This window comes from Streptomyces sp. NPDC012794, from assembly GCF_042901085.1.
Lineage (GTDB): Bacteria > Actinomycetota > Actinomycetes > Streptomycetales > Streptomycetaceae > Streptomyces.
This window is the reverse complement of record NZ_JBIBCI010000005.1, coordinates 70,175-126,404: the sequence shown is the minus strand read 5'-3', so window position 1 is coordinate 126,404 and position 56,230 is coordinate 70,175. Positions and strand designations below refer to the sequence as shown.

Genomic DNA, 56,230 nt, shown 5'->3' with positions numbered 1-56,230 from the left:
GGGGCGCAGTCCGGCTCGGCGCGCTCGTCCGCGGGCAGCAGCCCGCTGGTGGCGATGAGGTAGCCGAGCTGGGCCCGGCTGCGGCTCTGCAGGGTGGCGGCGATCCGGCTCACGTGGGCGGCGACGGTCCGCCGGCTGGTGCCGAGGCGGCGGGCGATCGCCTCGTCCGTGTGACCGGCCACCAGCAGGCGCATCACGGCCCGCTGGATCTCGTCGGCGATGTCGGGCTCCACGGTGCGCGAGGCACCCGGGTCGATGGTCGAACCCCGTTCCCAGGCCTCCTCGAAGACCCGCACGAGGAAGGAGACGATGGAGGGCTGCCTGATCTCCAGCACCGAGGTCCGGCCCTCGCCGGGGCCCGGGACGTAGGCGACGGCCCGGTCGATGACGATCAGCCGGTCGAAGACGTGGTCCAGGGTGCGGACCTCGCATCCGGCCTCCGTGAGCCGTTCGATGTGGCGCAGCGTGGCCGCGTGGGTCCGGGCGGCGTGCGGGTACAGGGTGCGGTGCCGCACGGCACCGCGTACGTGGTCGAGCTCGTCCAGGTCGTACGAGACGCGCGAGCCCCCCGGCTGCACCGTCATCAGTTCCTCCCGGCACTCGCGGACCGCGTGCGCGAGCGTGGAGTGGACGACCTTCTCCCCGTCGATCGCGGTGGCCCAGCCGGTGTGTTCGCGTTTGGCGGCGGTGTAGATCGCGGCCACCGGTACGAAGCTCCCGGCGATGGCGTGCGCGTCCAGCCGCTGCCGTTCCAGCGACTGCTCGATGGGGCGGACGAGTTCGGCCTTGGCGACGTCCGGCGCCACGGGCACGAGGACGGTCGGGTCGTCCGGCGGAGCGACGAGCAGTCCCATCCGCAGGAGACAGGCGGGTGCGCCTTCCCTGGGCGTGCATCCCTTCACGACGGCCTGCCGGTAGACGGTCAGGCCCTCACCGCATACGCCGCCCCCTGTGTCCGCGGAGCGGTCACCTTCACAACATTCCCCCGGGTACTGCCTTGCATGATCCTGCATGGCCTCATTATGCACTTCGAAAAGTAGCCGGTATCGGTACTTAGGCTGTCAACATGGTGTCTTAATAAGTTATTGACCATGGAACCGGAGGTAACGGGCGTATGTCGAACCGTTTTGGGGTACTCGCCGACATCCTGGAGGAGTGGCGCGCGGCCTTCGGGGAGCGCCGCGTCGACGACATCGTCGCCCTCTTCGCCGATGACGCCCTCTTCCAGGGCCTGTCCCCCAGGCTGCTGAACGGCCGGGCGGAGATACGGACCTACTACGAGAACGTCCCGCCCGGCACCACCGCCACCGTGGAGGTCCTGCACTCCCGCCCCGTCGCCGCCGAGGCACTCGGCGGGTTCGCCACCGTCACCTTCCGGACACCCACCCCCGAGGACCTCGCCGGGACCCCGCTCACCGTCCGCCTCTCCGTCCTCGCCCAGCACACCGGAGACGGCTGGCGGATCCGCCAGTACCACGTCTCGCGGCTGGCCTGAGGCGCGTGGGGGCGGGCTTCCCGGAGCGAGGGGGCCGCGCCCGCCCCGCCGCCGCACCCCCGCCGCCGCACCCCGCCCCGCCGCCGGGCCGGCGCCGGTGCTGCCGGGGACTCCCGCGCGCCCCGCCCGTACCCGCGTACCGCGTCCCTGGCCGAAATCCATTGGGGCGCCGGCCCGTTGGCCGCCGCCCACGGATCCCTGCCCCACCGGCCGCACCAGCCGTACGGACACCCCGCACCGGCCCCGGGCGCGGTCACCCGCCGCCTGCGCCCCACGCGCCGCGTGCTGCGCAGCATTCCCGCAGGTCCGCCCCGGCGGCCGCCTCCAGGTCACATCTTGAGAGCGATGCGCCGACTCGGCCCCGGCACCCGCCCCTCCGCGTACACACTGCGAACATCAGCGGCCATACTGGACCGGCCGGGGAGGGCGCGGCACGACGACGGGGGCGGCTTTAAGACATGGCGGAGTCCAGACTGATCCAGGGCCGGTACCGGTCACTCGATCTGATCGGGCGCGGCGGCATGGGCGAGGTGTGGCGTGCCCGCGACGAGTCGCTCGGCCGGCAGGTCGCGGTGAAGTGCCTCAAGCCCCTCGGCCCGGAACAGGACGCCCACTTCACCCAGGTCCTGCGCGAGCGCTTCCGCCGCGAGGCGCGCGTCGCCGCCTCGCTCCAGCACCGGGGCGTCACCGTCGTCCACGACTTCGGCGACGACAGCGCCTCCGGCGGGCCCCTCTACCTGGTCATGGAACTCCTCGAGGGACGCAACCTCAGCCAGCTCATGGAGGAGAACGAGGCGCGTCCGCTCCCCGTCGACGTGGTCCTCGACATCGCCGAGCAGATGGCCGCCGCCCTCGGCTACACCCACGACCAGGGCGTCGTCCACCGCGACCTCAAGCCCGCCAACATCATGCGGCTCACCGACGGCACGGTGAAGATCTGCGACTTCGGCATCGCCCGCCTGGCACACGACATCGGCTTCACCGCCAAGCTCACCGGCGGCGGCATGGCCATGGGCACCCCGCACTACATGTCGCCCGAACAGATCGCGGGCGGCGAGGTCGACCACCGCAGCGACCTCTACTCCCTCGGCTGCGTCCTCTACGAGATCGCCACCGGAGCCCCGCCCTTCGACCTCGGCGACTCCTGGTCCGTGCTGGTCGGCCACCGCGACACCGCGCCCCTACCGCTGCGGGACCACCGTCCCGAGCTGCCCGGCTACTTCGAGCGGCTCGTGCTGGACCTGCTGGCCAAGCGTCCCGAGGACCGGCCCGGCGACGCCCGCCACCTGCACCGGCGCCTGGTCGAGTCCCGCTTCGGCCCCGGCGGGCGGCCCACCGCCCAGCCCCCGCTGCCCGCCTGGGCGGCGGGGATGACCGCCGGACGCAAGGCCGGCGTGGACGCCCGCCCCGCCAGCGGGGAGTGGGCGCTGCTCACCGGCTCCTGGACGGCGGCCCCCTCCGCCACGACGGGCTCCGGTTCCGGTTCCGGTTCCGGCTCCGGTCTCGCGGTTTCCGGCTCCGCTTCCGGTACCGCCGAGCACCGCATCGGCCGGCCCGCCCCCGCCGAGGACCCCCGGCTCACCGCCGCCTACGGGCTGGCGCTGCGCACCCCGCCCGCCGGAGAGCCCGACGCGCTCGCCGCCGGCCACACCCGCGCCTTCGCCCTCAGCCGCGCCGGCCGGCCCGAGGAGGCCCTCGCCGTGTACGCCGCCGTGGCACAGGGCCGGGCCCGGGTGCTCGGCCCCGACCACCCCGAGACCCTCGCCGCCCGCCAGGAGGAGGCGTACGAACTGGGCCGCCTCGGCCGCCACGGAGAGGCCTACGAGATGTACCGCGCGGTGCTGGCCGCCCGCGTCCGCACCGCGGGCCCGCTCCACCCCGACACCATGCGCTGCCGCCACAGCCTGGCCTGCGCCCTGAGCGCCCTCGGCCGGCACGCCGAGGCCCACGCCACCGCCGCCGAGGTGGCGGCCGACCGCGCCGCCGTGCTCGGGGCCGAGCACGCGGAGACCCTGCAGAGCCGTTACGAGGCCGCGTACGCCCTCGGCCGGCTCGGCCGCTGGCAGGAGGCCCTGACCGGCTTCCGCCAGGTCGCCGCCGCCCGGGAACGCGTACTGGGCCGGGACCACCCCGACGCCCTCGCCGCCCGCTACGAGACCGGCATCGCCCTGGGCCGCACCGGCCGGACCGCAGAGGCCCTCGACCTGTTCCGCTCCCTGGTCCGCGACCGCACCCGCGCCTACGGCGCCGCCGACCCGGAGACCCTGCGCGCCCGCCACGTCCTCGGGGTCAACCTGGGCCGCCTCGAACGCTGGGAGGAGGCCGTCGCCGAGGCCCGCGAGGTCGGCGCGGCGCGGGCCAGGGTCCTCGGCGCGGAACACCCGGACACCCTGGTCAGCCGCCGGGAACTCGCCGTCGGCCTGGGGCGGCTCGGCCGCTGGGACGAGGCACTGCCCATCTACCGGGACCTGTCCGGCATCCGCGAACGCTCCCTCGGCGACGAGCATCCCGACACGGTCCTCGCCCACGCCGACGAGGCGCACTGTCTGGAGCGGCTCGGCCAGGTGTGCTACCAAGAGCCATGACCGCCAACTCAGGTTCCCGGGGCCTCGCGCAGGACGTGTACGACGCGGTGATCGTGGGAGGCGGCCACAACGGCCTCGTCGCCGCCGCCTACCTGGCCCGCGCCGGCCGCTCGGTACTGGTCCTCGAACGGCTCGGCCACACCGGCGGCGCGGCCGTCTCCACCCGCCCCTTCGCCGGGGTCGACGCCCGGCTCTCGCGCTACTCCTACCTGGTCTCGCTGCTCCCCGCGAAGATCGTCCGGGACCTGGGGCTGCGGTTCGCGGTACGGCGGCGCACGGTCTCCTCGTACACGCCCTTCGAGCGCGACGGCCGCCCCGGCGGACTCCTCGTCGGCGGCGGCGAGACCCGCACCCGGGAGTCCTTCGCGAAGCTCACCGGCTCGGACCGGGAGTACGAGGCGTGGCGGGACTTCTACGGGACCACCGGCCGGCTCGCCCGCAAGGTCTTCCCCACCCTCACCGAACCGCTGCCCACCCGTGCGCGGCTGCGGGCCAGGATCGACGACGAGGCGGCCTGGCGGATGCTGTTCGAGGAACCGCTCGGGCGGGCGCTGGAGGAACGCTTCGCCGACGACCTGGTCCGGGGCGTGGTCCTGACCGACGGCCTGATCGGCACCTTCGCCGACGCCGACGACCCGTCACTCGTACAGAACCGCTGCTTCCTCTACCACGTGATCGGGGGCGGGACGGGCGACTGGGACGTGCCCGTCGGCGGCATGGGAGCCCTCACCGACGCGCTGGGCGCGGCCGCCCGGGCGGGCGGCGCCCGGATCGCCACCGGCCACGAGGTCCTGCGCATCCACACGGACGGCACCGCCCCGGCCGAGGTCGTCTTCCGCACGGCGACGGGCGAGGGCACGGTCGTGGCACGCACCGTGCTCGTCAACGCCTCCCCCCGGGCGCTGGCCGAACTCCTCGGCGAGACCCCCGACACCGGCGCCACGGCCCCCGAGGGCGCCCAGCTCAAGGTCAACATGCTGCTGAGCCGGCTGCCCCGGCTGCGCGACACCTCGGTGGACCCCCGTGAGGCCTTCGGCGGCACCTTCCACGTCGCGGAGGGCTACGAGCAGCTCAGGCGCGCCCACGGCGAGGCGGCGGGAGGGGAACTGCCGTCCGTGCCGCCCTCGGAGCTCTACTGCCATTCGCTGGCCGACCCCTCGATCCTCGGGCCGGAGCTCGCCGGTCAGGGCTACCAGACCCTCACCCTCTTCGGCCTGCACACCCCGGCCCGGCTCTTCGAGAAGGACAACCGGCAGGCCCGCGAGGTGCTGCTGACCGCCACCCTGGCCCAGTTGGACGCCCACCTGGCCGAGCCGCTCACCGACTGCCTGGCCTTCGACGGCGACGGGCGCCCCTGCATCGAGGCCAAGACCCCGCAGGACCTGGAGCGCGAACTGCGGCTGCCGGGCGGGCACATCTTCCACCGGGACCTGTCCTGGCCGTACGGGGACGAGGCGGACGCGGGGCGCTGGGGCGTGGAGACCGCCCACGGCAACGTCCTGCTGTGCGGTGCGGGGGCGGTCCGGGGCGGCGGCGTGAGCGGGATCCCGGGCCACAACGCGGCGATGGCGGTACTGGGCCGCTGAGCCGCTTGCGCGTCGGCCGGGAGCCCGGGGCGGTCTTCATTCAGGGAGGGCCGGCGGGGCCGGGAGCGTGAAACCGTCGAACAGGTCGTCCAGCGCTCGCCGCGCGGCGCTCGCCGGGGCGGCCCGGAGGGCGAGGTCGCGCGCGGCCACCGCCAGCGGATGGGTGAGGGCGGCCACCCGGCCCATCCGGCGGGCCCGGACCCGGATGGCGTCGGTACGGGCGAGCCTGGCCCGGGTGTAGGCGGCCAGGGCGGCCGGTACGTCGCGGCCGCGCAGCAGGTGGGCCAGGACGACGGCGTCCTCGACGGCCTGGCAGCCGCCCTGGCCGAGGTTGGGGGTCATGGCGTGCGCGGCGTCGCCGATCCAGGCGGTGCGGCCGTCGTGGAGCCGGGGGAGCGGCGCGGCCAGGTCGTACAGGTCGTGCTGGAGCACCGCCGCCGGGTCGATCCGCGCCAGCAGGGCGGGGATCGGATCGTGCCAGGTGCCGAAGCGCCGCAGCAGTTCGCCCCGGACGTCCGCGGGCCGGTACCCCTCGGGGACAACGGCGGTGGCGTACAGGTAGACCCGCCCGTCGGCGAGCGGGACCGTCCCGAAGCGCTCGCCCCGGCCCCAGGTCTCGGCCGCTTCGGCCGCCGGCCCGGACGGCAGCACGGTCCGCCAAGCGGTCTCCCCGGCGTAGTGCAGGCCCGGGTGGTCCGGGAAGTGGCGCCGGCGCAGCGCGCTGTGGATGCCGTCGGCGGCGACCACGGTGTCGGCGGTGAGGTCCCCGGCGGCGGTACGGACCACCGCGCGGCCGCCGTCCCCGTCCACGGCGGTGACCCCGGCCCCGTACACCAGGGTGCCCCCGGGCAGCGCCTGCGCCAGCGCGGCGGTGAGGGCGGCGCGGTGGACGGCGAGCGGGGGCCGGCCGTAGCGGGCGGCCAGTGCGGCGGTGTCGGCGCGGCTGAGCCGGGCGCCGTCGGGGCGGCGCACGCCGAGGGAGGCCGGGACGGCGCGGCCCGCCGCGCGGGTGGCGTCGAAGCCGATGGCGTCGTAGGCGCGCAGGGCGTTGGGGGCGAGGACGATCCCCGCGCCGACGGCCGCCGGTGCGGCCGCCCGTTCGCAGACGGTGACCCGCCACCCCTGGCGGTGCAGGGCCAGGGCGGCGGTGAGACCGCCGATCCCGGCACCGGCGACGACGGCGTGACGCGGGGTTTCGGGCATGGCACGGCCTCCTGCCTTGACGGCGGTCCTCTACATCCGTAGAGGGCTCTGCCGCCACTCTACAGCTGTAGAGTGGCGGCATGTCCACCCCGGAGAGCCCGCCCCCCGCCGCCGACCGCCGGACGCTGATCGCGGACACGGCCATCGCCCTCGTCGCCGCCGCAGGACTGCGCGGCCTGACGCACCGGGCCGTCGACGGCGCCGCCGCCCTTCCGGCCGGCAGCACCTCGTACTACTTCCGCACCCGGACCGCGCTCATCGGCGCCTGCTACCGCCGCCTCGCCGAGCTGGACCTCGCCGACCTCGACGGAGCCGGCCCGCCGCAGACCCCGCAGGACCGGGACGCAGCCGCGCGGCTGCTCGGGACGCTGCTGCACCAGTGGCTGACGCGGGGGCGCGAACGGCAGCTGGCACGCTTCGAGCTGAGCCTGGAGACCGCCCGGAACCCGGAACTGGAACCGGCCCTCCGTCAGGCGGGCCTCGCCGCCCGCGCCCGCGCCGCCGCCGTCCTCGCGGCCCTCGGCGCACCCCGGCCGGGGGAGTCCGCCGAGCTCCTGGCCGCCTGGACCGACGGCCTGCTCTACGACCGCCTCGCGGGCGCCCTCGCCCACGCCCGTCCGGCACCGGACCCGGCCGAACTGACCGCCGTCGCCCGCCGGATGATCGACGCCGCGCTCGCTCCTGCCTGAGGGCCGTCCGTGATGCGGCGAGGTCCGCGGCCGGCGCCGCGCGCCCGCCGGGGATCACGGGGCAGCCCTTAGGATCCCGACATGATCGCCGAACTGCAGTGCGTGGTACTGGACTGTCCACAGCCATTCGAACTTGCCCGCTTCTACGGGGAGTTGCTCGGAGGGGAGGTCAACCGGCCCGACCGGCGCTGGACCCTGGACGAGCACTGGGCCACGCTCCACACCCCGTCCGGAGCCGTCCTCGCCTTCCAGCAGGTCACCGACCACCGGCCGCCGCGGTGGCCCGACCCCGCCCACCCCCAGCAGGCCCACCTGGACCTCGCCGTCGCCGACCTCGACCGCGCCCAGGAACAGGTCCTCGCCCTCGGTGCCACCCTCCTCGACGACACCCCCGACGCCCGGGGCTGGCGCGTCTACGCCGACCCCGCCGGACACCCGTTCTGCCTGATCCGGGAGGGCCAGTGAGCGCGTCCCGCCTGGCCCCGCTGATACGGCAGTTCACGTTCGCGTCCACGCGCCTGTCCGACCGCCTGGCGGGGCCGGTGATGGACAGCGGCGACGGTACGGACACCCGGGTGGTGCCCATGACCGACGAGGAGTACCTCTGGGAGCCGGTGGCCGACTGCTGGTCGGTCCGGCGGCGCACGGACGGCCCGGGGCCGCGCGCGACCCTCCTGGCCGGTGCCCGCACGGGCGAGTGGGGCCGTGACGCGGCCTCCTACCCGCACCCCTGGCCGCCGCCCCTCACCACCCTCGCCTGGCGCCTGAGCCACCTGACGGAGATGCTGACCCTGCGCGCCGACCACACGGCCGGCACCCGCCGCCTCACCCGCGACGACCACCCCGTCACCGGCGACGCGGCCGGCGCCGTGGCCGCGTTCGCGACCGCCGCCGACGCCTGGCACACGGCGCTGCTGAGCGTCGACGAGGCCGCGCTCGACACCGTCGGGTACTGCACCTACCCGCACGGCAGCGACGCCGAGGAGCCGTTCGTCGACATCGTGTGGTGGGTCAACCAGGAAGTCCTCCACCACGGCGCCGAGATCGCCCTGCTCCGCGACCTCTACCGCGCCCGCCGCTCCCCGGACGGCGGCCGGGGCGCCGGAAACACCTCGCCCGCACCCGGGACCAGCACCTAGTCTCGGTCCGCATGAGCACCCTGAGCACCATCCACGACGTGCCCGTCCTGCTGTGCGACCCGGAGGGCGAGCGGATCGGCGGCGAACGGGACGTCCTGGACCTGGTGGGCAACGCCGCCTGGCAGGGCGCCCGCTGGGTCGTCGTCCCGGCCGGACGGTTCGACGAGGCGTTCTTCCGGCTGAGCACCCGGATCGCCGGCGACATCGTCCAGAAGTTCGTCAACTACCGCGTGGGCCTCGTCGTCCTCGGCGACATCTCCCGCCACACGGACACCAGCACGGCCCTGCGGGACTTCGTCCGCGAATGCAACCGGGGCGGCCAGACCTGGTTCCTCACCGACCTGGAGGAACTGCGGGAGCGGCTCAAGAGCCAGGCGGGCCCGCTGGCCGGCCCGTTCCGGGATCGCCGCGCGGATACAGCGTCTGCGCGGGTGGACTGAACTCACGGGAGACGCCTCCCAACTCAGCCAGGCCTGGAACCTGGCGTCGTGCTTCCGACCGCCACAGACCCTCACCGCCGCGCGTCACGGACTCATCGCCCGTCTCGGCCACTTCTTCAAGGTAGTCCAGCCGGGCCTGCGTCAAGCTCAGCGAACCGTTGGGCCCACCTCGGACAAGGTGTGCGTCCGCGTCGCCTTGTCCGTCATCCTCCCAGCCGCACTCTGGACAGATCTCGAAGTTGGCCCGCTCCTCCAGGGTCCGCTCGAAGCAGCAGGGGCAGGTGACAAGGCCGTTCGCAGGGTCATTCGAGGGGGCGGGGGGTGGATCCACAGAGGTCATGGTTGCATCGTTCCGTTCTCACGGGTGATCCACAAGAAGCGGCTTGGGCCCGGCCCCCCCCGCGGGCCGTCAGTCCGGCGAACGGGTCCAGCCGGACGCCTCGACGCGGGACGCGTCCGCCGGGCGGTCCTCCGAGAAGAGGAGGCCGGCCGGTTCGGCGACGCGCAGGACGTCCACGTACACCCCGCGCCCCACGTAGCGGCCGGTCGAGGCGTGGCGGAAACGGATGCGGGTCTCGCGGCCGGCCGTCCAGGCGGGCAGGGGGGCTTCGAGGCGGTGCCAGACGCGGCCCGACCAGCCCCCGGCCGAGCCGGTCGGCCACTCTTCGGGGGCGCCGCCCGTGGTGCGGACCGTGCTGAAGGGGAGCGGCTCCCAGACGGCGCCGTCGGCGGAGACCTCCACGTGGAAGGCCCCCGCGCCGGGCACCGTGTCCCACCACACCGCGCAGCGCAGGCGGGCCCGCGCCGTGGCGGGGGTCAGCGGGGGCAGGGTGAGGGTGCCCGAGCCGCCGGCCTCCATGCCCGAGAACCAGGCGGGGCCGCCGTGCTTCGTACGGACCGGCACGGCCCGGGCGAAGCGGTTGCCGGCCGCGACGCGGGGCGCGCTGCCGGCCCGCCAGGTCCGCACGGGGTGGACGGAGTTGCCGAGCAGGATCAGGAAGGAGTCGGTGGAGGGGTCCAGGACGAGGGAGGTGCCGGTGAAGCCGGTGTGCCCGGCGGAGTGCGGGGTGGCCATGGCACCCATGTACCAGTGCTGGTAGAGCTCGAAGCCGAGGCCGTGGTCGTCGCCGGGGAAGGCGGTGTTGTAGTCGGTGAAGAGCAGTTCGACGGAGGCTGGGCGCAGGATGCGCCTGCCCGCGTAGACCCCGCCGTCGAGCAGGGCGCGGGAGAGGACCGCGAGGTCCCAGGCGGTGCCGAAGACACCGGCGTGGCCGGCGACCCCGCCGAGGGCGTACGCGTTCTCGTCGTGGACCTGCCCCCACACCAGCCCCCGGTCCAGGCCCGACCAGGGCGGGCGCTGCACCTCGGTGGCGGCGGTGACCCGGCGCCACGACAGGGGTGGGTTGTAGCGAGTGCGGTGCATCCCGAGCGGAGCGGTGATCTCGTCGTGGAGCAGGGCATCCAAAGTGCGGCCGGTGATCCGTTCCAGGAGCAGGTGGAGCGCGATCAGGTTCAGGTCGGAGTAGCGGTACACCGTCCCGGGGGTTTCCTGCGGCCGCACCGACCACAGCAGGCGCAGCTGCCCCTCGCGGGTGGACTCCTGGTAGAAGGGAGCCCACGAGCGCAGCCCCGAGGTGTGGGTGAGCAGCTGCCGGACCGTCACGGCCTCCTTGCCGCCCCCCGTGAACTCCGGCAGGTACCGGTCCACCCGGGCCTCCAGCTCCAGGCGGCCCCGCTCGATCTGCTGCACGGCCAGGATCGCGGTGAACAGTTTGCTCAGGGAGGCCAGGTCGAAGACGGTGTCCTCGGTCATCGCGATCCGCTCGGCCGCCGGGAACTCCACCGCCCGGTCGGTGCGGCCGTCGTAGTCCGCGTACCGCACCGCGTCGCCCATCGCCCGGTGCAGGGCGATGGTCCGGCCGCGCCCCGCGAGCACCACGGCCCCCGCGTAGTACGGGTGCTCGGGGGAGGGGCGGAGGAAGCGCCCCGCCTCCTCCGCGACCCCCTCCAGGTGCCGCTCCAGCAGCCCGGCCTGGCGCGCCGATCCGTAACGCAGCCGCAGGCCCTGGAGGGCGCGTCGCTCGGCCGCGCCGCCCGCCGCCCCGGCCGGTGACCCCGGCAGCGCCGCGTGCAGCACCAGCACCCCGCCGAGCGCCAGCAGCCGCGCCCCAAGACGCCGCCGACTCAGCCCCGAACCAGGCCCGCCCCCCACCCGGGGCCCGGCCCCGGCCCTGACGCCGTGCCCGGTCCCGGCTCCGACGCCGTGTTGCGCTCCGAGGTCGGCCCCGGCTTCGGGCCCGACGCCGGCCCCGGCCCCGGTTGCGCGTCCGTTTTCCGGTCCGCCGTCGTCCCGCAGCCCGCGAGGCGTCTCCGCTTCCGCTCCGGCCCCCGTGTCTCCCACCATGATCGGCCTCCTGTCGGCTCCGAACCGTCCGCTGCCCGCCGCGTGTTGCCCGCCCGCCGCCCTACGCCTCCGCGGCCCGCCACCGCCCCGTGCCCCGGGCCCGGGATCCGTTCGGCCTGCCGCCCCGGGCGCTCCGCACGCTACTGGGTATCTGCCCGCCCGCCGGGGAGCCTCCGCACCGGTCCGCCCGCAAGAATCTGACACTGCATCAGAAAATCTCTTCCCTCGGCCGCCGCCCTGCGGCATCCTCACGCCCATGGAGACGGAGCTGAGCAAGGAACTGGGTGTCGAGCACGCCATCTTCGGCTTCACGCCCTTCCCGGCGGTCGCCGCGGCCATCACGCGCGCGGGCGGTTTCGGTGTACTCGGCGCCGTCCGCTACACCGCCCCCGACGACCTCAAACGCGACCTCGACTGGATGCAGGCGCACACCGGCGGCAAGCCCTACGGCCTCGACGTCGTCATGCCCGCCAAGAAGGCCGTCGACGGCGTCAGCGAGGCCGACATCGAGGCGATGATCCCCGCCGGACACCGCGCCTTCGTCCGCGACACCCTCGCCAAGCACCAGGTCCCCGAACTCGCCGAGGGCGAGGCCTCGGGCTGGCGGATCACCGGCTGGATGGAGCAGGTCGCCCGCAACCAGCTCGACGTCGCCTTCGACTACCCCATCAAACTCCTGGCGAACGCCCTCGGTTCCCCTCCCGCCGACGTCATCGCCCGCGCCCACGAGAACGGCGTCCTCGTCGCCGCCCTCGCCGGCAGCGCCAAGCACGCCCGCCGCCACGCCGAAGCCGGCATCGACATCGTCGTCGCCCAGGGCTACGAGGCCGGCGGCCACACCGGCGACATCGCCACCATGGTCCTGGTCCCCGAGATCGCGGAAGCCGTCGCCCCGCTCCCCGTCCTCGCCGCCGGAGGCATCGGCAGCGGAGAGCAGATCGCCGCCGGACTGGCCCTCGGCGCCCAGGGCGTCTGGCTCGGCTCCCTCTGGCTCACCGCCACCGAGGCCGAGCTGCATTCCCGTGCCCTCACCGAGAAGCTCCTCGCCGCCGGCTCCGGCGACACCGTCCGCTCCCGCGCCCTCACCGGCAAACCCGCCCGCCAGCTGCGCACCGAATGGACCGACGCCTGGGACGACCCGGAGGGGCCCGGCGCCCTCCCCATGCCGCTCCAGGGCCTGCTCGTCGCCGAGGCCGTCTCCCGGATCCAGAAGTACGAGGTCCGGCCGCTGCTCGGCACCCCGGTGGGCCAGATCGTCGGCCGGATGAACAGCGAGCGCAGCGTCCAGGCCGTCTTCGACGAGCTCACCCGTGGATTCGAGCGCGCCATCGACCGCATCACCCGTATCGCCGGCCGGTCCTGAGGAGTGAGAAGCAGCATGACCGACACGCAGCAGCTGCCCAACGGATTCTGGGCGCAGGCCGCCGCAGACCCCGGCCGCACCGTCCTGTACACCCCCGCGGGCGAGGAGTGGTCCGCCGGCCGGCTGCACGCCGACGTGAACCGCCTCGTCCACGGCCTGCGCGCGGCCGGGCTGGAGAAGGGCGACGCCTTCGCGGTCGTCCTGCCCAACGGCGTCGAGTTCTTCACCGCCTACCTCGCCGCCTCCCAGGCGGGCTTCTACCTGGTGCCCGTCAACCACCACCTCGTCGGGCCCGAGATCGCCTGGATCGTCTCCGACTCCGGCGCCAAGGTGCTCATCGCCCACGAGCGGTTCGCCGACGCCGCCACCGCCGCCGCCGAAGAGGCAGGGCTCGACCCCGGCCGCCGTTACGCCGTCGGAGCGGTCCCGGGCTTCCGGCCGTACGCCGAACTCCTCGACGGCCGCAGCGCCGAACCGCCCGCCGGCCGCACCCTCGGCTGGGTCATGAACTACACCTCCGGCACCACTGGCCGGCCGCGCGGCATCCGCCGTCCGCTGCCGGGCAAGCCCCCGGAGGAGACGTACCTCGGCGGGTTCCTCGGCATCTTCGGCATCCGCCCCTCCGACGGCAACGTCCACCTGGTCTGCTCGCCGCTCTACCACACGGCCGTGCTCCAGTTCGCCGGCGCGTCCCTGCACATCGGGCACCCGCTGGTGCTGATGGACAAGTGGAGCCCGGAGGAGATGCTGCGTCTGATCGACCGCCACGCCTGCACCCACACCCACATGGTCCCCACCCAGTTCCACCGCCTCCTCGCGCTCCCGCAGGAGACGAAGGACGCCTACGACGTCTCCTCGATGCGGCACGCCATCCACGGCGCCGCACCCTGCCCGGACCACGTCAAACGGGCGATGATCGACTGGTGGGGCCGGTGCGTGGAGGAGTACTACGCGGCCAGCGAAGGCGGCGGGGCCTTCGCCACCGCCGAGGACTGGCTGAAGAAGCCCGGCACGGTCGGCAAGGCCTGGCCGATCAGCGAGCTCGCCGTCTTCGACGACGACGGCAAGCGACTGCCCCCCGGAGAACTGGGCACCGTCTACCTCAAGATGAACACCGGCGGCTTCAGCTACCACAAGGACGAGGACAAGACCCGCGAGAACCGCATCGGAGAGTTCTTCACCGTCGGCGACCTCGGCTTCCTCGACGAGGAGGGGTACCTCTTCCTCCGCGACCGCAAGATCGACATGATCATCTCGGGCGGGGTGAACGTCTACCCGGCGGAGATCGAGTCCGCCCTGCTCACCCACCCGGCCGTCGCCGACGCCGCCGCCTTCGGCGTCCCCCACCCGTCCTGGGGCGAAGAGGTCAAGGCAGTCATCGAACCCGCCGAGGGCTTCGAGGCGGGCGACGCGCTGGCGGCCGAGATCCTGCACCACTGCGAACGGCGGCTGGCCGGCTACAAGCGGCCGAAGTCGGTCGACTTCATCCAGGCGATGCCCCGCGACCCGAACGGCAAGCTCTACAAGCGCCGCCTGCGCGACCCCTACTGGGAAGGCCGCGAGCGCGCCGTGTGACGGCGCCCGCCGTCCGCCCGGACCCACGGCGGCCCCGCCGGCCCGCTCCCGCAGCCGACCGGCGCGGCCACCGTGGCGCGCGTACTCCCCACCCGAAGAGCGGATCCGCCCCACGCCTGTCCGCCACGCACCGACATGTCGTGAGAAAAGCCACTTCAGGCCCCGGATGCGCGCCCCACGGCGCACCCCGGCGGCAACTCTGGCAACTTGGCTCGCATGAGTACGGCAACGCGCAGGTCCCCCCTGACCGACTGGACCCTCCTGGTCCCCGTGGTGGCGCTCCTCGCGCTCGTCCTCAGCTGGGGACGCGACCTGCCCGGCCCCGCCGTGGCCCTGGTCGCCCTCTGCCTCGCGGGAGCGGTCCTCGCGGCCGTGCACCACGCCGAGGTCGTCGCCCACCGGGTCGGCGAACCCTTCGGCTCCCTCGTCCTCGCCGTCGCCGTCACCGTCATCGAAGTGGCCCTGATCGTCACCCTGATGGCCGACGGCGGCGACAAGACCGCCTCCCTCGCCCGCGACACGGTCTTCGCCGCCGTCATGATCACCTGCAACGGCATCGTCGGCCTGTCCCTGCTGGTCGGCGCCCTGCGCAATCGGGTCGCCGTCTTCAACGCCGAGGGATCCGGCGCGGCACTCGCCACCGTCGCGACCCTCGCCGTGCTGAGCCTGGTGCTGCCGACCTTCACCACCAGCAGGCCCGGCCCCGAGTTCTCCTCCGCCCAGCTGACCTTCGCCGCCGTCGCCTCCCTCGCCCTCTACGGGCTGTTCATCGCCGTCCAGACGGTCCGCCACCGGGACTACTTCCTCCCCGTGGACACCGCCGGCGCCGGCCCGCACTCCGGCGCCGGCCCGCACTCCGGCGCCGGCGCGGGCGACGACCACGCCGAACCGCCCACCGCCCGCGCCGCCCTCATCAGCGTCGGCCTGCTCTTCGCCGCCCTCGTCGCGGTCGTCGGCAACGCCAAGGCGGTCTCCCCGACCATCGAGAAGGGCGTCTCCGACGCCGGACTGCCCCACGCCGTCGTCGGCGTGATCATCGCCCTGCTCGTCCTGCTCCCCGAGACCCTCGCCGCCGTCCGGGCCGCCCGCCGCAACCGCGTCCAGACCAGCCTCAACCTGGCCTACGGCTCCGCGATCGCCAGCATCGGCCTGACCATCCCCGCCATCGCCCTGGCCTCCGTCTGGCTGACCGGGCCGCTGCTGCTGGGGCTGGGGGCCATCCACATGGTGCTGCTCGCGCTGACCGTGGTGGTCGGAGCCCTCACGATCGTCCCGGGCCGCGCCACCCTCCTCCAGGGCGGAGTACACCTCGTCCTGCTGGCCGCGTACCTCTTCCTCGCCGTCAGCCCGTAGCACCGGCGGCCCCTGGCACCCCCGGCACCCCCGTCGGCATGCCCTCCGGGCCGTCCCCGGCCGGTGCGGCGATATTGACCCGGCGACGGGGCCGGGCGAGGATCACGGCCATGACGGCAGTGCGGCACCAGACGGTCGACGGGCTCGTACGGGACAGCGCGCGGCGCGGCCCCGACCGGGTCGCCCTGCGCTACCGGGAGCGGAGCTGGACGTACGGGGAGCTCGACGCGGCCGTCTCCACCGGCGCCGCCGTGCTGCGCCGTCGGTACGGGCTGTCCGCGGGGGACCGGGTCGCGGCCTTCGCCCACAACTCCGACGCCTACCTCATCGCCTTCCTCGCATGCGCCCGCGCCGGGCTCGTCCACGTCCCCGTCAACCAGAACCTCACCGGCGAGGACCTCGCGCACATCCTCGGCGACTGCGCGAGCTCCCTGGTCCTCGCCGACCCGGATCTGGCCGGGCGGGTCCCCGACGGGCACCCCGTACGGGCGCTGCGCGACGCGCCGGGCTCGTTCCTGTCCGAGCTGTCCGAGCCGCTCGCGTACGAGCCCGCCGGTGATCCGGCGGCGGTGGTACAGCTGCTCTACACCTCGGGGACCACCGCACTCCCCAAGGGCGCGGTGATGACCCACAGCGCGCTGGCCCACGAGTACGAGAGCGCGATCGAGGCCCTGGACCTGGGCGCGGACGACCGGCCCGTCCACTCGCTGCCGCTCTACCACTCGGCACAGACACACGTCTTCCTGCTGCCCTACCTGGCGGTGGGCGCCCAGAACACCATCCTGGACGCACCCGTCGCCGAGGACCTCTTCGACCTGGTGGAGGCGGGCGCCGACAGCCTCTTCGCGCCGCCCACGGTGTGGATCGCGCTGGCCGGCCACCCCGAGTTCGCGCGGCGGGACCTCGGCGCCCTGCGCAAGGCCTACTACGGGGCCTCGGTCATGCCGGTCCCGGTGCTGGAACGGCTGCGGGCCCGGCTGCCCGGGCTGGGCTTCTACAACTGCTTCGGGCAGAGCGAGATCGGCCCGCTGGCCACCGTCCTGGGTCCCGGGGAGCACGAGGGGCGGATGGAGTCGTGCGGGCGCCCGGTGCGCCACGTGGAGGCGAAGGTCGTCGACGAGGACGGCGCGGACGTGCCCGACGGCACGGCCGGGGAGGTCGTCTACCGCTCCCCGCAGCTGTGCCTGGGCTACTGGAACGACGACGAGGCCACCGGGAAGGCCTTCCGGGACGGCTGGTTCCGGTCCGGTGACCTCGCGGTACGGGACGCCGACGGGTACTTCACCGTGGTCGACCGGGTGAAGGACGTCATCAACTCGGGCGGGGTCCTCGTGGCCTCCCGGCAGGTGGAGGACGTGCTCTACACCCACCCCGGCGTGGCCGAGACGGCGGTCGTCGGGCTGCCCGACGAGCGGTGGATCGAGGCCGTCACGGCAGTGGTCGTCCCCCGCGGCGAGGTCACCGAGGCGGAGCTGATGGCCTACGCCCGCGAACGGCTCGCGCACTTCAAGGCACCCAAGCGCGTGCTGTTCGTGGAGGCCCTCCCGCGCAACGCCAGCGGAAAGATCCTCAAGCGCGAGCTCCGCGACCGCTTCGGCACCGGCTGAGACGCTCCCGGCCGCCGAGCCGCTCCCGGCGCCGTGGCGGAATCGGCCGCAGGGAGGGGCCGTCAGGCGTCGAAGTCCGTACCCCGGCTGACCGCCTCCCAGGTACGGGCCTCCGCGCGGGCGGTGTCCGCGTGGGCCAGGATCGCGGCGGCCGCCTTCACCGGGTAGCCGGTCTGTTTGCCGTCGCTCCCGGGGAGCCCGGTGCGGACGGTGCCGACGGTGCCCTCGTAGGCCGGCAGCAAGGCGGCCGACCGCTGGAGGGCCCCGCCGCCCGCGAACCCCGTACGGAAGGCGCCGGGCTCGACGATCAGTGCCTTGATCCCGAAGGCGGCCCCCTCGCCCGCCGGCGCCTCCGTCAGCCCCTCCAGGGCGAACTTCGTCGCCGGGTACGTCCCGACGCCGGGGGTCACCCCTGTCCCGGATCACGAGAAGGGCCCGGGTGCGGGGGGCAGTACCCCGTCCGCGCGCAGCCGGCGCAGCGTCAGGTGCTCGTGGGCGAGGCGCCCGAGCATGGCCCCTCCGTAGACCACGAAGCCGACGCCGACGAGCCAGGACTGGACGACCAGCAGCGTCCCGAACGGCCCGTACGTGACGGCGTTCGAGGCGATCAGCGGGGAGAACACCATCTGCGAGAAGACCCTGAGGCCCAGGAGCCCGAGACTGGTCGCCACCGCCCCGGGCAGCAGCGCCCGCCAGCGTACCCGGCCGCCCAGCAGGAGCCGCCCGGAGCTCCAGAAGAACAGGCAGGTGCCGACCGTGTCGCTGAAGGTGCTCACCGCCGTGCCCGCCACGGTGTCGGACGGGGAGGGGGTCCCGACCAGCAGCGCCAGATAGCAGACCAGCAGCGCCAGCCACACGACGTGCCGCCACATGGTGTGCCAGCGGGCCGTCGGCAGGTCCCACACCTTCTCGTAGCCGGTCTGCACGGCGGAGCCGAAGGTCAGGCCGAACACGGCGAGGGCCGCCAGCCCGAAGGCGGTGGTCCGCTCCAGTGCCAGGTCCGCCGCCCCGAACAGCATCTCGACCCGGGACCGGGAGGCCTCCGTCACGCCGAGGGCCTGTCCCAGCCAGCGGCCGAAGTTGGAGCCGCTGCCCGGCGCGGCCGCCGCCACGACCACCAGCAGCGGCACCAGGGTGAGGAACCCCAGAGCGGCGAAGCCCATCGCCCGGTGCATCAGCTCGATCTCCCGGCCCCGGCTCCAGGCCAGCCCGGCCGGGGAGCCCTGGAGCCGGGCGTGGAGGCGCCGGAGGATCGAGGTCACACCTCGTGCCCTACCCGTACGGGCCCGGCCGTTCCCGGGAGCGGTACCGAAGTGGGCCCGAACAGGTGGTTCCGGCCGTCCGCCGGTGTGGCCCGGCCTCCTCAGGAGGCGTGCGGTTCCCGGAGGTCCCTCACCCGCCTGATCTTGCCGACGGAGCGCTCCAGGCTCTCCGGTTCCACCACGTCGACGGCGACGGACACCCCCACGGACTCCTTGACCGCCCGCACCAGCTCCGCGGCCGCCGCCCGCCGTCTCCCGGCGTCGGCGTCCCGGCGCGCCTCCACGCGCACGGTGAGGGCGTCGAGACGGCCCTCCCGCGTCAGCCGCAGCTGGAAGTGCGGGGCCAGGCCCGGGATGCGCAGGAGTATCTCCTCGACCTGCGTCGGGTAGAGGTTCACCCCGCGCAGGATGATCATGTCGTCGCTGCGGCCGGTCACCTTCTCCATCCGGCGGAAGGCGGGGCGGGCCGTTCCCGGGAGCAGCCGTGTCAGGTCCCGGGTGCGGTACCGGATCACCGGCATGGCCTCCTTGGTGAGGGAGGTGAACACCAGTTCCCCCGGTTCACCGTCCGGCAGGACCGCCCCGGTCAGCGGATCGATCACCTCGGGGTAGAAGTGGTCCTCCCAGATGTGCAGGCCGTCCTTGTGCGAGGCGAACTCCTGGGCGACGCCCGGTCCGATGACCTCGGACAGGCCGTATATGTCCACGGCGTCGATGCCCAGCCGGTCCTCGATCTCCCGGCGCATCTCCTCGGTCCAGGGCTCGGCGCCGAAGATCCCGGTCCGCAGCGAGGTCCGGCGCGGGTCGATGCCCTGGCGCTCCATCTCGTCCAGCAGGGTGAGCATGTAGGAGGGGGTCACCATGATGACCTCCGGGCGGAAGTCCTGGATCAGCCGGACCTGGCGGTCCGTCATGCCGCCCGAGGCGGGAACCACCGTGCACCCCAGCCGCTCCGCGCCGTAGTGCGCGCCCAGGCCGCCGGTGAACAGGCCGTACCCGTACGCGACGTGCACGATCTGCCCCGGCCGGGCGCCCGCCGCACGCAGCGAGCGGGCGACGACATCGGCCCAGGTGGCCAGGTCCCCGTCGGTGTAGCCCACGACCGTGGGGCGGCCCGTGGTGCCGCTGGAGGCGTGGATGCGGCGCACGTCCGCGCGCGGCACGGCGAACATGCCGAAGGGGTACTGCTCGCGCAGGTCCGCCTTGGTGGTGAGCGGAAAGAGGGACAGGTCCGCCAGTGAGCGGCAGTCGTCGGGCCGGGCCCCCGCCTTGTCGAAGGCCTGCCGGTAGAAGGGCACGTGCTCGTACGCCCGGTGCAGGGTCGCCCGCAACCGCTCCAGCTGGAGCGCCGCCAGCCCCTCGGCGCTCAGCCGCTCGCCTTCGTCCTGGAGATCCCCGAGGTCATCGAGACCCGCACGCGCCGTCATTGCCGTCACCTCATCGTCGAGAGTCGGACCACCAACCCAACCGAACGTTCATTCGGTAGCCTGCCGGACCTCGCCGGGTAAATCAATGACTCGAACGAGTGATCGTCTGATCAGATGGCCCCTGCCTGCCCTCACCACCTACCCCGACCGCCTGGGCGGCGGACCTCGGAAAGGGGGCGCTGGAGCGGCTCGCGGCCGCCCGCCTCCGGGCCGGCGCCGAGCCGTACGACACGGCCATCGCGGCCTACGAACGGATCTGCGGGGCGCCGACACGGACGCGGAACGGCAGAGGGCCGCCCCGCTCTTCTACGGACGCTGGGACGACGCCGCGCGGGCCGACATCGCGGCCGGCGAGCAGGACCAGAACGCGAAGGCCGCGCCGGCCTTCGCGGGCCCGGGCGCCTTCGGCCCGCCCGCCACCCGCGCGGCCCTGCGGCACGTCGAAGGGGAGGTGCTGGTCCTCGCGGGCGAACTGGACGGCAACCCGCCCCCGCCCCGGCGGTCACCCCCTCCGGGCCGCCGCCGGTTCAGCGCCCCGCGTCGGCCTCCTTGGCCACCGCCTTCGCCCACCGGTAGTCCGCCTTGCCGCTAGGGGAACGCCGCACGGCGGGCGTGATCACCAGCTGCCGCGGGATCTTGTAACCCGCCAGCCTCGTCCGGCAGTGGCGCTGGATCTCCTCCAGCGTCGGCTCCGGCGCCCCCCGCCGCACCTGCACCACCGCGGCCACGCGGTTGCCCCAGGTCGGGTCAGGGACCCCCGCCACCAGGGCGTCGTACACGTCCGGATGCGACTTCAGCGCCTGCTCGACCTCCTCCGGATAGACCTTCTCGCCGCCGGTGTTGATGCACTGCGAGCCGCGGCCCAGCACCGTGACGATGCCCTCCTCGTCGACGGTCGCCATGTCACCGAGCAGCACCCAGCGTTCCGTGCCCTTGCGGAAGAAGGTCTCCGCCGTCTTCGCCGGGTCGTTGTAGTAGCCGAGCGGGACGTGTCCGCGCTGCGCGAGGCGGCCCGGCACGCCGACCGCCACCGGCTCGTGCGTCACCGGATCGACCACCTGCGTGCGGTCGTTGACCTGCAGCCGGAAGCCCTTCTCCGGGCCGGAGTCGTCCGTCGCCCGGCCATTGGAACCGGACTCGGAGGAACCGAAGTTGTTCAGGAGCAGCACGTTCGGCACCAGCCGCTGGAACTCGGCGCGGACGGTCTCCGACATGATCGCGCCGGAGGAGGAGACGCTGAACAGCGAGGACAGGTCCGTCCCCTTGAGCGGGCCGCTCAGCGCGTCGATCAGCGGCCGCAGCATGGCGTCGCCGACCAGCGACACGCTCGACACCTTCTCCTTCTCTATCGTGCGCAGCACCTCCTCGGGGACGTACTTGCGGTGGATGACCACCCGCTGGCCGTAGTTGAAGGCGATGAACGAGGTCAGCGTGGACGTGCCGTGCATCAGCGGGGGAGCGGGGAAGAAGGTGAGCCCGGCGCCGCGCGCCGCGACCCGCTCGGCCAGTTCCTCGGGCCGCTTCACCGGCTCCCCGGAGGGTTCCCCGCCGAAGAGCCCGGCGAAGAAGAGGTCCTCGGCCCGCCACATGACGCCCTTGGGCATGCCGGTCGTACCGCCGGTGTAGATGATGAAGAGGTCGTCGGGGCTGCGCTCCGGGAAGCCGCGCTCCGGGGACCCGGCCGCCTCGGCGTCCGCGTACGCCACCGGCACGACCGCCGGCTCCGGCACCCCGGCCGGTGCCTGCCCGACCCGGACCAGGTGCCGCAGCCCCGGCGTCTGCGGCAGCGCGGCGGCCACCCGCTCCGTGAACTCGCCCTCGAAGACGAGGGCGGCGAGGTCGGCGTCGTTATAGAGGTAGACCAGTTCCTCCTCCACGTACCGGTAGTTCACGTTCACCGGCACCAGGCGGGCCTTGAGGCAGGCCAGTACGGTCTGCAGGTACTCGATCCCGTTGTAGAGGTGCAGCCCCACGTGCTCGCCGGGCCGCAGTCCGCTGTCCAGCAGGTGGTGCCCGACACGGTTCGCCGCAGCGTCCAGCTCCGCGTACGTCAGGCGGCGCTCGGCACCGGTCCCGGGGTGGTCGACGTACACCAGCGCCTCGCGGTCCGGGACCACGTCCACGACCGATTCGAACAGGTCGGCAAGGTTGTACTCCACCGTTCCTCCTGACCCGAAGTGCTCACGGCTGGGCTGCTCGGCGGTCATTAGAGCGCCGCCCGGTCCAAGTGGGAAGGGCGCATGCCAAGAAAACTGACTGGGTGTCAGGAAACTATTGAACTGGACCGGACCCTGCTGCAACCTGTTCTAGGTCTTGAGACGGGAGGACGGCAATGGGTGGGACCGAACACCTGACCGCGGAACGCCGCGGCGCCACTCTGGTGCTCACCATGAACAGGCCCGAAGCGAAGAACGCGCTCTCGCTTCCCCTGCTGGTGGGCCTGTACGACGGCTGGCTGGAGGCGGACGCGGACGACACGGTCCGCTCGGTGGTCCTGACGGGCGCGGGCGGTGACTTCTGCGCCGGGATGGACCTCAAGGCGCTGGCCGGCCGGGGGATGGCGGGCGACCAGTACCGGGACCGCCTCAAGGCCGACCCCGACCTCCACTGGAAGGCGATGCTCCGCCACCACCGGCCGCGCAAACCGGTGATCGCGGCGGTCGAGGGCTACTGCGTGGCGGGCGGCACGGAGATCCTCCAGGGGACCGACATCCGGGTCGCCGGGGCCGGGGCCACCTTCGGACTGTTCGAGGTCAGGCGAGGACTGTTCCCGATCGGCGGCTCCACGGTCCGGCTGCCCCGGCAGGTCCCGCGCACACACGCGCTGGAGATGCTGCTGACGGGGCGCCCGTACTCGGCCGAGGAGGCGGCGCGGATCGGCCTCGTGGGGCGGGTGGTGCCGGACGGGACGGCGCTGGAAGCGGCGCTGGAGACGGCGGAGCTGATCAACGCGTGCGGGCCGCTGGCCGTCGAGGCGGTGAAGGCGTCGGTGTACGAAGCCGCCGAGCTGACGGAGACGGAAGGCCTGGCGGCCGAACTGACGCGGGGCCGGCCCGTCTTCGAGACGGCCGACGCGAAGGAAGGGGCACGCGCCTTCGCGGAGAAGCGGCCGCCGGTCTACCGCCGGGCGTGAGCGCCGTCCCGCAGCCCCCCGCCACCGCCCGGTGGCCGTTCCGATCGCCCGGTCCCACCGCCTGCGAGAATCGGAGAGACATCCATGACAGCCGCGTCCCCGCCCGAGGTGCTGCGTGCGCCCCTCGTCGTCGAGTTCCCCTTCACCCGCTCCCTCGGACCCGTCCAGAGCGCCTTCCTCACCGGGCTCCGGCAGCGGGCCGTGCTCGGCGTCAGGACCTCCGACGGGCGGGTCATGGTGCCGCCCGCCGAGTACGACCCCGCCACCGCCGAGGAGATCCGGGAGCTCGTCGAGGTCGCCCCCACCGGTACCGTCACCACCTGGGCGTGGAACGGCGAGCCCCGCCCCCACCAGCCCCTCGGCACCCCCTTCGCCTGGGTCCTGGTGAGGCTCGACGGCGCCGACACCGCGATCCTGCACGCCCTCGACGCCCCCGGCCCCGACGCCGTGTCCACCGGGATGCGGGTGCGGATCCGCTGGGCCGCCGAGCGCACCGGGGCCATCACCGACATCGCCTGCTTCGAGCCGTACGGGGGCCGCCCGGAAGAAGGCGGCGCCGCACCGCACGACGGGGTGTTCGCCGACCCCGTCACCGGCATCGTCGCCGAGGCCCGCCTCGACTACACCTACAGTCCCGGCCGCGCCCAGACCGCCTACATCAACGCGCTCTCCGAGCGCCGCACCGTCGGCGAGCGCTGCCCCTCCTGCCACAAGGTGTACGTTCCCCCGCGCGGCGCGTGCCCCACCTGCGGGGTGGCCACCACCGAGCGGGTCGAGGTCGGCCCGGCCGGCACCGTCACCACCTTCTGCATCGTCAACATCAAGGCGCGCAACCTCGACATCGACGTCCCCTACGTCTACGCCCACATCGCCCTCGACGGCGCCGGCCTCGCCCTCCACGGCCGGATCGGCGGCATCCCGTACGACCAGGTCCGCATGGGCCTGCGCGTCGAACCGGTGTGGACCGACGGCGGCCGATACCCCGACCACTACCGCCCCACCGGCGAGCCGGACGCGGACTACGACGCGTACAAGGAGCTGCTCTGATGCCCCGGAACGCCCGCCACGCGCGCGAGGTGGCCGTGGTCGCCTTCGCCCAGAGCGACCACCTGCGCCGCACCGACGAACTCAGCGAAGTCGAGATGGTGATGCCGGTCCTGCACCGGGTGCTGGCGGCCACCGGGCTCAAGGCGGGCGAGATCGGCTTCACCTGCTCCGGTTCCAGCGACTACCTCGCAGGCCGGGCCTTCTCCTTCACCATGACCCTCGACGGGGTCGGCGCCTGGCCGCCGATCTCCGAATCGCACGTCGAGATGGACGGCGCCTGGGCGCTCTACGAGGCCTGGGTCAAGATCCAGACCGGTGAGGCCGACACCGCGCTCGTCTACGCGTACGGGAAGTCCTCGCCCGGATCCGTACGGGACGTCCTCACCCGGCAGCTCGACCCGTACTACCTGGCCCCCCTCTGGCCCGACTCGGTGGCCCTGGCGGCCCTCCAGGCACAGGCGCTGATCGACGCGGGCGACACCGACGAGGCCGCGCTCGCCGCGATCGGCGCCCGCAGCCGCGCCTGCGCCGAGGACAACCCGCACGCCCAGCTCAGCGGCCCCGTCCCGCAAGGCGACTACCAGGTGCGGCCCCTGCGCACGGGCGACTGCCCGCCCATCGGGGACGGCGCGGCCGCCGTCGTCCTGGCCGCGGGGGACCTCGCCCGGCGCCTGTGCGAGCGGCCCGCCTGGATCACCGGCATCGACCACCGCATCGAGGCCCACGGCCTCGGCCTGCGCGACCTCACCGACTCCCCGTCCACCCGGACCGCCGCCGAGCACGCCGGGGTCTTCGACGCCCCCGTCGACACGGCGGAACTGCACGCGCCGTTCTCCTCCCAGGAGGTCGTGCTGCGCAAGGCGCTCGGCCTGGGCGAAGCGGTGGCCGTCAACCCCTCCGGCGGCCCCCTCGCCGCCAACCCGATGATGGCCGCCGGCCTCGTCCGGATCGGCGAGGCGGCCGCCCGCATCCACCGCGGCGAGTCCCGGCGTGCCGTCGCACACGCCACCTCCGGCCCCTGCCTCCAGCAGAACCTGGTCGCCGTCCTGGAAGGGGACCGAGCATGAGCACACCGGGCAAGGAGCCCGTGGCCGTCGTCGGGATCGGCCAGACCAAGCACGTCGCCGCCCGGCACGACGTCTCCATCGCCGGCCTGGTCCGCGAGGCGGCGGCCCGCGCCCTCGCCGACGCGGAGCTGACCTGGGCGGACGTCGACGCCGTCGTCATCGGCAAGGCCCCCGACTTCTTCGAGGGGGTGATGATGCCGGAGCTCTACCTGGCCGACGCCCTCGGCGCGGTCGGCAAACCGATGCTCCGCGTCCACACGGCGGGCTCCGTCGGCGGGTCCACCGCCCTCGTCGCCGCGAACCTGGTCGCGGCCCGCGTCCACCGCACCGTCCTGACCCTCGCCTTCGAGAAGCAGTCCGAGTCCAACGCCATGTGGGGGCTCTCGCTCCCCGTCCCCTTCCAGCAGCCGCTGCTGGCCGGCGCGGGCGGCTTCTTCGCCCCGCACGTGCGCGCGTACATGCGGCGCACCGGCGCCCCCGACACGGTGGGATCGCTCGTCGCGTACAAGGACCGGCGCAACGCGCTCAAGAACCCGTACGCGCACCTGCACGAGCACGACATCACCCTGGAGAAGGTCCAGGCCTCGCCGATGCTCTGGGACCCGATCCGGTACTCCGAGACCTGCCCCTCCTCGGACGGCGCCTGCGCGATGGTCCTCACCGACCGTGCGGGCGCGGCCCGTTCGCCCAGGCCCCCCGCCTGGGTGCACGGCGGTGCGATGCGCAGCGAGCCGACGCTCTTCGCGGGCAAGGACTTCGTCTCGCCCCGGGCCGGCAAGGACTGCGCGGCCGACGTCTACCGGCAGGCCGGGATCACCGACCCCCGCCGGGAGATCGACGCGGTCGAGATGTACGTGCCGTTCTCCTGGTACGAGCCGATGTGGCTGGAGAACCTCGGCTTCGCGCAGGAGGGCGAGGGCTGGAAGCTCACCGAGGCGGGCGTCACCGAACTGGACGGCGACCTCCCGGTGAACCCCTCCGGCGGGGTGCTGTCCACCAACCCGATCGGAGCCTCGGGCATGATCCGCTTCGCGGAGGCGGCGCTCCAGGTCAGCGGCCGGGCCGGGGAACACCAGGTCCCCGGGGCACGCCGGGCCCTGGGGCACGCGTACGGCGGCGGCGCGCAGTTCTTCGCGATGTGGCTCGTCGGAGCGCAGCCGCCGAGTTCCTGACGTGCGGGCGCGGCCGCCGGGTACCCGACGCGCGCAAGCGCAGCCGCCGGGTGCCGACGGAGGCGCTCCGCCGGACCCGCCGCGCGTCACTGCCCGCGGCCTGTGCGGCGCCCGCCGCGATCGCTACCCTGGGCCCCCGACGACGTACCGTAACGGGAGGAGCACGCACGTGGCCGAGAGCACGACTTCGCAGCCGTCCGCCGGCTGGGGCAGGCCCGAGCTCGATCTCAGCGGGGCCGACTGGCAGGGCAGCAGCCGGGGGGTGGGCGACGTGCAGGTCGCCTTCGTGGAGGGGTTCATCGCCATGCGCAACGGCGAGCGCCCCGACGGCCCTTCGCTGGTCTTCGCGCCGCGCGAGTGGCGCAAGTTCGTGCTCGGGGCGCGCGGCGGCCGCTTCGACCTGACCTGACCCGAGGCGGGACGGGGGCCCGCGGCGTCAGGCCGGGCGGGCGGACAGCCGCAGCGCGACCTGGAGCTCGTGCTCCCCGGACACCGTACCGAGGTGCTCGCCGGCGAAGGCGTCCTCCAGGACGGCGCGGACCTGGCGCACCGGCTCGGCGGCGCCGTCGAGCTCCGCCGTCACCGGTGCCGCCGGCCGGGCCCGGGGGCTCGCGGCGGCGGCCCGGTTGCGGACGTCCACCGTCGTCGACCAGACGCTCGTGGCGGCCGCGGGCCCGGCAGCCCCTTCCAGCACCGGCGGGGTCATCCCGGGGAACGCCTCCGCCAGGACGCCGAGCACGGCGTCGGCGCCCGCCCGGTCGCAGTGACTGACCAGTACGTTCACCTCGGCCTCCGCCGAGGGGCCCGCCTGCGCGCGCGCCTCGTCCACCCGGGCCGCGTCCGCGGCGGGGCCGGAGCCCGTACCGGTGCGGGAGGGAGCGCCCGGCGCACGGCCGTGCTCGTCCAGCATGGCCCCCGCGTCCGGGAGCAGCGCGCCGCGCCGCTCCGGGGCGTCGTACCCGCGGTTCGTGTTCATCGATTCGCCTCCGGGTCGGGTGCGGCCCCGCGCGGAGCCCGGGGACGACCGTGGACCGGCACACCAGGGTGCCTCACCTGGCGGCTATCCGCGTACGGCCGCGGCAAACCCGCCCGCGCGTCCCGCTCGCCGAATCCACTGGCGCCGCCGCACCGGGCGCCCTACGGTCTTGCCGGTGGACATCGCCTTCAGGAAGCTGCCGGGGAACCGGCACGAGATCACGGTCACCGGCCGCCGCGGCCCCGACGTACGGCTGCCCGCGCAGCCCACCGGCCCGACGCTCCCGCACGACCTCGCCCACGCCGCGGTCGAGGAGGCGCTGGGCATCACCGACGGCTTCTGGGGGGCGGTCGCCGACGGCGCCACCTTCCAGGGGTTCGAGATGACCGAGCCCGGCCGCCACCGCCGGTCGGGTCTGAGGGTGCTGCGCCGCAAGGGAGACGCCGTGATGGCGGCGGAGATGGCCGTCAACTGGGCGTACCGCGCCTGGTCGGGGCTGCCCGTCACGGGACGCGGCGTGGGCCGTCCCGTGCTGGGCGAAGCCGACCTGGAGCGGGCCCGCACCGCCCTCGACGCGGCCTCGGCCCGCTGGACGGCGCTCCCCGAGGACGGCTCCCTGACCTGGCGGTGGCACGGCTGAGCCCCTCGCCCCGAGCCACCCGCGGTCAGGCCCGGGACCGCAGCGCCGCGACCGCCGCCCGCTCCGCCGGCCCCAGCGGCGGCCCGGTCAGCTGCGCCCGGCGCGGCCCCAGCAGGGCCGCCAGCAGCACCGGCGGGGTGAACAGCCGGGTGGCGGGCCGCTCCAGGGTCATCACGTCGGTCACCGCCCGGGCCACCCGCCCGTTGCCGGTGCTCGTGCGCATCAGCCGGCGTACGTAGGCGGCGGCGACCCGCTCGGCCGCCGTCGGCCCGCTCTCGGTGGCACCGGGGTAGAAGACGTCGTTCCCCGTGGACAGGGCCCACGCGGCGGCCACCGGACCCGCGACGGCCTTCTGGACACGGGCGGCCAGCCGCGCGTCGGCCCAGCCGTACCGGGCGACGGCCTCCCGCAGCGCGAGGGCGCTCTGCGCGGCCACCGACATCCCGTGCCCGTACACCGGGTTGTAGGCGGCGACCGCGTCCCCGAGCACCAGGAACCCGCTGGGCAGCGCGGCCTTCTCGTAGTGGTGCCTGCGGTTGACGGTCGTACGGGTGCGCACCACGTCCGTCAGCGGCTCCGCCCCGGCGATCAGCTCGCTGACGATCGGGTGCCGCAGCCCCCGGGCGAAGGCTCCGAAGGCCTCCGGATCGGTGCTGGGTTCGCCGCCGCGCGTCCCCGACAGGGTGACGAGCCAGCGGTCGCCCTCGATCGGGACCAGCGTCGCGGACCGGCCCGGACCGGCCTCGCGGGGATCGGCCTGGACGTTCACGACCAGCGGGAACGTGCTGCCCAGGTCCGCCGGGGCCCGGAAGATCCGGCTGGCGTAGACGAGTCCGGGGTCGACCGTCCGTACGGCGGGCCCGGCCACCCCCAGCTCGCCCAGCCACCGCGGCGTACGGGAGGCGCGCCCGGAGGCGTCCACCACCAGGTCCGCGTCCAGGACCCGCTCCACGGCGTCCGTCCCGCGCACCCGCACCCCGGTGACGCGCCGGGCGTCGCCCGTCAGGCCCAGTACCTCGGTGCGGTCGGTGACGGTGACGTTCGGCAGCGCCGCGACGGCCCGGCGGACGTGCCAGTCGAGCAGGTCGCGGCTGGCGATCAGCACGTAGTGGGACTCCCGCGCCCAGCGGCGGAACCAGCCCTCGGGGGAGAAGCCCACCATGTTCGTGGGCAGCGCGATCCGGTGGGCCCCGTCGCCCCTGAGCGCCCCGATAGTGCCGGGCAGCAGGGAGTCGATGGCAGCGGCCCCGCCGGACCACAGCAGGTGCGCGTGATGGGCCTGCGGAAGCCCCTTGCGGGACACGGGCCCGTCCGGCAGTGCGTCCCGCTCGACGACGACGACCTCGCCGGAGCCGGCCCCGGCGAGCGCGGCGGCCGTGAGCATGCCGGCCAGACTGCCCCCGGCGACGACCGAGGTGTGCCGGGCGCGTGACGGCGGTGAACTGCTCATGGACTCACGCTCTCTCGGTGGTCTGAGGGGCCGGACCGGGCGCGGAAGGCGGTGACGGCGGGGGACCGGCGCAGGGCCCTGGCCACCGCGACGAGGTCGGGTGCCGCCGCCGGGCCGGGCACCGGGCCGTCCTCCGGCTCGGCCCCGGCACCCCCGCGCAGGGCCGCGATCGCGGCGACCACGGCCACCGCGTCGGCGGTCGCCGCCGCCCGCTCGGCGGCCTCGCCCCGGGCCCGGGCCTCGGCTAGGGCCCGTTCGCGGACCTCGGGGTCCATGTACGGCTGGAGCCGCAGCAGCCCGTCGCTGATCCGGGTCCTGCGCTGGACCAGGCGACGGCTGATGGAGGACCGGCGGGGCAGCCGTACCGAACCGGTGTCCAGTCCGGCCAGTTCGCGTACGAAGGGCGCGAGGCACCGGTAGTGGTAGTAGTCGGTGCAGATCCCCTGGAGCGCCTGGCCGGCGTGGGGCAGGATGAAGCCGACGGCGATGAACAGGGCGCACACGGAGGCGATGGGCGGGGCCACGTACGTGCTGAGCCAGTCCAGGTCGTGGCCGTTCCAGCGGGCGAACACCGCCGTGAGCTTCACCGTGTCGTAGCAGAGGTTCAGGATGAACCCGATGACCAGGAGCACCAGGCCGGAGCGCAGCCAGCCCGAGACCTCCCGCAGCCAGGACCAGGTGACGACGGCGGTGATCGCGCAGGCGGCGGTGTGGGCCCCCAGGTAGAGCATGATGTGCTCGCGCATCCAGGGGGTGTTGGCGTAGTACGTGTCCAGGTCCCGCAGCCGCTCGACCGGGACCTCGGCGAACGCGAAGGTGATCCACAGACCGGCCACCACGGTCGCGTAGACGACGCCGATCGTCCAGTTGGTCCGGCGCACCCGCCGGGGATCGCCGCCCCGCCAGTGGATGATCATGATCAGGCAGCAGGCGCAGAACATCGTGAGCAGCGTGTAGACCACCGGCGCCGCGAAGTTGCTGACACCGGTCGCGCTGTTCAGCAGGACCAGGGTCTTCGGCCGGCCGAAGTAGAAGACGGCCGAGGCCAGCAGGAGCAGGCCGCCGACGGCCCGGACGTTGGGGTCGATGCGCCAGAACCTCATCATGACCGGGAGCCGGATCGCGAAGGCCAGGGTGAGGATCGCCGCGGGTATGAGGTACGGGATGTAGTACTTGTCCGAGGTCACCGTCAACCGATCGGTCCGCGGTAGCCGAGCGCGTTGCCTATCCGGCCGGCGACATCGCTCCGGCGGGCGGCCCCGGCCGCGTCGCCGCCCGTCAGCCACGCCCTGCACCGGTCGCCGAGCATCAGTCCGAAGCTCTCGGCCTCGATCTCCTGGGTGTCCTCGTAGTGGGACCGCGCGGCGACACTGGCGTACGTCAGGTCCGAGGCGTCGGGCAGGGCCCGGGCCGCGTCGGCCGCCCCGCGCCCGTGGCCGGTGCAGTGGCCCGCCTTCATGTGCCACAGCTCGTGGCCCAGGATGACCAGTTGGTGGTCGGGGGTCGTGTACTTCTCCACCACGACGATGTCGTAGTCCTCCATGTTCAGCCACAGGCCCGAGGTGGTCAGCTCCGAGGGGAAGCGCTCGAAGCGCAGCACGATCGGGCGGCCGCCCCGGGTGCGGCTCATGGCGTCGCACAGGGCCCGGAAGAGGATCTGCGGCTCGACCGGAGCCTCCAGGTCGAGCGAAGAGGTCAGAGTGGCGCACAGTTTGCGCATCGACCGGGACAGGTTCACCGTGCCACCTCCGAGGAGAGGATCCCGCTGATCACCGCGGGCCCCACGGCCCGGTTCGCCGCCCGGGCGGGCGCGGGACGGGCGAACTCCTCGCCACGCGGCAGCGCCGCCGCCACGGGGACGCCGGCCCGCTCGGAGAGGGACACGGTGACGAGGCTCTCGTCCACGTCCAGTCGTCTCTCCGCGGCGAGTGCCCGTGTCCGGGCGGGCGTCGTGGTGAGGGAAAGCGGCGGACCGCCAACGGGGACAGTCATCTGTCTGTGCTCCCATACGTCCGAAGGGCAGATCCGTCTGCGCACCGGGGACGACGGTAGCGACGGCAGGTCCCCCGGGCGACAAGATCCCCACCGCCGAAGCGATCGTTGCCGAATCGAAAACGATCGATGACCGGACGTGGGGACGCACAGCAAGATACAGCCAGTGAGGCGGCCCGTGGCGGGAAAGGTGGCGTGACCGCAGCTCATCGAGCCGGCCCGCCCCCCGGGTAAGGAGTACCCGGCGCGCACACCCCATACCCGCAGGTCCGCAGCCCCGGCGCGGCCGGCCCCGGCGGGGCGCGGAACCCCTCCCGCGCCCCGCCCCGCACCGCCGTGCCCCGCTGCGCCGCGGGAGAGCCCCCGGCGCCGGAAAACCCGCGCGGCCACGTACCATGGGCCGCATGTCCTTCCTCCGCCGCCACCGCGCCGCCACACCCGCCGGCCCGGACTTCGACGTCCTGGCCATGGACCCGGGGGACTGGCCGGGCAACCTCGGGGCCGGGCTGCTCCCCGCGCCCGACGGCAGCTGCCAGGGCGTCTTCCTCCGCTACGACCTGTTCGGCGGCCGCGGCCCCGCGATGATCATCGGCAACCTCCCCGAGGGATCCCCCGCGCGCGAGCTCGCCGACGGCCAGGTCCCCTTCGAGGTGGCCCAGCTCCTCGACGCCCTCGAGAACGACGAGGACGTCGAGGTCACCGGGACCGAGGACTGCCCCGTCATGCAGGGCGACAACCTCCTCATCGTCCGCAAGATCAAGCTCTCCGAGGGCCGGATCTCCTGCGTGCAGTTCGACCGCAGCGACAACGTCCTCGTGACGATCGCCAGCTGGGACCGCCCGATCACCGACGACCTCTACGCGCTGCTGAAGCCGCTCCCCGCCGAGCTCTTCCAGCAGGGCTGACCCGGGCCCCAGACCGTTCCGTCAAAGCGGCGCCGGCCGGCGATGCCGCCGGCACCGACTAGCGGCTGTCAGCGATGTCGTTCGCCGCGACGTATCCGAACGTCATCGCGGGCCCGATCGTCGATCCGGCACCCGCGTAGCTGTGGCCCATCACCGCCGCGCTGGCGTTGCCCGCCGCCCACAGGCCCCGGATCACCGAACCGTCCGCCCGCAGCGCCCGCGCCCGGGCGTCGGTGACGATGCCGCCCTTGGTGCCCAGGTCGCCCGGGACGATCCGGAAGGCGTAGAACGGCGGCGCCCACACCGGCGCCAGGCACGAGTTCGGCATCACGTTCGGGTCCGTGTAGTAGTGGTCGTACGCCGTGTCGCCCCGGTGGAAGTCGGTGTCGGTCCCGCTCCACGCCTGGGCGTTGAACCGGTTGAGCGTCGCCCGCAGCGCACCCGCCGGCACCCCGATCTGCCCGGCCAGCGCGTCCCAGGTCCACGCCTTCTTCGCCGCACCCGACGCGAACCACGCCTCCGGCAGCGGCAGCGTCGGCAGGATGTCCTTGAACAGGTACTTGTTGCGGTAGTTCTGGTCCACGATCAGCCACGCCGGAATGTGCGAGCCCGTGGCGTCCCGGTCCTTCTCGTACATCACGTGCACCACGTCGCTGTACGGCGCCGCCTCGTTCACGAAGCGGGTGCCCGCCCGGTTCACCATCAGACCGCCCGGCAGGGTCCGCTCCGCCAGGCAGAAGTACGGCTCCCCGGGCAGCGGGATCGACGGCCCCCACCAGGCGTCCTCCATCAACGCCAGTGCCGCGCCCGCCCGTTCACCGGCCCGGATCCCGTCACCGGTGTTCTCCTTCGCACCCACCGACCACTCGGTGCCGATCGGCCGCTGCTGGTACCGCGCCCGCATCTCCGCGTTGTGCTCGAAGCCGCCGGAGCCGATCACCACGCCCCTGCGGGCCCGTACGACACCCCGTACGCCCTCCTTCTCCACCACCACCCCGGTGACAGCGCCGCCCTCCCGCACCAGGTCGACCAGCGGGCTGTTCAGCCACACGGGCACCCCCGCCCGCAACAGCCCGGCCCGCAGTCCGGCGGCCAGGGCCTGACCCATCGTCAGCGGTTTTTCGCCGCGCAGCGCGGCACTGGTGCCCCGCGCCAGGCACTCGGCGGACACCGCGAGCCCCTTCGCGCTGACCGCCGCGAGGTTCAGCCACTTGTAGTCCTGGCTGAACACCACCATCCCGGCGGGCACCGGCATGTACGCCGGGTTCAGGTGCGCCAGCTCGGCGCCCAGGAGGTTGCCGTCGATCTGGTCCGGCTCGATGGAGCGGCCGTTCGGCAGCCCGCCGGGCAGGTTCGGGTAGTAGTCGCTGTAGCCGTCCATGAAACGGAACCGCAGCGGGCTGTTCGCCATGACGAAGTCCAGCATCCGCGGACCGTTGTCGAGGAACGCCCGCTGCCGGTCGGCCGGCACCTGCGGCCCCACCACCGCCGACAGGTACGCCGCGGCCTTCTCCGGGGTGTCCGGCACCCCCGCGCCCAGGATCACCGAGTTGTTCGGCAGCCAGATCCCCGCGCCGGAGCGCGCCGCGGAACCGCCGAAGGCCAGGGCCTTCTCCACCACCAGTACGCTCAGCCCCCGCGCGGCGGCCGTCAGCGCGGCCGTCATCCCCGCCGCACCCGAGCCCACCACGACGACGTCGTACTCGTCGAGCGGGCGCACGGCGGCCCGCGCGGCCGCACCCGGCAGCACGGCGGCGGCGAGCACCCCGGCCCCCGTCCCGGCGAGGACCGCCCGGCGGCTGGGCGGCACGGCGCGCGGGCGGTCCGGGGTCTCGGTCACGGGCATGGCCTCGGTCATGGGCGGGCTCCAGCGGGGTGGGAGGAAGGCGGGCGGCTCGGGCGCTTCTGATGCCGAGTCAGAGAAACTGTTCCGGGGATCATGGGAAGTCAAGGCACGCGCGTGCAACGGTCCCGGCCCCGGACAGACCGAATCCCGTGCCCCGCACACTGGGTGTGCGGCACACGGGATCCGTGTTCGGTGCCGGACGGGCCGGCGGTCAGCGCGTGCCGACCGCCGCCCGGACCGCTCTACGCGCCACCCCCGCGTCGTCGTGCAGTCGCCGCAGCAGAAGACGCTGCTCCTCGCCCGAGGAAATCGCCCCCGCGGGCAGCGGCCGGTCCGGAGCGGACGCCAGCATGGAGCGCTGCACCGCCGTCTCGCACATCCGGATCTCCCGCGTCAGCACCAGCATCAGATTGACCAGGAAGGCGTCCCGCGCCGCCGGGCCCGCCGACTGCGCCAGCCGGCTGATCTGGCCGCGGGCCGCCGGGGCGTCACCCAGTACGGTCCACAGCGTGGCCAGGTCGTAGCCGGGCAGGTACCAGCCGGCGTGCTCCCAGTCGAGGAGCACCGGCCCCGCCGGGGACAGCAGCAGGTTCGACAGCAGCGCGTCGCCGTGGTTGAACTGCCACGGCGTACTCGCCGGCCGCAGTCCGTGCAGCAGCTTCTGCAGGTCGCCGAAGTCCCGGTCGGTCAGCAGGCCCAGCTCGTGGTCGCGCGAGATCCGCCGCGCGTAGTCCACGGGGTGCCCGAACAGATCAGCCGGGGGCTGCCACTGGTTCACCCGGCACACGGCTCCCAGCGCGGCCCGTACGTCGGGCCGCGGCGGCGCCTCCACCGGATGCCGCTGGAGTGCGGCGACCCGGCCCGCCATCCGCTCCACCACCAGGACGCAGTTCTCCGGATCGGCGGCGATCAGCCGGGGAACGCGGACCGGCGGGCGGTGCCGGACGAAGGTCCGGTACGCCGCTATTTCGTGCCGGTACCGCTCGCGCCACTCCGGCGAGTGGTCCAGTAAAACCTTCGCGACCGCGGTCATCCGTCCCGTCGTCCCGACCAGCAGGACCGACCGGCCGCTGCGGCGCAGGACCTGGACGGGGGCGAACTCGGGACAGATGCGCTGCACCGACGCGAGCGCGGTGCGCAGCTGCGCCCCCTGCGGCCCGGACAGGTCGATTCTTCCGCTGAGGGGCTGCGGTCCGCTTCCCGGCATCCGCCGAGCCCGTACGGCGCCCTGTGCCGGTACCGGCTGACGGCCCGGTTCGAGGTAGGAGCCGCCCCCCGCCTGGAGGGTGCGGTGCTGGCGGACCGGGGCGGACACGGAGGACGTTGCTGCGTACATGGCGTTTACGGTTCCCTTCGTGCGCCGACGAGTGCGTACGCCGCCCCGCCGGATCCCGTACTTCACCCTGGGGAGTTCCGCCGGTGAACCGGGGCGGGGAGGCGCATTCCTACCTGACACCCGCCCGCAGGTGGCGAACCACGGGGCGGCGGGTGGCGAACCCTGGCGAATAGTCGCTGGGCATCTGACGGGCGGCTACTGTCAAGTCAGCCGAGAACCTGGGGGCTTGACGTGAGCAAAGGTCCAAACACCCGTCTGAACGACCTGTTCGGCCTGGCCGGCTGGTCGAAGGGCGAACTCGCGAGGATGGTCAACCGGCAGGCGGCCGCGATGGGCCACCACCAACTGGCCACCGACACCTCGCGGGTGCGGCGCTGGATCGACATGGGGGAGACCCCGCGCGAGCCGGTGCCCACGGTACTGGCAGCACTGTTCACCGAGCGGCTCGGTCGTGTCGTGACCATCGAGGACCTCGGGTTCGTACGGCAGCGGCGCACCACCAGACGGCAGCCGGACGCGGTTCAGCGGAACCCCGACGGAGTGCCCTGGGCGCCCGAACGCACAGCCGCGGTCCTCACCGAATTCACGGGAATGGACCTCATGCTCAACCGTCGCGGCCTGATGGGCGCGGGAGCCGCGCTCACCGCCGGCTCAGCCCTCAGCAACGCCATGTACGACTGGCTGCACACCGAGCCCTCCGGTGCCCGGAACGCGCAGTACTTCGGCGACTCCCACCAGGCCGACCCGGCGGGCTACGACCGCTACGAGGCGGCGCCCATCGGCTCCCAGGAGATCGAGGCCCTGGAACGGTCCGTCGAGGTCTTCCGGGCCTGGGACGCCTCCAGGGGCGGAGGGCTCCAGCGCAAGGCCGTCGTCGGCCAGCTCAACGAGGTCGGCGGCATGCTGGCCTACCACCACCCCGACCACCTCCAGCGCAGGCTGTGGGGGGTGGCGGCCAACCTGGCGGTGCTGGCGGGCTGGATGTCGCACGACGTGGGCCTCGAACCCACCGCGCAGAAGTACTTCGTCATCGCCGCGCACGCGGCCCGCGAGGGCGGCGACCGGCCGCGTGCCGGCGAGGCCCTCTCCCGGGCCGCCCGCCAGATGGTGCACCTCGGCAAGCCGAACGAGGCCCTGGACCTGATGAAGCTGGCGCAGTCCGGCTCCGGCGAGCAGACCCTGCCGCGCACCCGCGCCATGCTGCACACCATCGAGGCCTGGGCGCAGGCCGCCATGGGCAAGGGGCAGGCCATGCGCCGCACCCTGGGGGAGGCCGAGGAGCTCTTCGTCTCCGACAAGGGCGACGTACCGCCGCCCTCCTGGATGCAGCACTTCGACGAGGCCGACCTGCACGGCATGCAGGCCCTGGCCTACCGCACCCTCGCCGACCACGACGCCTCGGCGGCGCCCCTCGCGGCACGGCACGCGCGGGAGGCGCTGCGGCTGCGCGGCGACGGCTACCAGCGCTCGCAGATCTTCGACTACATCTCGATGGCCTCGGCCTGCTTCCTCGCGGACGACCCCGAACAGGCCGACCGCTACGCACGCCTGGCGCTGGTCTCGATGAACGAGACCTCCTCGCACCGGACCTGGGACCGGCTCCGCGAGATGTACCGGCTCACCGGCCAGTACGCCGGGTACGCGGGCATCGAGGAGCTGCGCGAGGAGATCAAGCTGGCCCTCCCGAACAGCCCCGCCCCCGCCGCACGCGGAGCGGCGGTGTAGGGGTCGGGTGTCGTCGTGGGACGGGTACGGCCGGGGTGTGGAAGCCGGCGGCAGGCGGGAGAACGGGAAGACGGCAAGGGGAGGGACGGCAAGGAGGAAGGGCCGCGCCGTGCCGGCGCGGCCCCGCTGAACCCGTAGGACCGGGGATCCCCGTCCTCGCCGTCAGCCGCCGATCCGGGCGACCAGGACGCAGGCGTCGTCCTCGCGCTCGCTCTCGCCGAACTCCTCCGTGACCATCCGTACGCAGTCCCGCGCCGACCGGGCCCCCGAGAAACGCGGCGCCAGCGCCAGCAGTCGCTCGGTCCCGTCCGCCCGGCCGAATTCGATGCCGCGCGGGGTCAGCCCGTCGGTGTGCAGTACGAGTACGTCGCCCGGTTCGAGCTGCTCCTCGGCCTGCCCGTACACGGCTCCGGAGGTGGCACCCAGCAGCACCCCCTCCGGGGAACGCAGGGGCCGGCCCTGGCCGCGCCGGAAGAGCAGGGGCGCCGGGTGCCCGGCCTGGGCCCAGGAGAGGACGCGGCGTGCGGGGTCGTAGCGGCAGCAGACCGCCGAGCCGAGGGCCGGCTGAACGGAGGTCTCCAGCAGCTGGTTCAGCCAGCCCATCAGCGGACCCGGCTCGATCCCGGCCATGGCCATCCCGCGCAGGGCGCCGAGCATCATGGCCATCCCCGACGTGGCGGTCACCCCGTGGCCGGTCAGGTCACCGACCGTCAGGAGCGAGCTGCCGTCGGGCAGTTCGAGCGCGTCGTACCAGTCGCCGCCGATCAGCGCGCTGGTCGCGGAGGGGAGGTAGTGCGCGGCCACGTCCATCGTGCCCGCGTTCCCGTGCGGGAACCGCAGGGAGCCGCGCCACGGGGGGAGCACGGCCTCCTGGAGCTCGACCGCGAGCCGGTGCTCGGTCTGGGCGATCTCCCGCTGGCGCTGGAGCGAGTCCCGTGACTCGCGCTCCGCCCGCTGGCTCCGGCGCAGTTCGCTGACGTCCCGCAGCAGGGCCCACATCGAGGCCGTGCAGCCGTCGGAGTCGAGCACCGGTTCGCCCCTCATGTGCAGGGTCCGGACCCGCCCGTCGGCGCGGACGATGCGGAACTCGCCGTCTATCGGCTTGCCGTCGACCAGGCAGTCCGTGACCATCGAGGTCAGCAGGGGCTGGTCCTCGGAGAACAGGGTGGAGCCGAGCTCGTCGAGGGGCAGCGGGCCCGCCTCGGGGGGCCGGCCGAAGATCTGGAAGAGCTCCTCGGACCAGGTGACCTCGTCCGTCAGCAGGTTCCACTCGGCGCTGCCGACGCGGGTCTGGCGGTCCTCCACGGCGGGCTCGGGAGGTGCCGCCGGCAGCTCCGCGGGCTCCGGGGCGGGCGGGAGGCCCTCCTTGAGCTGGCCGAGGTGCTGGCCGAGGTCGTCGAGGTGGTGCACGGCGAGGTCGCACAGTGCGCGCTGCCAGCGGCCCTGGGCGTCGTCGTCGTCCACGACGGTGTCGCGGCGCACGGCGGCCACCTCGCCGCGCAGCCGGCGGGTCTGCGAGATCAGTGCGTCCACCGATCCCGGTTCGGGCGGCTGCGCGGGACGGTCCGCGTACAGGTGGGACGGCATGATGACTCCGATACAGGCGCGGCGATACAGACGCTGCTCGGTCGGGTCCCGGAGGGCGACCGGGGACGGCTGTGGACCGACTACGACTGTGGCACAGCCGGGGACTGCCTGTAAGGCGTTTGGCAACATCCGTAACGGTCTTGCTCGGGGCATATGCCGAAGGCCTTCCGGTTACCTCCCGTCCGTACGAACGTTTCCGGTCAGTCGTGGATACGGTTCCAGTCCGCTTCCGTGCGTCTTCGCACGTGCCCGGTCGGAGTCCGCCGCTCCGTCACACCGTGAGCGGCACCGGGTGGATCTCGTCGGCGGGGTGTCCCGCGCGCTCGTGGATGCGGCGGACGGCGTCGGCCGAGGGCGCTTCGGACAGGCAGTACACCTCTCCCGAGGCCGGGTCGGCCCAGGCGCGCTCGAACTGCACCTTCTCGTCCGCCTGGATCGCCAGGTCCGCCCGGTGGGCGGCCATCAGCTCATCCGCCGTGATGCCCTTCATCCCGTGGTGGACGTCCATGTACTTGGCCACCGCGAACACCTCCTCGTGCGTCGCCGTGTACGGGTCTGCTTCCATCGTGCGCCCATGGCCGGAAAACGGCCCTCCGAGGGGTGACGGTCGCTCCCGCGTGCGAGGTGTACGACTTCTCCGGGCCCCCTTCCCGTCCGCCCCCGGGGTCGTCCGCCCATCCGGGGCACCACTCGAACGAAGGAACCCCGCCGCGCACCACGCTTCCCACGTCTCCCGGTGATCGCTACCCTACGTGTCGGTAATGAGCCGGGGGCGGTCCGTTCTGCGGGCCCTGGGAGGGTGGGGACACGGCCGGATGAACGAACAGAGCAGCGAGCCCCGGGGGCGGAGCCGACGCTCCTTCCTGACCCACCTGGTCGCGGCGCCCACGCTGGCCCTGGTCACCCGTGCCGGAGCCGACCTGCTCGCCCCCCAGACCGCGCACGCCGTGGTCCCGAGCCTGCCCGCCATCGCCGACGTCGTCGACCTGGGTGACCTGTTCATCCTGGCCGGTGCCCCCACGTCCGCGCTGCTGGCGCTCGCCGTGGAGACGGACGGCACCATCCGGTTCAGGCTGCCGCGCGAGGAGGTCGGCCAGGGCCTCACCACCGCCGTGGCCATGCTGGTCGCGGAGGAGCTCGACGCGCCGCTGGACACGGTCCGGGTCGAACTGGACGACGCCCGCCCCGAGTTGCTGTTCAACCAGCTCACCGGGTCCTCCAACTCGATCCGCTCGCTCTACGGCCCGGTCCGCCAGTGCGCCGCCACCGCCCGGGCCCGCCTGGTCGCGGCCGCCGCCGCGCGCTGGAGCCTCTCCGCCTCCGCGCTGACCACCGCGAACGGCACCGTACGGGCCCCCGACGGCCGCACCGCGAGCTACGGCGGCCTCTCCGCCGAAGCCGCCTCCCCCGGCCTGCTTGTCCTGGGCGCCTCCCCGAAGCCGGCCGCGGAACACGCCCTCATCGGCACCCCGACCCGCCGGATCGACGCCCGCGCCATGGTGACCGGGGCCCAGAAGTACACCCTCGACCTCGACGTACCGGGCGCGAAGCCCTGCGTGGTGCGCCGCCCGCCCTCCGTCGGCGGCACCGTCCGCGCCGTCACCAACCTCGCCGCGGTCCGGGCCATGCCGGGCGTCCTGGACGTGGTGACCGTCAGGACCGGGGTCGCCGTCGTCGCCGAGACGTTCGGACAGGCCCTCACCGCCAAGGCCGCCCTCACCGTCGACTGGGGGCCCGGCCCGGCCGACCAGCTCTCGGACGCGCAGATCCGGACCAAGCTGAGGGCCGCCACCCCGCCGCTGCTCGTACCGCCGCTGCTCACCCCGTACGTGGACGCCGATTTCGACTTCGCCTTCGTCAGCCACGCCCCGATGGAGACCAACTCGGCCGTCGCCGACGTCCGCGCCGACCGCGCCGAGATCTGGTCCGGGCTCAAGTCCCCCATCGTCGCCCGGCAGACCATCGCCGCCGAGCTCGGACTGCCGCTGGACCGGGTGCGGGTGCACGTGGTCCAGGCCGGCGGCTCCTTCGGCCGGCGGCTGTTCTTCGACGCCGCGCTGGAAGCCGCCCGGATCTCCCAGGCCTGCCGCCGCCCGGTCCGCCTGATGTGGACCCGCGTGGACGACACCCGGCACGGCCGTATGCGCCCCGCCACCCACCACCGGATCCGGGCCACCCACCTGCTCGGGGAGGTGCTCAGCTTCGAGCACCGGGTGGCCGCCGCCGAGACGGACTTCCGGCACGGGCTCGGCGAGATCATCACCGCCACCGCCGCGAGCCTGCCCGCCGGCATCGGCAACGCCACCCTCGCCCAGACCCTGTTCCACACCACCGTCAAGTCCCCGTACCACTTCGGGCTCACCACCCAGGCCCTGACCGAGGTCCCCACCGGCATCCCGACCGGGTCCTGGCGGTCGGTGTACTCGGCCAACACCCGGGGCGCCGAGGAAATCATGGTGGACGAACTGGCCGCGGCCACCGGCAAGGACCCGTACCGCTTCCGGCGCACCTTCCTGAAGACCGACGCCCAGCGCGCCGTGCTCGACAAGGCCGCCGCCGAGGGGCAGTGGGGCCGGGCCCTGCCGGCCGGCTGCGCGCAGGGCATCGCCTTCCACGAGGAGTACAAGTCGCGCACCGCGTGCCTCGTGGAGATCGACGCCCGCGACCGGGAACACGTCCGCGTCACCAAGGCGGTCATCGCCGTCGACGTGGGCCTGCCCGTCAACCCCCGCGGACTGGAGGCCCAGATGATCGGCGGCCTCACCGACGCGATCTCCACCACCCTGCGGGCCGGACTGCACATCGACAAGGGGCTTCCCCTGGAGGGCAGTTACAGCCAGTTCCACTGGGCGCGGCAACGCGACACCCCGCGTGACGTACGGGTCTTCGTGCTTCCGGCCACCGGTGCCGAACCGGGAGGCGCGGGGGAGCTCGGGGTGCCCGCCGCCGTGGGCGCCATCGCCAACGCCTGGGCGCGAGCCACCGGTTCCAAGCCCCGCAGCTTCCCCCTCGACTTCGACGTCGACTTCACCCCCTACCCGCGCTGACCGCTGGAGTACGCCGCCGTGCCTCTGCACACCTTCACCGTCAACGGCCGCAGCGTCACCGTCGACGCCCCGGACGACCTCCCCCTGCTGTGGGTGCTCCGCGACATGCTGGGCGTCACCGGCCCCAAGTACGGCTGCGGGGTGGACGTCTGCAAGGCCTGCACCAGCCACCTCGACGGAGCCGAGGTCCGCCCCTGCGCGGTCCCCGTCTCGGCCTGCGCGGGCAGGCAGGTCACCACCATCGAGGGGCTGGCCGACGGCGACCGGCTGCACCCCGTACAGGAGGCGTGGCTCGAGCAGGACGTCGCCCAGTGCGGCTTCTGCCAGCCGGGGCAGATCATGGCCGCCGTGGCGCTGCTCAAGCGGACCAGCGAGCCCACGGACGAGGACATCGACGCCATCGCCAACATCTGCCGCTGCGGGACCTACTTCCGCATCCGGGAGGCCATCAAGGCCGCGGCCGCCAGGATGTGACGGCCGGCCCGCGCGGGCGCCCCGTCCGCCCCGGCCGCCGCGCGGTCGGCGGCGCGGAGCCCGCGCGGGACCCCACTGGGCCGTTCGGCGTAGCGCTCCGCGCCCGGACACAGCCACGTAGCACCTGTAACGCCCGATATCCGGCCTAAATCGATGATCATGCCGGAATGAGGCGAATCCATGCGAAACGCGTGCTGGTCGGCGAGCCACTCGACAGCGCGCGCCTGGGCGAGACCCTGCTGCCCAAACGGCTCGCGCTGCCGATCTTCTGCAGCGACCCGCTCTCCTCCGTGGCCTACGCCACCGAGGAGATCCTGCTGATCCTCGCCCTCGGCGGAGCCGCCCTGCTCCACCTCGCCTGGTACGCGGCCGCCGCCATCGTCTTCCTGATGGTGGTCGTCATCGCCTCCTACCGGCAGACCTGCCACGCCTACCCCGGCGGCGGGGGCGCCTACGTCGTCAGCCGCGAGAACCTCGGCCCGACCGCCGCCCTCACGGCCGCCAGCGCCCTGCTCGTCGACTACGTGATGACCGTCGCCGTCTCCGTCGTCTCCGGGGTCGCCGCCATCACCTCGGCGGTCCCCGCCCTCAGCGACCACCAAGTGCTCCTGTCCGTCGGCTTCGTGGTGCTGCTGACGCTGATGAACCTGCGCGGCGTACGGGAGTCGGGGCGCGTCTTCGCCGTCCCCACCTACGGGTTCGTCCTCGTCGTCTACGTGATGTTCGCCGTCGCCGCCGTCCGGCTCGCCACCGGCGACACCATCCGGGCCGAGTCCGCCGACCTCCCGATCACCGCCGCCGGTACCTACACCGGCCTCGCCGTGGTCTTCCTCGCCCTGCGCGCCTTCGCCTCCGGCTGCACGGCCCTCACCGGCGTCGAGGCCATCAGCAACGGCGTCCCCGCCTTCCGCAAGCCCAAGGCCAGGAACGCCGCCACCACCCTGGCCGTCATGGGGCTGCTCTCCGTGACCATGTTCGCCGGGATCACCGCCCTCGCCATGGCGTACCGCGTGCACTCCGCCGCCGACCCCACCGAACTGGGCCTGCCCCCCGGCACCCCCATGTCCACGGCGCTCGCCCAGATCGGCCGCGCCACCTTCGGGAGCTGGCACTTCCTCTTCTACCTGCTCCAGGCCGTCACCGCCGGCGTGCTCGTCCTGGCCGCGAACACCGCCTTCAACGGCTTCCCGATGCTGGCCTCGATCCTCGCCAGGGACCGGTACGCGCCCCGTCAGCTCTTCAACCGCGGCGACCGCCTCGTCTACTCCAACGGCGTCGTCCTGCTGGCGCTCGCCGCCGTCGCGCTGATCGTCGCCTTCGACGCCCAGCTCACCCGCCTCATCCAGCTCTACATCATCGGAGTCTTCGTCTCCTTCACCCTCTCCCAGTCCGGCATGGTCCGGCACTGGAGGCGCGAGCTCGCCTCCCCCGCCACGCCGCGGCCCGAACGCGTCCACATCCACCGCCGCCTCGCCGTCAACGCCGTGGGCGCGGCCCTCACCGCCCTGGTCCTGGTCATCGTCCTGATCACCAAGTTCACGCACGGTGCCTGGCTGGTCGTCATCGCGATGCCCGCCCTCTTCCTCGGCATGAAGGGGGTGCGCCGCCATTACGACCAGGTCGCCCGCCAGGTGGCCGTCGCCCCGGGTGCCAGACCCCGCAGACCCTCCCGCCACCACGTCGTCGTCCTCGTCTCCCAGGTGCACGCCCCGACGCTCAAGGCCGTCGGCTACGCCCAGGGACTGCGGCCCGACACCCTCAGCGCCCTCTCCGTCGCCGCCGACGAGGAGGACTCCCGGCACCTGCGGGAGGCCTGGACGGAACTCGACCCGGGGATCCCGCTCACGGTGCTGCACTCGCCCTACCGGGAGGTGACCGGGCCGGTCATGGAGTACATCGAGGAGGCGGCGGCCGCCGAGGGGACGGACGCGCTGTCGGTGGTGATCCCCGAGTACGTCGTCGGGCACTGGTGGGAGCAGCCCCTGCACAACCAGAACGCGCTGCGGCTGAAGGCACGACTGCTGTTCACCCCGGGGGTCGCGGTGATCGACGTGCCGTACCTGCTGGAGTCGGCCCGGCAGGAACCGCGGGCCCCGGCGGCGCGGCCGGAGTAGTCCCGGCGGCGGAGGGGCCCTGCGCCGCCGCCGCGTGTGCCAGGGCCAGTTCCACCACGTGCGCCGGGTCCGAGAGCGCGCGGCCGGTGAGCCGCTCCAGGCGGCGCAGCCGGTTGGAGACCGTGTTGCGGTGGCAGTACAGCCGCTGCGCGGCGTACGTGGTCGAGCCCTGGCAGGCCAGCCAGGTGCCCAGCGTGGTCAGCAGCACCCGGGCGTCCTCCGTCGGCAGCTCCAGCACCGGCCCCAGCACCACCTGCCGCAGCCGGGCGGCGAGTTCCGGATCGGCCGCCACCAGCGCAGCCGGGAGCCGCTCGTCCAGCAGGGCGGCGCCGGGTGCGGCGGACGGCTGCTCGGCGCGCAGAGCGAGGGCCGCCAGCCGGCGGGCCCCCGCCAGCTCGGCCGGGGTCCCGACCACCGGGCTCACCCCGGCGCGGACGGCGAGCGGGGCGAGCAGACGGCGCAGGGACTCCAGCGGGTGGTGGCCCAGGTCGGCGAGGCCTGTCTCCCCGTCCGCCCGGATCCGCCACAGCAGGCGCGGGGAGTCCGGTCCCGCCTCCGGTCCGCCGTCGGGCCGGGCCGGGCCGCCCGCGCAGTCCGGGCCGAGCACCACCACGGCGAACCGCCCCCGCTCCGGCAGCCCCAGCCGCGCGGCCGCCTCCGCCACCGGGCCCGAGCCGTCGAGCAGCGCGTCCAGCAGGGCGGCCCGGCGCTCCCGTTCGCGCGCGCCCCGCCCGGCCTCCGCCAGCCGGTACGCCTCCGAGGCGGCCTCCGTCATCTGGTCCAGTACGTCCCACAGGGTGCCCGCCGCGGGCAGCAGCCGCGGCAGTGCCGCCCGGTCGTGCGCGGTCACCGCCTCGATCAGGCTCTGCCACAGCAGCCGTCCGCCGTACCGGTAGGTGCGCCGCAGCGAGTCGAGCGGCAGTCCCTGACCGGCGCTCAGGGTTCCGGTGGCGCGGGCGCCGGACAGCTCGACGGGCAGCCCCCGGGAGCTGCGCACCAGGCCGTCGACGGCCTGATGGAGGGTGCGGTGGATCCGCTCGCGCAGCTCGGCCCGCCCGGTCAGGGCGGCGCAGGCCGGATCCCCGGTCAGCGTCCGGTCGGTGAGCAGGTCCGCCGCGACGGCGATCCGGCGGCCCAGGTCCTCGCGTATCTCCTCGATGATCCGGTCCATGACGGGCAGGGTGGCACGGGGGAGGGGACCGTGGGGAGGGCCCGGAGGGCGCTGGTCCGCTAGCGTGTGCTGAGTACTGTGGGTGCAGTGCTCACGAGTACGCGCCCAGCCGCCGCAAACCCCGGGAACCGTCATGCGCCAGAATCCGCAGCGCCGAGCCGCCCTCCTCGACGCCGCCATCGAGGTCCTGGCCCGCGAGGGCTCCCGCGGCCTGACCCTGCGTGCCGTGGACACCGAGGCCGGGGTGCCCACCGGAACCGCCTCCAACTACTTCGCCAACCGGGGTCAGTTGCTGGTGCAGATCCTGCACCGCACCCGTGAGCGCCTCACCCCCGGCCCCGACGAGCTGGCCGGCCCCCTCGACACCAAGGTGCTGCTCGGCCGGCTGCTCGGGCGGATCCGGCGCGAGCGCAGCGTGCACACCGCCGTGCTGGAGCTGCGACTGGAGGCCACCCGCAGGCCCGAACTCCAGGCGGAGCTCTCCGCGTTCCTCGCCGCCGAGCTGGAGGAGAACATCGCCTGGCACCTGGACGCGGGCCTGCCCGGGGACCGGGCGGGCGTGGTGCTGCTCTACCTCGCGATGCAGGGCCTGATCGTGGACGACCTCACCATCCCGGCCCTGCTCGAAGCCCACCCCGTCGACGACCTCCTCGGGGTGATGGTGGAGCGGCTGCTCCCGGAGCGCTCCGCGGGCTGAGCGGCGCGAACGGCCGAGCCGCACGGTCCCGTGCCGGATGTCCCGATTCCCAGTCTTGATCAAAAACGGACGGGTTCCGGCCAAGCTGTCACGCCCTACCACGCATGTTCCAGCGGAAAATGCCAGAACCCCTTTTCGCACTGTGGAACTTGAGTAAGTTCCCTTCTGTCACGCCGTACGACCGTGCGAACAGCACGTCCGGCCGGGAGGGGAGCCCGCGGTGCCTGGGATCGACGAATGCCTGCTCGAAGCCATGGCCCTGCCCGGTGCGCGGGGCGCCGCGCTGGTCGACTGGAGCAGCGGGCTGGCCCTCGGCACCGCCGGTGACTCGCCCGTCGGCGACCATGAGACCACAGCCGCCGAGACCGCGGAACTGGCCCGCGCGGCAGCCGAGTACGAGTCCTTCGCGCCCGGGCCGGACGACGCGGGCGCCCCCGGCCCGCCCGTAGAGGACCTGATCGTCACCACGCGCACCGGCTACCACGTGCTGCGCTTCGTCGATACGAGCTTCGACAGCAGCGTCTTCCTCCACCTGTGGCTCGACCGCACCGACGGCAACCTCGCCCTCGCCCGGCACCGACTCCGCGCCCTCGCCGAAGGACTGGTCCTGAGATGACCACCGCCACCGCCGTCTCCCCGCTGCTCACCCGGCTCGCCGCCGAACGCGCCACCGGAGCCCTGCTGCGCGACCGGGGCACCCTCTTCCTGGAGGACGGCCGCGTCGTGCACGCAGAGAGCCCCGCCACTCCGGGTCTCGACGTCCTGCTCACCACTGGCGGGGGTCTGGCCCCCGAGCGCTGGACCGAGGCCGTGAACGAGGCCGGCGCCCGCCGCCAGGTGGGCCGCTTCCTCGTCGACAACGGCCGGCTGGCCGGGGGCGAACTGGAGATATGCCACCTCGCGGCGATATTCGACGCGGCCTTCTTCGCGCTCTCCCCGGGCAGCGGCCCCTCGCGGTTCCGCCGCGGCGCCACCCACTGGATCGGCCCGGTCCGCTCGGTTCCGGCGGCCGCCGTGGAACGGGAGACCGCCCGCCGCCGCGAGCTGCTGGACGCGGTGTGGCCCTACCCCCTGCTCGACGTCTCCCCGGTGGTGCCCAGGGCGGCCGCCCCGGGGCAGACCGTCACCGCCCGGCAAAGGTTCCTGCTCGAACAGGCGGACGGCGTACGGACCCCCGCCGACCTCGCGTGGGTGCTGGGCCGGCCGGCCTTCCACACCCTGCTCGAGGTACGAAGACTCGCGGCCGCGGGCCTCGTCGAGACCCCCCACACCACGGCGCCGCCCGCCGCGCCGGCCCCGGCACCCCTGCCCGACTGGATGACCCAGGCCCACCCCCCGGACGTGGCACTGCTCCGCCGGTTACGCGACGCACTGGAGGCAAGCCTGTGAGGCTCCCGCTGCGACCGGTCCTGCGAGCCGACCGCTCCGAGCGCAGGCAGTCCGAGGAGAGGCGGCCCGGAGAGAGGAAGGCCGACATGAGCCCACCGATGCTGCCCGCCGGGGCCGAAGCCGACGTACTCGCCGAGCTCCGGCGGCTGCGGGCCCGCGTACCCCAGCTCACCGGGGTGCTCGCCGCCAGCGCCGACGGCCTGGTGCTTGCCCAGGAGAGCGCCGCCGCCGAGGCCGAGTCCCTCGCGGCGCTGACGGCGGCCGCCCTCGGCGTGGCCCAGCGGCTCAGCGACTGCACCGGGCAGGGCGGCTTCCGGGAACTGCTCGTGCGCGGCGAGCACGGGTACGTCGCCACCTACGCCGCGGGGGACTCGGCCGTCCTCACCCTGATCGCGGAGCCGCGCGTCAACGTCGGCCGTCTCCACCTGGAGGCCCGCCGCTCCACCCTGCGCATCACCGAGCTGCTGGACCACGGCCTCGGCCGGCGCGGCGCCGAGGCGCCGCCCGCGGGAGCCGTCCTCCCGGAGCACGCCCCTGAGCACCCCTGACGTTCTCGAGAGCAAACAAGTAAGACGCGAAAGCGAATCCCCCGGCCCGTCTCGGTGCGGGCGACTGCAGAAAAGAGGAAGAATCCCATGATCAATGTGGAGACCGCTCTCAAGGAAGCCGCCGGCATCGAGGGCACCCTCGGTGCGGCCCTCGTCGACTACGGCAGCGGCATGCCCCTCGGCACCGTCGGCGGGAGCAAGGACCTGGACCTGGCGGTGGCCGCCGCGGGCAACACGGACGTGGTCCGGGCCAAGGTCCGCACGATGGAGATGCTCGGCCTGAAGGACGAGATCGAGGACATCCTGATCACGCTCGGCAACCAGTACCACCTGATCAGGCTGCTGAAGGGGCGGTCCGGCGAGGGCTTCTTCCTGTACCTCGCCCTCGACCGGGGCCGGGCCAACCTGGCCATGGCCCGGCTGCAGCTGAAGAAGATCGAAGCCGATCTCGACATCTGACGGGGGCCTCGGGACCGTGACGGTGCGGTGGCGGGCGGCGGAATTCTTTGCCGTCCGCCCCGGCGGACCTGGGGATATGTCCGGGATGGGTGGACTTTATCATCCTGTTACAGAGTAAGATGCTGTAATCAGCTGATCTTCGAGCCCGTCGATAAAGCCATAAACGCTGGAGAACCCGTCACCCATGCCCCCGCGCCTGAGCATCGTCGTACCCGTCTACAACGTCGAGCTCTATCTCGACGAGTGCCTGGAATCCATAGCAGCTCAGACGTTCGCCGACTTCGAGGTCGTGATCGTCGATGACGGGTCCACCGACACCAGTGCGGTGATCGCCAAGGCCTTCGCTGAGCGTGACAAACGGTTCCGGGTGGTCCTCCAGGAGAACGCCGGCCTCGGTGCCGCGCGGAACGTGGGCTTCCGCCATGCGGCGGCGGGCAGTGAGTACATAGCCTTCGTCGACAGCGACGACACCATGCCGCCGTACGCCTACCAGCGGATGATCGACTCCCTGGACGAGACCGGCTCCGACTTCGCGGCCGGCAACGTCACCCGTTTCCGCTCCGTCGGCATGCAGCAGTCCTGGGGCCACCGCGTCGCATTCGCGAACGACCGGCCCAAGACCCACATCTCGAAGTTCCCCCCGCTGGTCACCGACCGCACCGCGTGGAACAAGGTCTACCGCCGCGGCTTCTGGGAGGAGCACGGCTTCCAGTACCCGGAAGGCATCCTCTACGAGGACGCACCGGTCAGCATCCCCGCGCACTACTTCGCCAAGAGCGTCGACGTCATCAGCGACGTCGTCTACCACTGGCGGGTCCGCGAGACCGGCGAGCGCTCCATCACCCAGCGCTCCACCGACCCGGTCTCCGTCATCGACCGCGTCACCTCGGTACGGCTGGTCCGCGAGGCCCTGCTCGCCAAGCCGGGCGAGAAGTACGCCCGCTACCTGCGCGAGTACGACCACAACGTGCTCAGCGAGGAACTGCCCCTCATCTACAAGTACGTCGGCGAGGGCGGCCCCGACTTCCGCGCCGCCTTCGTCAAGGAGGTCGGCGGCCTCATCCGGGAGATCGGCACCGGGCCCTGGAACGACCTGACGGTCGCGGACCGGCTCAAGGCCTACCTGGCCCGCGAGGGCCGCGTCGAGGAGTTCATCGCCCTCACGCGCCACCAGAGCGACTACAGCTACAGCGTGCCGGTCAAGGGGCTGGCCCGCCCGCAGGCCGACTACCCCTTCCTCAAGGCGCCGGTTCCGCCCAAGCTGCTGACCCTCGGCCCGCGCGAGCGTCGCGTCGTCAGCCGCCTCGAGCAGGCGGCCTGGAGCGACGGCAAGCTGCTGCTGCGCGGCTACGCCGTGCCCGGGCACCTCGGAGCCGAGAGCCGCCTCGGCTCGCGCAAGATGCTGGTCTTCCGCGAGCAGGGCAAGCGCCGCCGCACCGTCGTCAGCGCCCGCACCGTCGCCTCCCCGATGGCCACCGTGAACACCCCGCACCTCGCCCTGCGGCACGCCGACTGGGCCGGCTTCACCGCCGTCGTCGACCCCACCGCCTTCCAGTCGGGCGGCAAGTGGCACGAAGGCGTATGGACCACCTCCATCGCCGTCACCGGGGCCGGAGGCCTGCACCGGGCCCGCCTCAGGGGCGGCGAGCACGACAGCGGAATGACCCCGCCCACCCACTGGGCCACCCCCGACGTCCGCATCCTGCCGACCGTCGCGGGCGCCCTCACCATCCGCGTCGAGATCGTCCGGGCCCGCGCCCTGGACGTCCGCCGCCACGGCGAGGACCTCGAACTGGTCGGCGAGCTCGCCGCCGAGGTCGGTGCCGGCGCCACCCTGCACGCCCAGCACGCCCTGACCGGTACTTCCTTCAGCGTCCCGCTGACCACCGGTGCCACCACCGCCGGCGGCCGGACCGCCTTCACCGCGGTCGTCCCGCTCGCCGAGCTGGCCGCCGTGCCGGCCGCCGAGACGCAGCCCGGCGGCTGGAGCCCCGAGCCGTGGAACCTCACCGTGGTCCGTGCCGACGGCACCAGCCACCCCCTGGCCCACGACGAGCGCGGCGGCTTCGCCGGGATCGCCGTACCGCTGCCCGGCACCGCCGGAGAGCGCGCCGTCTTCGCCAAGCGCGGGATCAGCGGAGAGCTCGTCCTCTCCGTCCAGCCCACCCCGCCGCTGGTCGACACCGTCACCGCCCGCGACGGCACCCTGACCCTGAGCGGCACCTTCGTCGCTCCGGACGCCGACGCGGACGAAGCGTACGAACTGGTCTTCCACGACCAGCACGGCACGGAGTTCTGCTACCCCGTCACCCGTGACGGCGACCGCTTCGAGGCCTCCTTCGAGCCCGTCCTGCCCGAGCCCTACGCCGGCCGCACCACCATCCCGCACGGCCGCTGGTGGCCCACCCTGCGCCCGGTCGCGCAGGGCGGCACCACCGCGGGCCTCCTCGGCGTCGACCGCGGTGCCCCCCTCCAGCTGATCGCGCCCGCCCTGGGCTCCGGCCCGCACGCCGTCACGGTCCTGGGCCGTCGGATGCGGATCGAAGCCCGCCTGCGCGACCGCATGGTCCTGGTCAGCGACCCGCTGCTGAGCCCGCGCGACCGCTCCCGCCACGCCCAGCGCATCGCCCGCGACGAGACCTACCCGGCCCAGCGCCGGCTGCCGGTCAAGGACATGGTCGTCTACGACACCTTCCAGGGCCACGCCGCCGGCGACTCCCCCCGCGCCATCCACGAGGAACTGCTGCGCCGGGGCGAGAAGCTGGAGCACATCTGGCTGGTCCGCGACGGCCGGGCCGAGGTCCCGCCGACCGCGCGCGCCGTCCAGTACGACAGCCTGGAGGCCTGGGAGGTGCTGGCCCGCGCGCGGTACTACGTCGTCAACGACAGCGTGCCGCGGCACTTCACGCGCCGCCCCGGCCAGACCGTCGTACAGACCTGGCACGGCACCCCGATCAAGCAGATCGGCTACGACTACACGCACGACTACTACACCAGCCCCGAGGTCCTGGAGGGCCTGGAGCACGACAGCGCCCAGTGGACGCTGCTCGCCTCCCCGAGCTCCTACGCCACCTCCGTCCTCAAGCGGGCCCTCGGCTACCAGGGCGAGGTCGTCGAGTACGGCAGCCCGCGCACGGACGCCCTCGTGCGCCCGGACGCCGAGCGGATCGCGGAGGTCCGGCGTCGCCTCGGCCTGCCGGAGGGCAAGAAGGTCGTCCTGTACATGCCCACATGGCGCGAGAACCGCGAGGGCTTCAGCGGCGGCTACAAGCTCGACCTGCGCATCGACCTGGACGCGGCACGCCGTGAGCTGGGCGAGGACCACGTGCTGCTGGTCCGCGGCCACTACCGGGTGAACGAGCAGCTCCGCGACGGGGTGCGCGACGGTTTCGCCGTCGACGTCTCGCGCTGGCCCGACACCACGGACCTGCTGCTCGTCGCCGACGTCCTGATCTCGGACTACTCCTCGGCGCTGTTCGACTTCGCGCTGACCGACCGCCCGATCCTGCTGTTCACGTACGACCTCGAGCACTACCGCGACACCCTGCGCGGCTTCACCTTCGACCTGGAGGAGAAGGCCCCCGGCCCGCTGCTGGCGGACTCGGCGAGCCTGATCGAGGCCGTGCGCAACGCCGACGCGGTGGGCGCCGAGTACGCCGCGGCGCGGGCCGCCTTCCGCGCCGAGTTCTGCGACCTCGACAACGGCCGGGCCGCCGAGCGGGTCGTCGACCGCATGCTGGAGATGTAGCCCGCACGGGTGAACGTACGGACCGGTCCCGCGCCCACGATGAATTTCGGGCGCGGGACCGGTCTGTATGTGAGGGAAGGCGTTCCATCCCCCTCACCCACCCCGTCCGGAGGCAGCCATGACAACCCAGGGCTTCACCACGTGTCTGTGGTTCGACGGCGAGGCGGAAGCGGCCGCCGACTACTACCTCTCCGTCTTCAAGGGCGGCCGGATCCTGCGGACCTCCCGCTACACCGAGGCGGGCCCGGGACCCGCCGGATCGGTGCTGGTCGTCGAGTTCGAGATCAACGGCCAGAAGTTCGTCGCGCTCAACGGCGGCCCCGAGTTCCACTTCAGTGAGGCGGTCTCCTTCCAGATCCACTGCTCCGACGAAGCGGAAGCGGACTACTACTACGACGCGCTGACCAGGGACGGCGGCCGGGAGTCCGCCTGCGGCTGGGTCAAGGACCGCTTCGGAGTCTCCTGGCAGGTCGTCCCGCCCGGCGCCATCGAGCTGCTGGACGACGAGGACCGGGACCGCGCCGCCCGCGCCACGGCCGCCATGCTGCGGATGCAGAAGCTGGACGTGGCCGAGATGCGCAGGGCGGCCGACGCGGGTTGAGGCCGGGAACGGGCCGTATCCGCCTCCTGCGCTCGGCGGTGAGGAGCACCCGCCCCTCCCCGGGAACCAGCGTCCCCGCTTCGCCGGCTACGAGTTCCTCGGTGGTGCCGACGAGGGAGCCCTGCCCGACGGCCACCAAGACCTACGCGCCGAGGGCTTCAGGACCGCGGCCCGACCGGTAAGGCGCCCGCGACCAGCGTGCCGAGGGCCGTGCGCCGGTGGGTGACCGAGCGGCCTGTGCGGGTCGTCGTCGCCATGCCCGCCGATCTGAGCGCCGCCGCGTGGGACGAGGCCGTCGCGTTGCCGACGTGGAGGGCGCGGGCCAGGGACGTCGTGGTGTGAGGCTCGGCGAGGAGGCGCGGGGCGTTCAGCCGGGTGCGGCCCAGGACAGCGGCCAGCGCCTCGACCGGGTGCCCCGCAGTGGGCGGGAGCCCGGGACCGGCCGGGTAGGTCAGGACTGCGGGACGGCCCGGGGTGTCCTGCCCGTCACGACCGCCGGGTCGGCGCTGTGGCGAACCTGGAAGGCCATCTCGACCTTTACCCGACGCCGGCCGAAGTCGACTGGCCGCTGCCGATGTTCCGCACCGACGGATTCGAGGGCGCCGCCCGTATCGAATCCTCCTGGGCGAGCCTTCCCGGCCGCCGCGTGCTGCTTGCCGGTGCGAACCACTGGGCGTTCACAGACTACGGCTCGCTCGTCGCGCGGCTTCAGAACGCCGGTCTTGTGACAGCGTCAGCGCGGGCCGGGCTCATCGGCACCGGCGACCCCGTCGTCACACTCGCCGAGTTGCGACGCCGGGTGGGTACCTTCTTCGCCCGCCATCTGTCGTAGCGGGACCATGAGGAGGACCAGTGGCCCTCAGTCGGGGACGGGGGACGGGGGACGAGCGGCGAGACCCCCCACCTGTCCTGGCAGGGGGTCTCGTCCAGGCGCGGCGCGGCGGAGTCGCTGCCTTTCGCGGGCTCAACCGCTCTTGTGCATCATGACCGTGAAGCTGACCTTCTTACCGTTGTGGTAGTCGGTGCTGTCCCACACCGAGATGCGAGACCTGTCCTGCATCCGAAGGTGCAGCACCTCATCGGCGTTGTTCCAGTTGTATCCGACGAACTGGAAGTTCGGCTCGGGACTGTCTCCCATTCTCCTGTTTCCCCAGCTGCAGATGCGCGACGAGTCGTTCTTGCAGACGGACCAGGCCCTGGCGTACAGATGGCAGTCCTGTCCCTGCCATACGTCGATACGCTTCAGCCTCGCGTCGGACGAGCGCCACGTTCCGTTGAACCGGTTGGCGGAGCACAAGGCGGCTGCTTCCTTTGTCGCGGTGACGGTGAGCACCACCGAAAGGGAGAACGTCAGGGCGGCCGTCAAGAGCACGGCCATGATCTGGCGTAGCGGAATGCGGGCAGAAGAGACCTGCGTCATCGTGAACCTCCGATGGCGGGTCGCGTCGCCGGGTATCCCGTCGTCACACGACGCGCCGTCCCCCTACTTCGGCTGACTGCAACCCATTCGGGCCCGGATCATCTGGCCCTTCCCCCCCGCATATTCCAGCGCAACACTCCGAAATCCTGATCGCAAGTCGGCTCATTTCATATTTCGCGCACGGTGTGCCGTGGGGGAAGCGTCAGCAGGCCGTCCGCCGGCTCGTACCGGACACCGGCGGCAGCTGCCGGCACGGAGGTGCCGTGCGGCGGCTCAGTGCAGGCGCGGGACGTGCTGTGTGACGCAGTGGACGCCTCCGCCGCCCCAGGCCAGGGTGCGGGCCGGGGCGCCGACCACCTGGCGGCCCGGGAAGAGCCCGGCGAACTGCGCGAGCGCCGGGGCGTCCGCCGGTTCGCCCGCCGTCGGTACCACGACGTTGCCGCTGGTTTCGTAGTAGTTGGTGTAGCTGAACGTCCGCACCATCAGCCCGTTGTGCCGGAAGTGGGGCTGGTGGTGCAGTTCCACCAGTTGGAACGGCCGCCCCAGCGCGTCCGTCGCGGCGTCGAGCACGGCCTTGTTGGCCGCCATCCGGTCGTGGTTGGGACTGGCGGTGTCCGGCTGGGTGTGCAGCAGCAGCCTGGCGGGCCCGAGATAGGCGGCGACGAGGTCGACGTGTCCGTTGGTGATGTCGTCGCCGGCCAGGCCGTACGGCAGCCAGATCACCTTGCTCGCACCGTACGAGGCCAGCAGCGTGGCCTCGATCTGCGCGCGGGTCATTCCCGGGTTGCGGTTGGGGTGCAGCAGGCACTCCTCGGTGGTGATCAGGGTGCCCTGGCCGTCGGTGATGACGGACCCGCCCTCCAGGACCATGTCGACGGGCCGCCGGGGGACCCCCAGGTACGAGCAGACGCCGACGGGCAGGAAGTCGTCCTTGTCGTACGGGTACTTCTCACCCCAGCCGTTGAAGCGGAAGTCGAGGCCGGCCGAGCGGGTCCGCGCGTCGTTGACCGTGAAGACGGGGCCCGTGTCGCGGGCCCAGCAGTCGTTGACGGGGTACTCGGTCACCGTGACCGAGCCGCCGCAGCGCGCCCGCGCCTGGGCCGCCTGTCCGGGTTCGGCGACCATCACGACCGGTTCGAAACGGGCGACGGCCCGGGCGATGCCGGCGACCTCGTCCTGGACGTCGCCGAGCAGTGCGCCCCATCCGGTCGTCCGGTCCCAGGGCCAGGCCATGACGCAGGCGGAGTGGGGCTCCCATTCGGCGGGGGCGTGGTGGAGCTCTTCGCCCCTGGTCCGCGCGTCCGCGGCGAAGGCGGGACCGGCGAAGAGGGGGTGGGCGGCGGCCGCGAGGGCGGCGGCGCCGAAACCGCGGCGGCTCATGCGTGGCAGGTGCATGACATATCTCCTTGTGCTGGCGGGGGGTTCCGCGAGGGCCGGGCGGGGGTGCGGGGGCGGGGGGGCCGCCCCCCCCCCCCCCGGGCGGGGGGGGGGCCGCGGGGCCGCCCGGGGGGGCGCCCCCCCCCCGCCCCCCCCCCCCCCCCGCCGCGCCCCCCCGCGC

The 56,230-nt window shown here is 73.5% G+C and carries 50 protein-coding genes (1 of these 50 only partly in view); 30 read left to right on the top strand and 20 right to left on the bottom strand.

Translation table 11 applies throughout. The annotated features are described in order from the left end of the window. A protein-coding gene (locus ACFY7H_RS11415; protein ID WP_388937482.1) for a LuxR C-terminal-related transcriptional regulator crosses the window boundary here: on the bottom strand, positions 1–194 show its 5' portion. It extends 13 nt beyond the left edge of the window; 194 of the gene's 207 nt are visible here — the first part of the coding sequence; its start codon is at positions 192–194; the stop codon falls past the left edge of the window. A gap of 920 nt (positions 195–1,114) precedes the next feature. Here ACFY7H_RS11415 and ACFY7H_RS11410 point away from each other — a divergent pair. The 3 genes from ACFY7H_RS11410 (at position 1,115) to ACFY7H_RS11400 (ending at position 5,666) form a co-directional block, all read left to right on the top strand. Further along, positions 1,115–1,495 carry a nuclear transport factor 2 family protein gene (locus tag ACFY7H_RS11410; RefSeq protein WP_388936560.1) on the top strand — a complete coding sequence of 127 codons (381 nt, stop codon included), beginning with the start codon at positions 1,115–1,117 and terminating at the stop codon, positions 1,493–1,495. A 458-nt stretch (positions 1,496–1,953) separates the two neighbouring features. Further along, on the top strand, positions 1,954–4,080 hold the full coding sequence (locus ACFY7H_RS11405; protein ID WP_388936558.1) for a tetratricopeptide repeat protein: 2,127 nt from the start codon (positions 1,954–1,956) through the stop codon (positions 4,078–4,080). Continuing rightward, positions 4,077–5,666: a phytoene desaturase family protein gene (locus ACFY7H_RS11400; protein ID WP_388936556.1), complete on the top strand. Its 1,590-nt coding sequence runs from the start codon at positions 4,077–4,079 to the stop codon at positions 5,664–5,666. Before ACFY7H_RS11405 ends, ACFY7H_RS11400 begins: the two co-directional genes overlap by 4 nt. 36 nt (positions 5,667–5,702) lie before the next feature. Here ACFY7H_RS11400 and ACFY7H_RS11395 read toward each other — a convergent pair whose 3' ends face one another. Continuing rightward, positions 5,703–6,869 carry an FAD-dependent monooxygenase gene (locus tag ACFY7H_RS11395; RefSeq protein ID WP_388936553.1) on the bottom strand — a complete coding sequence of 389 codons (1,167 nt, stop codon included), beginning with the start codon at positions 6,867–6,869 and terminating at the stop codon, positions 5,703–5,705. Between the two features lie 80 nt (positions 6,870–6,949). Between ACFY7H_RS11395 and ACFY7H_RS11390 the strand changes: the two genes are divergently transcribed. The 4 genes from ACFY7H_RS11390 to ACFY7H_RS11375 all read left to right on the top strand — a co-directional run bounded on the left by ACFY7H_RS11390 (position 6,950) and on the right by ACFY7H_RS11375 (position 9,137). Continuing rightward, positions 6,950–7,558 carry a TetR/AcrR family transcriptional regulator gene (locus tag ACFY7H_RS11390; protein WP_388936551.1) on the top strand — a complete coding sequence of 203 codons (609 nt, stop codon included), beginning with the start codon at positions 6,950–6,952 and terminating at the stop codon, positions 7,556–7,558. Between the two features lie 81 nt (positions 7,559–7,639). Beyond that, entirely contained in the window at positions 7,640–8,023 is a 384-nt protein-coding gene (locus tag ACFY7H_RS11385) for a VOC family protein (protein WP_388936548.1), read from the top strand. Then, entirely contained in the window at positions 8,020–8,697 is a 678-nt protein-coding gene (locus ACFY7H_RS11380) for a DinB family protein (RefSeq protein ID WP_388936546.1), read from the top strand. The genes ACFY7H_RS11385 and ACFY7H_RS11380 overlap by 4 nt, the downstream gene beginning before the upstream one ends. 11 nt (positions 8,698–8,708) lie before the next feature. Next, the gene (locus ACFY7H_RS11375; protein WP_388936543.1) at positions 8,709–9,137 is read left to right on the top strand and encodes a DUF4180 domain-containing protein; all 429 of its coding nucleotides are present in this window, start codon (positions 8,709–8,711) and stop codon (positions 9,135–9,137) included. Here the strand turns inward: ACFY7H_RS11375 and ACFY7H_RS11370 are convergent. Together ACFY7H_RS11370 and ACFY7H_RS11365 are read right to left on the bottom strand one after the other, a co-directional pair. Then, positions 9,061–9,477, bottom strand: coding sequence for a CPCC family cysteine-rich protein (locus ACFY7H_RS11370; protein ID WP_388936539.1), 417 nt, complete (start codon positions 9,475–9,477; stop codon positions 9,061–9,063). The two genes, ACFY7H_RS11375 and ACFY7H_RS11370, sit on opposite strands and share 77 nt — an antisense overlap. 69 nt (positions 9,478–9,546) lie before the next feature. Then, on the bottom strand, positions 9,547–11,349 hold the full coding sequence (locus ACFY7H_RS11365) for a serine hydrolase (protein WP_388936536.1): 1,803 nt from the start codon (positions 11,347–11,349) through the stop codon (positions 9,547–9,549). 448 nt (positions 11,350–11,797) lie between these two features. Between ACFY7H_RS11365 and ACFY7H_RS11360 the strand changes: the two genes are divergently transcribed. The 4 genes from ACFY7H_RS11360 (at position 11,798) to ACFY7H_RS11345 (ending at position 17,439) form a co-directional block, all read left to right on the top strand. After that, positions 11,798–12,904, top strand: a complete 1,107-nt coding sequence (locus ACFY7H_RS11360; protein WP_388936534.1) for a nitronate monooxygenase — start codon at positions 11,798–11,800, stop codon at positions 12,902–12,904. Positions 12,905–12,919: 15 nt separating this feature from the next. Continuing rightward, a complete protein-coding gene (locus ACFY7H_RS11355) occupies positions 12,920–14,479 on the top strand; it encodes an acyl-CoA synthetase (protein ID WP_388936530.1) in 1,560 nt (519 codons plus the stop codon). A 216-nt stretch (positions 14,480–14,695) separates the two neighbouring features. Next, entirely contained in the window at positions 14,696–15,832 is a 1,137-nt protein-coding gene (locus ACFY7H_RS11350; RefSeq protein WP_388936528.1) for a calcium:proton antiporter, read from the top strand. A 110-nt stretch (positions 15,833–15,942) separates the two neighbouring features. Beyond that, positions 15,943–17,439: a fatty acyl-CoA synthetase gene (locus ACFY7H_RS11345; protein WP_388936525.1), complete on the top strand. Its 1,497-nt coding sequence runs from the start codon at positions 15,943–15,945 to the stop codon at positions 17,437–17,439. Between the two features lie 62 nt (positions 17,440–17,501). Here ACFY7H_RS11345 and ACFY7H_RS11340 read toward each other — a convergent pair whose 3' ends face one another. The 4 genes from ACFY7H_RS11340 to ACFY7H_RS11325 all read right to left on the bottom strand — a co-directional run bounded on the left by ACFY7H_RS11340 (position 17,502) and on the right by ACFY7H_RS11325 (position 22,287). Further along, positions 17,502–17,849 carry a hypothetical protein gene (locus ACFY7H_RS11340; protein WP_388936522.1) on the bottom strand — a complete coding sequence of 116 codons (348 nt, stop codon included), beginning with the start codon at positions 17,847–17,849 and terminating at the stop codon, positions 17,502–17,504. A 12-nt stretch (positions 17,850–17,861) separates the two neighbouring features. Then, complete coding sequence (locus ACFY7H_RS11335; protein ID WP_388936520.1) at positions 17,862–18,701, bottom strand: YhjD/YihY/BrkB family envelope integrity protein; 840 nt, start codon at positions 18,699–18,701, stop codon at positions 17,862–17,864. 101 nt (positions 18,702–18,802) lie between these two features. Further along, on the bottom strand, positions 18,803–20,128 hold the full coding sequence (gene paaK / locus ACFY7H_RS11330) for a phenylacetate--CoA ligase PaaK (protein ID WP_388936517.1): 1,326 nt from the start codon (positions 20,126–20,128) through the stop codon (positions 18,803–18,805). Between the two features lie 527 nt (positions 20,129–20,655). Beyond that, positions 20,656–22,287 (bottom strand): acyl-CoA synthetase, encoded by a 1,632-nt coding sequence (locus tag ACFY7H_RS11325; RefSeq protein WP_388936513.1) that lies wholly within the window; start codon positions 22,285–22,287, stop codon positions 20,656–20,658. 173 nt (positions 22,288–22,460) lie between these two features. Between ACFY7H_RS11325 and ACFY7H_RS11320 the strand changes: the two genes are divergently transcribed. From ACFY7H_RS11320 to ACFY7H_RS11300, 5 genes are all read left to right on the top strand, one after another. Beyond that, positions 22,461–23,261, top strand: coding sequence for a crotonase/enoyl-CoA hydratase family protein (locus ACFY7H_RS11320; RefSeq protein ID WP_388936511.1), 801 nt, complete (start codon positions 22,461–22,463; stop codon positions 23,259–23,261). 84 nt (positions 23,262–23,345) lie between these two features. Then, on the top strand, positions 23,346–24,308 hold the full coding sequence (locus ACFY7H_RS11315; RefSeq protein WP_388936508.1) for a Zn-ribbon domain-containing OB-fold protein: 963 nt from the start codon (positions 23,346–23,348) through the stop codon (positions 24,306–24,308). After that, positions 24,308–25,375 (top strand): thiolase domain-containing protein, encoded by a 1,068-nt coding sequence (locus tag ACFY7H_RS11310; protein WP_388936505.1) that lies wholly within the window; start codon positions 24,308–24,310, stop codon positions 25,373–25,375. Before ACFY7H_RS11315 ends, ACFY7H_RS11310 begins: the two co-directional genes overlap by 1 nt. Next, positions 25,372–26,547, top strand: coding sequence for a thiolase domain-containing protein (locus ACFY7H_RS11305; RefSeq protein ID WP_388936503.1), 1,176 nt, complete (start codon positions 25,372–25,374; stop codon positions 26,545–26,547). The genes ACFY7H_RS11310 and ACFY7H_RS11305 overlap by 4 nt, the downstream gene beginning before the upstream one ends. 169 nt (positions 26,548–26,716) lie before the next feature. Continuing rightward, entirely contained in the window at positions 26,717–26,956 is a 240-nt protein-coding gene (locus ACFY7H_RS11300) for a DUF397 domain-containing protein (RefSeq protein ID WP_388936500.1), read from the top strand. A gap of 27 nt (positions 26,957–26,983) precedes the next feature. Here the strand turns inward: ACFY7H_RS11300 and ACFY7H_RS11295 are convergent, their stop codons facing one another. Then, entirely contained in the window at positions 26,984–27,523 is a 540-nt protein-coding gene (locus tag ACFY7H_RS11295; RefSeq protein WP_388936498.1) for a hypothetical protein, read from the bottom strand. A gap of 175 nt (positions 27,524–27,698) precedes the next feature. Between ACFY7H_RS11295 and ACFY7H_RS11290 the strand changes: the two genes are divergently transcribed. Continuing rightward, entirely contained in the window at positions 27,699–28,163 is a 465-nt protein-coding gene (locus ACFY7H_RS11290; RefSeq protein ID WP_388936496.1) for a hypothetical protein, read from the top strand. Between the two features lie 25 nt (positions 28,164–28,188). On the opposite strand, the gene ACFY7H_RS11285 is transcribed toward ACFY7H_RS11290, so the two are convergent. Genes ACFY7H_RS11285 through ACFY7H_RS11270 form a run of 4 tightly spaced genes read right to left on the bottom strand, consistent with a single transcriptional unit; the run spans position 28,189 to position 31,605 of the window. Beyond that, positions 28,189–29,613, bottom strand: coding sequence for an NAD(P)/FAD-dependent oxidoreductase (locus tag ACFY7H_RS11285; protein ID WP_388936494.1), 1,425 nt, complete (start codon positions 29,611–29,613; stop codon positions 28,189–28,191). Then, positions 29,610–30,800: an MAB_1171c family putative transporter gene (locus ACFY7H_RS11280; RefSeq protein WP_388936492.1), complete on the bottom strand. Its 1,191-nt coding sequence runs from the start codon at positions 30,798–30,800 to the stop codon at positions 29,610–29,612. Before ACFY7H_RS11280 ends, ACFY7H_RS11285 begins: the two co-directional genes overlap by 4 nt. A 2-nt stretch (positions 30,801–30,802) precedes the next feature. Continuing rightward, positions 30,803–31,333 (bottom strand): toxin-antitoxin system, toxin component, encoded by a 531-nt coding sequence (locus ACFY7H_RS11275; RefSeq protein ID WP_388937480.1) that lies wholly within the window; start codon positions 31,331–31,333, stop codon positions 30,803–30,805. Between the two features lie 14 nt (positions 31,334–31,347). Next, positions 31,348–31,605 (bottom strand): hypothetical protein, encoded by a 258-nt coding sequence (locus tag ACFY7H_RS11270; protein ID WP_388936490.1) that lies wholly within the window; start codon positions 31,603–31,605, stop codon positions 31,348–31,350. Positions 31,606–32,009: 404 nt separating this feature from the next. Here ACFY7H_RS11270 and ACFY7H_RS11265 point away from each other — a divergent pair, with 404 nt between their 5' ends. Then, the gene (locus ACFY7H_RS11265) at positions 32,010–32,510 is read left to right on the top strand and encodes a hypothetical protein (RefSeq protein ID WP_214942325.1); all 501 of its coding nucleotides are present in this window, start codon (positions 32,010–32,012) and stop codon (positions 32,508–32,510) included. Positions 32,511–32,568: 58 nt separating this feature from the next. On the opposite strand, the gene kstD is transcribed toward ACFY7H_RS11265, so the two are convergent. Next, entirely contained in the window at positions 32,569–34,368 is a 1,800-nt protein-coding gene (kstD, locus tag ACFY7H_RS11260; RefSeq protein WP_388936486.1) for a 3-oxosteroid 1-dehydrogenase, read from the bottom strand. Between the two features lie 199 nt (positions 34,369–34,567). Beyond that, positions 34,568–35,692, bottom strand: coding sequence for an aminoglycoside phosphotransferase family protein (locus tag ACFY7H_RS11255; protein ID WP_388936483.1), 1,125 nt, complete (start codon positions 35,690–35,692; stop codon positions 34,568–34,570). Positions 35,693–35,923: 231 nt separating this feature from the next. Between ACFY7H_RS11255 and ACFY7H_RS11250 the strand changes: the two genes are divergently transcribed. Further along, positions 35,924–37,417, top strand: a complete 1,494-nt coding sequence (locus ACFY7H_RS11250) for a hypothetical protein (RefSeq protein WP_388936481.1) — start codon at positions 35,924–35,926, stop codon at positions 37,415–37,417. A 162-nt stretch (positions 37,418–37,579) separates the two neighbouring features. Here ACFY7H_RS11250 and ACFY7H_RS11245 read toward each other — a convergent pair whose 3' ends face one another. Beyond that, complete coding sequence (locus ACFY7H_RS11245; RefSeq protein WP_388936479.1) at positions 37,580–39,004, bottom strand: PP2C family protein-serine/threonine phosphatase; 1,425 nt, start codon at positions 39,002–39,004, stop codon at positions 37,580–37,582. A gap of 271 nt (positions 39,005–39,275) precedes the next feature. After that, a complete protein-coding gene (locus ACFY7H_RS11240; RefSeq protein WP_388937478.1) occupies positions 39,276–39,524 on the bottom strand; it encodes an SCO4226 family nickel-binding protein in 249 nt (82 codons plus the stop codon). Positions 39,525–39,819: 295 nt separating this feature from the next. Here ACFY7H_RS11240 and ACFY7H_RS11235 point away from each other — a divergent pair, with 295 nt between their 5' ends. From ACFY7H_RS11235 to ACFY7H_RS11225, 3 genes are all read left to right on the top strand, one after another. Next, on the top strand, positions 39,820–42,051 hold the full coding sequence (locus ACFY7H_RS11235) for a molybdopterin cofactor-binding domain-containing protein (RefSeq protein ID WP_388936477.1): 2,232 nt from the start codon (positions 39,820–39,822) through the stop codon (positions 42,049–42,051). A gap of 18 nt (positions 42,052–42,069) precedes the next feature. Then, positions 42,070–42,525, top strand: coding sequence for a (2Fe-2S)-binding protein (locus tag ACFY7H_RS11230; protein WP_388936475.1), 456 nt, complete (start codon positions 42,070–42,072; stop codon positions 42,523–42,525). Between the two features lie 167 nt (positions 42,526–42,692). Beyond that, the gene (locus tag ACFY7H_RS11225) at positions 42,693–44,639 is read left to right on the top strand and encodes an APC family permease (RefSeq protein ID WP_388936473.1); all 1,947 of its coding nucleotides are present in this window, start codon (positions 42,693–42,695) and stop codon (positions 44,637–44,639) included. Here ACFY7H_RS11225 and ACFY7H_RS11220 read toward each other — a convergent pair. After that, entirely contained in the window at positions 44,551–45,810 is a 1,260-nt protein-coding gene (locus ACFY7H_RS11220; RefSeq protein WP_388936471.1) for a helix-turn-helix domain-containing protein, read from the bottom strand. The genes ACFY7H_RS11225 and ACFY7H_RS11220 overlap by 89 nt on opposite strands. A 133-nt stretch (positions 45,811–45,943) precedes the next feature. On the opposite strand from ACFY7H_RS11220, the gene ACFY7H_RS11215 reads away from it, so the two are divergent. From ACFY7H_RS11215 to ACFY7H_RS11180, 8 genes are all read left to right on the top strand, one after another. Continuing rightward, positions 45,944–46,507, top strand: coding sequence for a TetR/AcrR family transcriptional regulator (locus ACFY7H_RS11215; protein ID WP_388936469.1), 564 nt, complete (start codon positions 45,944–45,946; stop codon positions 46,505–46,507). Between the two features lie 220 nt (positions 46,508–46,727). After that, positions 46,728–47,123, top strand: a complete 396-nt coding sequence (locus ACFY7H_RS11210) for a hypothetical protein (RefSeq protein ID WP_388936467.1) — start codon at positions 46,728–46,730, stop codon at positions 47,121–47,123. Then, the gene (locus ACFY7H_RS11205; RefSeq protein ID WP_388936465.1) at positions 47,120–47,896 is read left to right on the top strand and encodes a transcriptional regulator; all 777 of its coding nucleotides are present in this window, start codon (positions 47,120–47,122) and stop codon (positions 47,894–47,896) included. Before ACFY7H_RS11210 ends, ACFY7H_RS11205 begins: the two co-directional genes overlap by 4 nt. A gap of 86 nt (positions 47,897–47,982) precedes the next feature. Then, positions 47,983–48,444 carry a roadblock/LC7 domain-containing protein gene (locus tag ACFY7H_RS11200; RefSeq protein ID WP_388936463.1) on the top strand — a complete coding sequence of 154 codons (462 nt, stop codon included), beginning with the start codon at positions 47,983–47,985 and terminating at the stop codon, positions 48,442–48,444. An 87-nt stretch (positions 48,445–48,531) separates the two neighbouring features. Further along, on the top strand, positions 48,532–48,903 hold the full coding sequence (locus ACFY7H_RS11195) for a hypothetical protein (RefSeq protein ID WP_388936460.1): 372 nt from the start codon (positions 48,532–48,534) through the stop codon (positions 48,901–48,903). Between the two features lie 184 nt (positions 48,904–49,087). Then, positions 49,088–52,651 (top strand): CDP-glycerol glycerophosphotransferase family protein, encoded by a 3,564-nt coding sequence (locus ACFY7H_RS11190; RefSeq protein WP_388936457.1) that lies wholly within the window; start codon positions 49,088–49,090, stop codon positions 52,649–52,651. Between the two features lie 118 nt (positions 52,652–52,769). Continuing rightward, on the top strand, positions 52,770–53,252 hold the full coding sequence (locus ACFY7H_RS11185; RefSeq protein WP_388936454.1) for a VOC family protein: 483 nt from the start codon (positions 52,770–52,772) through the stop codon (positions 53,250–53,252). Between the two features lie 508 nt (positions 53,253–53,760). Then, positions 53,761–54,084: a hypothetical protein gene (locus ACFY7H_RS11180; protein ID WP_388936451.1), complete on the top strand. Its 324-nt coding sequence runs from the start codon at positions 53,761–53,763 to the stop codon at positions 54,082–54,084. A 132-nt stretch (positions 54,085–54,216) separates the two neighbouring features. Here ACFY7H_RS11180 and ACFY7H_RS11175 read toward each other — a convergent pair whose 3' ends face one another. Both ACFY7H_RS11175 and ACFY7H_RS11170 read right to left on the bottom strand, forming a co-directional pair. Beyond that, the gene (locus ACFY7H_RS11175; RefSeq protein WP_388936448.1) at positions 54,217–54,672 is read right to left on the bottom strand and encodes a hypothetical protein; all 456 of its coding nucleotides are present in this window, start codon (positions 54,670–54,672) and stop codon (positions 54,217–54,219) included. A gap of 273 nt (positions 54,673–54,945) precedes the next feature. Then, positions 54,946–56,067, bottom strand: coding sequence for an agmatine deiminase family protein (locus tag ACFY7H_RS11170; protein WP_388936446.1), 1,122 nt, complete (start codon positions 56,065–56,067; stop codon positions 54,946–54,948). Between the last annotated feature and the right edge of the window lie 163 nt (positions 56,068–56,230).

Bases quoted from the DNA above. Each gene is read 5' to 3' on its own strand.
- ACFY7H_RS11410 (WP_388936560.1), top strand. From the start codon at position 1,115: ATGTCGAACCGTTTTGGGGTACTCGCCGACATCCTGGAGGAGTGGCGC.
- ACFY7H_RS11345 (WP_388936525.1), top strand. From the start codon at position 15,943: ATGACGGCAGTGCGGCACCAGACGGTCGACGGGCTCGTACGGGACAGC.
- ACFY7H_RS11295 (WP_388936498.1), bottom strand. From the start codon at position 27,523: ATGAACACGAACCGCGGGTACGACGCCCCGGAGCGGCGCGGCGCGCTG.
- ACFY7H_RS11235 (WP_388936477.1), top strand. From the start codon at position 39,820: ATGAACGAACAGAGCAGCGAGCCCCGGGGGCGGAGCCGACGCTCCTTC.
- ACFY7H_RS11245 (WP_388936479.1), bottom strand. From the start codon at position 39,004: ATGCCGTCCCACCTGTACGCGGACCGTCCCGCGCAGCCGCCCGAACCG.
- ACFY7H_RS11355 (WP_388936530.1), top strand. From the start codon at position 12,920: ATGACCGACACGCAGCAGCTGCCCAACGGATTCTGGGCGCAGGCCGCC.
- ACFY7H_RS11270 (WP_388936490.1), bottom strand. From the start codon at position 31,605: ATGACTGTCCCCGTTGGCGGTCCGCCGCTTTCCCTCACCACGACGCCC.
- ACFY7H_RS11205 (WP_388936465.1), top strand. From the start codon at position 47,120: ATGACCACCGCCACCGCCGTCTCCCCGCTGCTCACCCGGCTCGCCGCC.
- ACFY7H_RS11275 (WP_388937480.1), bottom strand. From the start codon at position 31,333: ATGCGCAAACTGTGCGCCACTCTGACCTCTTCGCTCGACCTGGAGGCT.
- ACFY7H_RS11405 (WP_388936558.1), top strand. From the start codon at position 1,954: ATGGCGGAGTCCAGACTGATCCAGGGCCGGTACCGGTCACTCGATCTG.
- ACFY7H_RS11310 (WP_388936505.1), top strand. From the start codon at position 24,308: ATGCCCCGGAACGCCCGCCACGCGCGCGAGGTGGCCGTGGTCGCCTTC.
- ACFY7H_RS11305 (WP_388936503.1), top strand. From the start codon at position 25,372: ATGAGCACACCGGGCAAGGAGCCCGTGGCCGTCGTCGGGATCGGCCAG.
- ACFY7H_RS11390 (WP_388936551.1), top strand. From the start codon at position 6,950: ATGTCCACCCCGGAGAGCCCGCCCCCCGCCGCCGACCGCCGGACGCTG.
- ACFY7H_RS11350 (WP_388936528.1), top strand. From the start codon at position 14,696: ATGAGTACGGCAACGCGCAGGTCCCCCCTGACCGACTGGACCCTCCTG.
- ACFY7H_RS11185 (WP_388936454.1), top strand. From the start codon at position 52,770: ATGACAACCCAGGGCTTCACCACGTGTCTGTGGTTCGACGGCGAGGCG.
- ACFY7H_RS11385 (WP_388936548.1), top strand. From the start codon at position 7,640: ATGATCGCCGAACTGCAGTGCGTGGTACTGGACTGTCCACAGCCATTC.
- ACFY7H_RS11220 (WP_388936471.1), bottom strand. From the start codon at position 45,810: ATGGACCGGATCATCGAGGAGATACGCGAGGACCTGGGCCGCCGGATC.
- ACFY7H_RS11395 (WP_388936553.1), bottom strand. From the start codon at position 6,869: ATGCCCGAAACCCCGCGTCACGCCGTCGTCGCCGGTGCCGGGATCGGC.
- ACFY7H_RS11360 (WP_388936534.1), top strand. From the start codon at position 11,798: ATGGAGACGGAGCTGAGCAAGGAACTGGGTGTCGAGCACGCCATCTTC.
- ACFY7H_RS11190 (WP_388936457.1), top strand. From the start codon at position 49,088: ATGCCCCCGCGCCTGAGCATCGTCGTACCCGTCTACAACGTCGAGCTC.
- ACFY7H_RS11195 (WP_388936460.1), top strand. From the start codon at position 48,532: ATGATCAATGTGGAGACCGCTCTCAAGGAAGCCGCCGGCATCGAGGGC.
- ACFY7H_RS11370 (WP_388936539.1), bottom strand. From the start codon at position 9,477: ATGACCTCTGTGGATCCACCCCCCGCCCCCTCGAATGACCCTGCGAAC.
- ACFY7H_RS11285 (WP_388936494.1), bottom strand. From the start codon at position 29,613: ATGAGCAGTTCACCGCCGTCACGCGCCCGGCACACCTCGGTCGTCGCC.
- ACFY7H_RS11175 (WP_388936448.1), bottom strand. From the start codon at position 54,672: ATGACGCAGGTCTCTTCTGCCCGCATTCCGCTACGCCAGATCATGGCC.
- ACFY7H_RS11400 (WP_388936556.1), top strand. From the start codon at position 4,077: ATGACCGCCAACTCAGGTTCCCGGGGCCTCGCGCAGGACGTGTACGAC.
- kstD (WP_388936486.1), bottom strand. From the start codon at position 34,368: ATGACCGAGGCCATGCCCGTGACCGAGACCCCGGACCGCCCGCGCGCC.
- ACFY7H_RS11320 (WP_388936511.1), top strand. From the start codon at position 22,461: ATGGGTGGGACCGAACACCTGACCGCGGAACGCCGCGGCGCCACTCTG.
- ACFY7H_RS11200 (WP_388936463.1), top strand. From the start codon at position 47,983: ATGAGCCCACCGATGCTGCCCGCCGGGGCCGAAGCCGACGTACTCGCC.
- ACFY7H_RS11225 (WP_388936473.1), top strand. From the start codon at position 42,693: ATGAGGCGAATCCATGCGAAACGCGTGCTGGTCGGCGAGCCACTCGAC.
- ACFY7H_RS11375 (WP_388936543.1), top strand. From the start codon at position 8,709: ATGAGCACCCTGAGCACCATCCACGACGTGCCCGTCCTGCTGTGCGAC.
- paaK (WP_388936517.1), bottom strand. From the start codon at position 20,128: ATGACGGCGCGTGCGGGTCTCGATGACCTCGGGGATCTCCAGGACGAA.
- ACFY7H_RS11215 (WP_388936469.1), top strand. From the start codon at position 45,944: ATGCGCCAGAATCCGCAGCGCCGAGCCGCCCTCCTCGACGCCGCCATC.
- ACFY7H_RS11170 (WP_388936446.1), bottom strand. From the start codon at position 56,067: ATGCACCTGCCACGCATGAGCCGCCGCGGTTTCGGCGCCGCCGCCCTC.
- ACFY7H_RS11265 (WP_214942325.1), top strand. From the start codon at position 32,010: ATGTCCTTCCTCCGCCGCCACCGCGCCGCCACACCCGCCGGCCCGGAC.
- ACFY7H_RS11315 (WP_388936508.1), top strand. From the start codon at position 23,346: ATGACAGCCGCGTCCCCGCCCGAGGTGCTGCGTGCGCCCCTCGTCGTC.
- ACFY7H_RS11255 (WP_388936483.1), bottom strand. From the start codon at position 35,692: ATGTACGCAGCAACGTCCTCCGTGTCCGCCCCGGTCCGCCAGCACCGC.